We start from the raw sequence: 57,671 nt of genomic DNA, 5'->3' as shown, positions 1-57,671 counted from the left end.
CCGAAGACGAGCGCCGTTTCGGGGTCGTCGCGATCCGCGACGGCCGCGAGGTGGCGCCCTCCGCCCCCGGCCTGCCGGACAGCACCGCGCTGCCCGCCGACGGGCCGGGCGCGGGCTTCGGCCCCGACCCGATCAGCGCCTTCCACACCGTGGGGTGCGTGGCCGACGCGGCCACCATCCGGGAGAAGAGCGGCGCCCCCGGCTCCGCCCCCGCCTCCGACGAGGACACCGAGGCCGCCGCGGACGCGGCGCTCGCCCCCGGCACCGGGCCCGGCGCCTCCGGGTACGAGGTGCTGGCCACCGGCACCACCCGCTTCAGGCTGCTGTCGGTGGACGCCTCGGGGCCGTATCTGATGGGCGAGGTGGAGGACCTGCCGGAGACGGAGGGCGAGGGCGCCGGCGCGCTGGCCTCCGGCGTCGTACGGACCTTCCGCACCTACCAGAAGCGGCTGGCCTGGGCGAACGAACGCACCCTCGCCGGCGGCCAGGACCTGCCCGCCGAGCCGTCGGTGCTGTCGTACCTGGTGGCGGCCGCCGCCGTGCTCGACATCCCGGCCAAGCAGCGGCTCCTGGAGGCACCGGACACCGCGGCCCGGCTCACGGAGGAGCTGAAACTCCTTCGCCAGGAGACCGCGGTGATCGGTAAGCTCCCGTCGCTGCCCGCGGTGGACCTGACCCGCCACCCGACCAGCCCCAACTGAGCGCGGGGCGGCGAGCGCCGCTCACGCACCCCCACCCGTACCGACGACCTTACGAGCGAGCCGAGGCGCGACGACCTTGTCCAAGAAGCCGAAGCGGACCAAGCAGCCGAAGAACGGGAAGCAGCCGGCCGGCGGCACCCCGGCGACGGTAGCCCTCACCGAGGCGGGCGTCGACTTCACCCTCCACGCGTACGAGCACGACCCGGCCGCCGCGTCGTACGGCGAGGAGGCCGCCGAAGCGCTCGGGGTCTCCCCCGACCAGGTCTTCAAGACGCTCCTCGCCGAGGTGGACGGCGTCCTGACCGTCGCCGTCGTACCGGTCTCCGGCTCCCTCGACCTCAAGGCACTGGCCGCCGCGGCCGGCGGCAAGCGCGCCGCGATGGCCGACCCGGCGGCTGCGGAACGCAGCACCGGCTACGTACGCGGCGGCATCTCCCCGCTCGGCCAGCGCAAGCGCCTGCGTACGGTGCTCGACGCGTCGGCGGCCGCACACGAGACGGTGTGCGTGTCGGCCGGGCGCCGCGGCCTGGAGGTCGAACTGGCACCCGCCGACCTCCAGAAGCTCACGGAAGCGACGCTCGCGGAGATCGCGCGCGGCTGAGCTCGGTCTTCAAGCTGAGTGCGCCGGCCGCCGCGCGGCCGGATGTACCCCGTACGCCCCTGCCGTCACGGCGCAGAGCCTTTACGCCCGCCCCGTCCTCCGCTACGACCCGTGCAGGAGGTACGCCATGTCGAAGAAGACCCGTAAGCGGAAGTGGCGCATCAAGAAGGGCAAGGCCAACCACGGGCGCCGGCCCGCCTAGGACGGATCCCGTTCCTCGGACCGCTGTCGGCCGCAGGCCCTCAGCCGTCCGAGGGCGGCGGGGTCTGCTGTCCTCCGGGGAACCACTCCGGCTGCGGCGGCTCCGGGTCGCGGGGGCCGAAGAGGCCGGTCAGGAGCAGGTGGGTGATCATGGCGCCGACCGGCCAGGCGAGCAGCGCGCCCTTGGCCTGGAGGCGCAGCGGCGCGTCGAAGGGCACGCCCTTGCCGGCCTCCGCCGCGTGCGCCGCCAGGTCCGGTGTCGGGCCCAGCCAGACGCCGAACCGCCAGGCCACCACGGAACCGAGCAGTCCGCCCGCCACCAGCGCCACCACCAGCGGGATGCCCCCGCCCCTGCGGAAGAGGAACGCTCCCGCCGCGCACACCACCCCGAAGCCGAGGGCCAGCAGGATGAAGGTGCCGTCCCCGCCGATGGACTCCTCGCCCTCGATGTTCTTGAGGTAGATGTTGCCGGCGCTGTCCGCGATCAGCGGGACGTGCGGCGCCAGCCACGACCACAGGGCGCCCAGCAGCGCGCCGCACACCGTCACCACGAGCGCGATCAGCGCCGCCTCGATCAGCTCACGGCGGAAGCCGGCCCGGTCCCGCACGGCGGGCTCCCCGGGGGCCGGGTGGCCAGGCGCCCCGGACGGAGTGGCCCAGGGGTTGTACGGCTGCTCGGCCGGCCGGTCGCCGTGCGGCTGGTTCTCATGGGGCCGGTTCTCGTGCGGCTGGTTCCCGTACGGCTGGTTTTCGTGGGGCTGGTTCTCGTGCGGCGTCTGCGGTGCGGTCACCCCGTCATCGTGCCAGGTGGGCACGGTGCCGCTGTCGGCAGGACGGCTCCGCGGCCGGTTCCGGCCGGTCTGCCCGGCCCCGTCCGCCGCGCCCCCGGGGCCCGCCGGGTCCGTCACCGTACGGCCGCCCGGCGGTACGCCCAGGTCGCCACGGCCAGCGACAGGACCCCGACGGCCGCGCAGACGCCCAGGTCGGCGAGGACCGCCAGCCAGTCGGGGCGGGCGTCGAACCCGCGCGCCAGGGCCTCGACCCCGTACGTCGAGGGCAGCAGGTCCCGCGCGTACGAGATCGGCGCGGGCAGCCGGGCGGCCGGCAGCACGCCCAGCAGCAGGGCCGCGGACATTCCCAACTGGCCGCAGAGAGTGGCCAGTTCCGGTCGTGGCGCGAGCAGGCCCAGCGCCGCGCCGAGCCCGGCGAGGGCGGCTCCGGCCAGCGGGATCACCGCGATCAGCACCCACAGGTGCGCCATCGGCAGCTGGAACAGCAGGCAGCCGGTCACGGCCGTGACCACGGTGCCCGGCGCGGTGAACGAGGCGTACGCGGCGGCCGCGCCGAGCACCACGGCGGCGGGCGGCACCGGCAGCGTGGCGTAGTGGTCCAGCCCGCCGCTGGCGCGCAGCTGCCCGAAGTACTGGGCCAGCAGGTTCAGCGCCACGAACGCCACGACCAGCACGCTGGAGCCCGCGACGACCGCCCGCGCGGCGTCGCCGCCGTCGACCACGCCGCGCATCAGGACCATGATCCCGACCGACTGGAAGGTCGCCACGAACAGCAGCGGGATCCGGGCGACCCGGGCCCGTGACAGCTGGGCCCGGTACACGGCGGCGAGCGCGGGCAGCAGCCGGGCCGCGGGCGCCAGCGGCGCGGCGGCCGCGGCGTCCGCGTCCGGCCGCGGTCCGGCGGCGCTCCCCGGCCCGGGGGCGGGCCCGGGCGCGGCCGGTGCCACCGTACGCACCTGCGCCTCCGCCGCCTTCGCCTGTGCCTCCGCGGGAACCACGCTCACGCCTTCACCAAGCCTTCCTCCGTACGGCCCCCCAGCGCGAGATACACATCTTCCAGGCTCGGCGTCGCGAGCGTGAAGTCGTCCAGCGCGGCGAAGGCCGGGCCGGCCGTCACGGCGGCCACCGCCTCCCGCGCCCGGTCCGGTGCCAGCCGCAGCGTCCAGCGGCGCCCGCTGGTCCGGGCGGCCTCACCCAGGGCGGCCACCTCGGGGACGTCCAGCGGTGCCCGCTCCCGCCACACCAGCTCCAGCCGGACCTCCTCGCCCACCAGGTCCTTCAGCCCGCCGGGCGTGTCGCAGGCGATGACCTTGCCCCGGTCGATCACCGCGACCCGGTCCAGGACGCTCTCCGCCTCGATGACGTTGTGGGTCACCAGCAGCACGGTGGCGCGGCGTTCCGCCCGGCGCCGGTCGACGGCGGCCCACACGGCGCGGCGCGCCACGGGGTCCATGCCGGTGGTCGGCTCGTCCAGGACCAGCAGCGGCCGCTCGCCGACCAGGACGGCGGCGAAGCACGCGAGGCGGCGCTGGCCACCGGAGAGCCGCTTGAGGGGGCGCCCGGCGAGGTCACCGAGCCCCAGCTCGTCCACGACCGCGTCCCGCTCGGCGCGCGCTGCCCGCGCCGTGAGGCCGCGCAGGCGGCCGGTGGTCTCCACGGCGAGCGCGACCGTCATCTCGTCCAGGGCGCTCGACTCCTGGCCCAGGTAGCCGAGCAGGCGCGAGGCGCGCTCCGGATGGCGGACGATGTCGTGGCCCAGTACGGAGACACTGCCGGAATCGGGGCGCAGCAGGCCGGTGAGCTGCCGGACCAGCGTCGACTTGCCGGCGCCGTTCGGCCCGAGCAGCCCGAAGATCTCCCCTTGGCGTACGTCCAGGCTGATCCCGTCACTGGCCCGTACGGCCGGTGCCCCCGCCGCTCCCCGCCGCCCGCGCACCGCGGGGTACGTCTTGACCAGGTCCCGTACGGCACACACCGGCTCGCCGCACTCCACCCGCTTCGCACCCATCCTCACGAGCAACGAGCGTACGCGCTGCCGAGCCCCCGGCTGTCCGCACCCCCTGTACGGGGCGGCCACCCGGGTGACCGGCTCCCTGCCGCCCCGGGGTTCCCTGAGCCGCTGTTCCCTCCGTTCCCCTGCTCCCTCCGGTTCCTCCTCACTCCCCCACCGGCACGTGCGACGCCGCCGTCCGGAGGTCGACCTCGCGCCAGAATCCGGCGCGGATCGCGTAGCGGTCGTGTTCGTCGATCTGGTCGTCCTTGTGGGCGAGGAGGCCGAAGCGGGCCGCGTAACGGAGCAGTTCGCCGTCGATGCGGTGCGGGATGCGGGGGTACTCCGTGGAGATCTGCTGGAGGTGGGCGGTGTCGGAGAGCCGTTCGGTCCAGCGGCGGGCGAAGACCTGGCCCACCTCGAAGGGGTCGCCGCTGACCGCCGTGATGTCCTCCTCGCGGTCCGCCCAGCGCTGCTCCGCGCTGGTGAGCTGGGCGAGTGTCGGCAGCGAGGCGGTTTCGGGCGGTTCGCCGACCGGGCCGCCGCGCTCGACCCACCCCTTGTCGGAGGACCAGCGCAGCGTCGCGCTGGGTACGGGTGCGGGGGCCGTGGCGGGCCCGCCCGGCCCGGAGCCGGGGCCGCGGTTCAGGCCGGCGAGGTCCTTCGGGGTGGGGACCGGCGTGCCCTTGCCGCCCGCCGGGCCGCCTTCGCCGTCCCGTTCGGCGGCGGTCCCCGGCCGGGCGCACGCTCCCGGGGAGCCGGCCCGCTCCACGGGCGCGGGCCGCGCCGTACCGTTCGTGCCGTTGCGCTCGGCGGCGGCCCGCTCCGCGTCGTGCGCGGCGGAGGCCGCGGCCGCGGCGGCCGCGACGGCGGACTCGGGCAGGGGGGCCGAGAGGATGGCGGCGATCTCCGGCCGCGGTACGGGCGGCGGCGCGCAGGGGCCGCCGAGCTCCTTCAGCCGTACGGCGCGGGTGATCCACGCCCGGTCGAGCACCCGCCGCTCGTCGGCCTCGGCGACCAGGTCCTCGGACTGGTTGTAGTCACCGTCGGCGGCCTGCACGGCCCACAGGTGGACGGCGACGCCGTGTTCCTTGGCGGACATCAGGCCGGGGAGCAGGTCGCCGTCGCCGGTGACCAGCACGATGTCGGAGCAGGCGCGGTTGCGGGCCAGTTCGGTCAACTCCGCGTGCATCGCGGCGTCCACGCCCTTCTGGGCCCAGCGGCCGTCGCTGCGGGTCAGCGCGCCGAGCCGGACGGTGACGCGGGACATGACGCGCAGCCGCCGGTGCTCGGGCTGCGGTACGCGGTCGGGCGCGCCGTCGAACCAGTAGATGCGCAGCAACGGCCGTTCCGTGTCGGCTTCGGCGCGCTGCCGCAGGCCCTGGATGAGGGCGGCGTGATCAACGGTGATCCGGGACCGGGTGGGCTCTCCGGCGAGCAGGCTCGCGGCGGCGCCCAGCAAGTATCCGGCGTCCACCAGGACGACGCAGCGATCCACGTTCCACCCTCTTCCCTGAGGTGCTGAAGTCGGACGCCCCCCGGCTCGGCCTGCGGCACGAGTTTCCTCCTGCTTTACCTTCGAGTCTGCCCGACCGTACGGGGGTTAACTGCCCGAACTCGATCATCGGCGTGGCGGATCCGGTACCCAGCGTGAACACACCGCGCGACATGGGACATTACGCACGGTAATGGCCCGAAATGCGCGTATGCCTGGTGCGTGTAAGCCTGGTCACGGCCCCGATCCCAGGATCCCCCTCAGGAGGCACGATCATGGCCAAGAACAAGAATCGCGACCGTAATCAGCAGCAGAAGGGCGCTCAGACCGCCGAGCGCGGCCGTCAGGACGCCGAGCGGTCGGCGATGGAGGCCCAGGCCTCGGCCCAGTCCGTGGAGGCCACCCCGCGCGATGTTGCCCGTAAGCACCAGCGCCGTTTCGGTCACAACTGACCTTCGCGGTACAGCAGCGAAGGGGCGCACCCGTTTGGGGTGCGCCCCTCTTGCGCGCTACGCGCCCCGGCGGAGGCCGGAACGCCACAGTGCCGGGGCAGGGGCCCACACCCCCGCCCCGGCACTGTCTCACCGGCTCAGCCCGCCAGGCAGGACGGCCCCAGCAGCACCTTCAGGTCGCCGAAGAGCGACGGGTCCGGTGTCACCCGGTGCCGGTCCAGCCGCAGCACCGTCGTCTTGCGCGCCCCCTGGAGCTTGATCCGCACCTCGGTCGCGCCGCGGTGACTGGTCAGCACCTCGCCCAGCTTCTCGACCAGCGGCGGGGTGACCTTGACCGTGGGGATCGTGATCGTCACGGGGGCGTTGGCACCGGCCTCCGAGAGGTCGGGGACCATCATCTCCATGGCGACCAGCCGCGGGATGTCCTCGCGCTTGTCCAGGCGGCCCTTGACGAAGACGACGGTGTCCTCGACGAGTTGGGTGGAGACCAGCTGGTAGGTCGCCGGGAAGAACATGCACTCGATGGAGCCGGCCAGGTCCTCGACGGTGGCGATGGCCCAGGCGTTGCCCTGCTTGGTCATCTTGCGCTGGAGGCCGGAGATGATGCCGCCGATGGTGACGATCGAGCCGTCGGAGTAGTCACCGCCGGTCAGCTGGGAGATCGCCGCGTCCGCCTTGTCGGACAGCACGTGCTCCAGACCGAACAGCGGGTGGTCGGAGACGTACAGACCGAGCATCTCGCGCTCCTGGGCGAGCAGGTACGTCTTGTCCCACTCGATGTCGGAGAACTCCACGTCCAGGCCGAAGCCGGGGCCGTCGTCGGCGCTGTCGTCGCCCATGCCGCCGAAGAGGTCGAACTGCCCCTCGGCCTCCTTGCGCTTGACCGCGACCACGTTGTCGATCATGGCTTCGTAGTGCGCGGTCAGGCCCTTGCGGGTGTGCCCCATCTCGTCGAAGGCGCCCGCCTTGATCAGCGATTCGGTGGTCCGCTTGTTGCAGACGACCGCGTCGACCTTGTCGAGGTAGTCCGGGAAGGAGCTGTACTTCCCCTTGGCCTTGCGGCAGCGGATGATCGAGTCGACGACGTTCTGGCCGACGTTGCGGACGGCGGTGAGGCCGAAGAGGATCACGTCGTCACCCTGGGCGGCGAAGTTCGCCAGCGACTCGTTGACGTTCGGCGGGAGCACCTTGATGCCCATGCGGCGGCACTCGTTCAGGTAGACCGCCGACTTGTCCTTGTCGTCGCGCACCGAGGTGAGCAGCGCGGACATGTACTCCGCCGGGTAGTTCGCCTTCAGGTAGGCGGTCCAGTACGTGACCAGTCCGTACGCGGAGGAGTGCGCCTTGTTGAACGCGTAGCCGGCGAACGGGACCAGCACGTCCCACAGCGCCTGGATCGCCTGGTCGCTGAAGCCGTTCTTGCGGGCACCGGCCTGGAAGAGGACGAAGTTCTTCTCCAGTTCCTCGGGCTTCTTCTTGCCCATCACGCGGCGCAGCACGTCCGCCTCGCCGAGGCTGTACCCGGCGACGATCTGGGCGGCCTTCTGGACCTGCTCCTGGTAGACGATCAGGCCGTAGGTCAGGCCCAGGACCTCCTTGAGCGGCTCCTCCAGTTCCGGGTGGATCGGCGTGATCTCCTGGCGGCCGTTCTTCCGCTCCGCGTAGTTGATGTGCGAGTTCATGCCCATCGGGCCCGGGCGGTACAGGGCCGATACGGCGGAAATGTCCTCGAAGTTGTCGGGCTGCATCTGGCGCAGCAGCGAACGCATCGGGCCGCCGTCGAACTGGAAGACGCCGAGGGTGTCACCACGGCAGAGCAGCTCATAGGTCTTGGGGTCGTCCAGCGGGACTTCCAGCAGCTCCAGGTCGACGCCCTTGTTGGCCTTCACCATCTTCAGGGCGTCGTCCATGATGGTGAGGTTGCGCAGGCCCAGGAAGTCCATCTTCAGCAGGCCGAGCGACTCGCACTGCGGGTAGTCCCACTGCGTGATGGTGACGCCGTCGGTGTGCCGCACCCAGACCGGGGCGTGGTCGATGATCGGCTCACTGGACATGATCACGCCGGCCGCGTGCACACCCATCTGCCGGACCAGGCCCTCGACGCCCTTGGCGGTGTCGATGACCTTCTTCACGTCCGGTTCGTTCTCGTACATCGACCGCACCTCGCCCGCCTCGGAGTAGCGGGGGTGCTGCGGGTTGGTGATGCCGTCCAGGTCGATGCCCTTGCCGAGGACGTCGGCGGGCATCGCCTTGGTGATCCGGTCACCCATCGCGTACGGGTAGCCCAGCACCCGCGCGGAGTCCTTGATCGCGTTCTTCGCCTTGATCTTGCCGTACGTGCCGATCATGGCGACCTTGTCCTCGCCGTACTTCTCGGTCACGTACCGGATCACTTCGACGCGCCGACGCTCGTCGAAGTCGATGTCGACATCGGGCATCGAGACGCGCTCGGGGTTCAGGAACCGCTCGAAGATCAGACCGTGGGTGACCGGGTCGAGGTCGGTGATGCCCATCGCGTACGCGACGATCGAACCGGCCGCGGAGCCCCGGCCGGGGCCCACCGCGATGCCGTTGCGCTTGGCCCACATGATGAAGTCGGCGACCACGAGGAAGTAGCCCGGGAACCCCATCTGGATGATGACGTCCATCTCGTACTCGGCCTGCTTCTGCCGGTCCTCGGGGACGCCGCCCGGGTAGCGGCGCTCCATGCCGCGCCGCACCTCCTCCTGGAACCAGGTGACCTCGGTGAAGCCCTCCGGGATGTCGAACTTCGGCATCAGGTCGCGCTTCTCGAACATCCCGGTGGTGTCGATCTGCTCGGCGACCAGGAGGGTGTTGCGGCAGCCCTCCTGCCAGGCGTCCGAGGAGTCGATGGCGTACATCTCGTCCGTGGACTTCAGGTAGTAGCCGGTGCCGTCGAACTTGAAGCGGTCCGGGTCGGAGAGGTTCTTGCCGGTCTGGATGCACAGCAGCGCGTCGTGGGCGGTCGCCTCGTGCGCGTAGGTGTAGTGCGAGTCGTTGGTGACCAGCGGCGGGATGCCGAGCTTCTTGCCGATCTCCAGCAGGCCGTCGCGGACCCGGCGCTCGATCTCGATGCCGTGGTCCATCAGCTCCAGGAAGTACCGGTCCTTGCCGAAGATGTCCTGGTACTCCGAGGCCGCCTTCAGGGCCTCGTCGAACTGGCCGAGGCGCAGCCGGGTCTGCAGCTCACCGGAGGGGCAGCCGGTGGAGGCGATCAGGCCCTCGGACCACTGGGAGATCGTCTCCTTGTCCATCCGGGGCCACTTCTGCAGCCAGCCTTCCTTGTACGCGTCCGAGGAGAGCTTGAAGAGGTTGTGCAGCCCGGTCTTGTTCGCCGCCCAGATCGTCTTGTGTGTATAACCACCCGAACCGGACACGTCATCGCGCTTCTGGTGCGGCTGGCCCCACTGGATCTTGCGCTTGGTGCGCCGCGACTCGGGCGCCACGTACGCCTCGATGCCGATGATCGGGGTGATGCCGGCCTTCTGGGCGGAGTGGAAGAAGTCGTAGGCGCCGTGGAGGTTGCCGTGGTCGGACATGGCGATGTGTGTCATCCCCATCTCCTTGCACGCTTCGAACATGTCCTTCAGCCGCGCGGCACCGTCCAGCAGCGAATACTGGGTGTGCACGTGCAGATGCGTGAAGGGCGGCTTGGCCACGGCGGGAGACCTCCGGACGGTAGGGGTTGCGGCGCGCAGCGCCTCGATCAGGGTGGTGGTCGGGCGACGGTGGGGACGGTCTCGAAGTCTACGACCCTCCACCGACATCGAGCGGCGGACCGCGCGCAGCCCGCCACGCCTCCCCTCGGCACGGGCGGGCGGGCACTCGTGAGTAGCCTCGGCCGTTGGAAGAGGCGGCACACCCGTCTGCAGCACCTGCCTCAGGAGGCACCCCGCGATGTCGTCCCAGCTCGTCCCGGCGCCGGACGCCGCTCAGCGCGGCGAGGAGATCCTCGCCGTCTTCGACACCGCTTTCGGGCAGCTGCTCGCCGCCGACCCGGCGGCCTTCCGCGTCAAGTTCCGGAAGATGGCCGCCTCCGCCTTCGCCTTCTACCGGGGCACGGCCTGCCTCTTCTACCACGACCTCCAGGCCCAGGACGGCGGCCCGGGCGGCGGCCCGTACGAGGACGAGCGCACGGGCCAGGTGTGGATCCACGGCGATCTGCACGCCGAGAACTTCGGCACCTACATGGACGCCACCGGCCGGCTGATCTTCAACGTCAACGACTTCGACGAGGCCTACGTCGGCCCGTTCACCTGGGACCTCAAGCGCTTCGCCGCCTCCATGGCCCTGCTCGGCTACGCCAAGGCGCTGAGCGACGAGCAGATCAGCGAGCTGGTGGGGATCTACGCCGCCGCCTACCGTGAGCGCATCCACGCCCTGGCCACCGGCGCCAAGGACGACGACGTGCCGCCCTTCACCCTGGACACCGCCGAGGGCCCGCTGCTGGGCGCGCTGCGCATGGCCCGCTCGCTGACCCGCTTCGGCCTGCTGGACTCGATGACCGAGATCCGCGACTTCGAGCGCCGCTTCACCGCGGGCGACGGCACGGTCGAGCTGGACGCGGCGACCCGCTACAAGGTCCTGGCGGCCTTCGACGGCTATCTGGAGACGCTGCCCGAGTCCAGCCTGACCCGCCCGGACTCCTACCGCGTCAAGGACGTGGTGGGGCGGCGCGGCATCGGCATCGGCTCGGCGGGCCTGCCCTCGTACAACATCCTGCTGGAGGGCAACAGCGACGCGCTGGAGAACGACGTCGTGATCTACATGAAGCAGGCGCAGACCCCGGCGGTCTCCCGGCACATCACCGACCCGCGGGTGCGCGGCTACTTCCAGCACGAGGGCCACCGCACGGTGATCTCGCAGCGTGCGCTCCAGGACCACGCCGACCCGTGGCTGGGCTGGACCGAGCTGGACGGTGCCGGCCAGCTGGTGGCCGAGATCTCCCCGTACGCGGTGGACCTGGACTGGTCGGACATCGACGATCCGGCCGAGATCGCGGCGGTCGTCGCGGACCTGGGCCGGGCGACGGCGACGATGCACGCCGCCGCGGACGACGAGAGCGGCCACTCGTTGGTGCCGTTCTCCACCGAGCGCGCCATCGACGCGGCCATCGCCGCCGACGAGGACGGTTTCGGCCGGCTGCTGGTGGACTTCGCGCACGCGTACGGGGCGCGGGCCCGCGCCGACCACCAGACGTTCGTGGATCTCTTCCGCAACGGCCGCATCCCGGGCCTGTGAGCCGGGCCACGGCGGAAAGGGGGAAGGCAGGAGGGAAGGAGGGAACAGAGGTGCGACGGATTCGCGCCTCTTAGTCCCCACTTACCCCGCGCCGTGGCAGACTCGCTGCAATGGACATCTCGGCGGCACACCTGCGGGCACTGCGCGCAGCGCTCTTCACGGCGCTGTGCGTGACGCTGTCCGCCGCGGGCCATGTGCTGCTGTCCCGGATGCCGCTGCCGCTGACCACCGTCGCCGTGCTGTCGGCCGCCGTCTTCACGGTGGCGTACGCGCTGGCCGGCCGGGAGCGCGGCTACTGGCGCATCGCCGCGCTGCTCGTACCGCTGGAGCTGGCCGCCGACACGGTCTTCAGCGCCGGCCAGCACACCTGTTACGGGCGGGCCGGCGGGCCGGTCACGGGGCCGCTGCGGTCCCTGGGCGTGGACCTGCTGTGCGGCGGCGAGGTGGGCACTCCCCTGGCGCACCTGGCGCCGGAGGACCGTACGCCCGTCGCGACCTGGCTGCTGCTGCTCGCCGTGCACGTCGCGGTGGGGCTGCTCGCGGCGGCCTGGCTGCGGCGGGGCGAGGCCGCGCTGGCGCAGCTGCTGGGGGCGGTGACGGCGTTCGCGTTCCGGCCGCTGCTGCTGGCGGTGGCGGTCGTCCGGGCGCTGCCCGTGCCGCACCGCCCGGCCGCCCGGCCCGCGCGTACGGAGCCGGGCCCGCGGGCCGTCCCCCTGCTCGTGCACTGCGTCGTACGGCGTGGACCGCCCTGTTCCCTCGCCGCGTAGCCCCTTCGGGCCGCGTGGCTTACGGACCGGCACCCGTTCACACCTTTCCCAGGAGCAGGACAGTCATGAGCAACCGCAACAGCCAGGCCAACAAGCAGGCAGCCCGCGAGCGGCTGCGCATCGAGCGCGAGCGGCAGAAGAAGAAGGAGAAGGTCCGCCGGCAGCTGACCGTCGGCGGTGCGATCGTCGCCGTGCTGGCCATCGCGGGCGGCATCGGTGTCGCCGTGGCCAACTCGGGCGGCGGCGACTCCAGCGGCGGCGGGGCCGACAAGTGGGCCAAGGCCGCGAGCGCCAAGCTGGTCCAGCCGGCCAACACCTCCGGCAAGAACGGCACCGAGATCACCCTCGGCAAGAAGGACGCCAAGCACACGCTGTCGCTCTACGAGGACGCCCGCTGCCCCGGCTGCGCCAACTTCGAGCAGAACGTCGGCGAGACGATCCAGAAGGACCTGAAGGACGGCAAGTACAAGGCCACCGTCCACCTGGGCACCTTCCTGGACAACAACCTCCAGGGCACCGGCTCCAAGAACGCGCTCAGCGCGATGGGTGCCGCGCTGAACGTGAGTCCGGACGCGTTCCTGAAGTTCAAGGAAGCGCTGTTCTCCAAGGAGTACCACCCGGAGGAGACCGGTCCGGACAAGTTCGCCGACAACAATTACCTGATCAAGGTCGCCGACACGGTGCCCGCGCTGAAGGGCAACGCCAAGTTCCAGGACGCCGTGAAGGCCGGGACGTACAACCGCTGGGCGATGGAGATGTCCGAGGTGTTCAACGGCTTCAAGGACGTCAAGAGCACGCCGACGGTCAAGCTGGACGACACGGTGCTGGGCACCGACTCCGCCAACGGCAAGGTCGCCCCGTCCACGCCGGACACGTTCAACGCCGAGGTCGACAAGGCGATGAAGGGCTGACCGCGGTTCTCCCCGGAGCCCCGGACCGACGCTCTGCCCGGAGCGCCGGTCCGGGGCTCCGGCGTACGGCGATGCCAAATCTTGACCCGGCAAGTCGCCGTGCTCATGGCAGACTCCGGGCATGGAGCGGACCGGGGCACCCCGGGCGCCCCTGCGCGCGGTGCGGCGCGCCGCCGGGCACGGGGCACTGTGGACAGGGAGTCGGTGAGCACCATGAGCGACCGCAACAGCCAGGCGGGCAAGCAGGCGGCCCGCGAGCGGATCCGTGCCGAGCGTGAGCGGCAGAAGAAGAAGGAGCGGATCCGCCGGCAGCTCGTCGTGGCGGGCTCGGTGATCGGTGTCCTCGTGATCGCCGGCGGCATCGGCTTCGGCATCATGAAGGCGAACGAACCCACCGGCTGGGAGGCGGCCAAGGAGGCCGAACTGGTCACGCCCGCGCACACCAGCGGCAAGAACGGCACCGAGATCGTCATCGGCAAGCCGGTGGCGAAGGAGACCCTGGAGGTCTTCGAGGACATCCGCTGCCCGGCCTGCGCGGGCTTCGAGCAGAGCGCGGGACCGGCCCTCCTGAAGGGCATGGAGGACGGCCGCTACAAGATCCGCTTCACCATGTACACGTTCATCGACGGCGGGCAGGGCGGTGAGGGCTCCAAGAACGCGCTCAGCGCGCTCGGCGCGGCCCTGAACGTCAGCCCGGAGGCGTTCCTCAAGTACAAGACCGCGCTGTACGCCGAGAAGAACCACCCCGAGGAGGCCGACGACGCCTATGCCGAGGACGCGAAGCTGATCGAGGTCGCCGACCAGGTGCCCGAGCTCAAGGGCGACAGGAAGTTCCAGGCGGCGGTCAAGAACGGTACGTACGACCGGTGGACGATGGAGATGACCGCGCTCTTCGGCCGGAAGGGCGTGACCGGGACACCGGCGTTCCTGCACGGGGACAAGAAGCTGAAGCTGCCGCAGGTCCCGCAGAAGCAGCTGACCAAGGAGCAGTACTACGAGCTGGCCACGGCCAACTTCAACAAGATGATCGACGACGAGTTCGGGCCCGCGAAGAACGCGGAGAAGTAGCCGCGCGGGCCCGGGACACCGGCCCGGCGGACAGCTGTTTACGGGAGGGCGAACTTCCTGCGCGAGCCCTCCCGCAGTGCCTTACCCGACAGTATGGTGATCGGCCGTGACCGATCATGACCAGATATCACGTCGCACCGCCGTTACGGCCGCAGCCGCCTCCGCCGCACTGCTGCCCTTGGCCGCCACCGGCCCCGCCCGCGCCGCCCAGCCCCGTACGGCCCCCCGGCCCCGTACCGCCACACCGGTCTTCCAGCACGGCGTGGCCTCCGGCGACCCGCTCCCGGACGGTGTCCTGCTGTGGACCCGCGTCACGCCCGAACCCGGGGCGGTGCCCGGCTCAGGACGCGGCCCGGACACCGCGGTGAGCTGGGAAGTGGCGACGGACCAGGACTTCGGCTCGGTGGTCGCGCGGGGAACCGCGACCACCACGGCCGCCGCCGACCACACCGTCAAGGCCGACGTACGCGGCCTGGCGCCCGCCACCGCCTACTACTACCGCTTCACCGCCGGCGGCACCCACTCCCCCGTGGGCCGCACCCGCACCGCCCCCGCACACGACGCCAAAGCGCCCCACATCCGTTTCGGCATCGTCTCCTGCGCCAACTGGGAGGCGGGCTACTTCTCCGCGTACCGCCACCTCGCGGCCCGCCGCGACCTGGACGCGGTGCTGCACCTCGGCGACTACCTCTACGAGTACGCCACCGGCGGCTTCCCCTCCCCGGGGAAGGTCGTGCGGCAGCACTCCCCGAAGCACGAGATCATCACCCTCGCCGACTACCGCACCCGGCACGGCGTCCACAAGACCGACCCCGACCTCCAGGCCCTGCACGCCGCGCACCCGATGATCGCGATCTGGGACGACCACGAGTTCGCGGACAACGCCTGGTCAGGCGGCGCCGTGAACCACACGCCCGGCACCGAGGGCGACTGGGCGGCGCGGATGGCCGCCGGCAAGCGCGCCTACTTCGAGTGGATGCCGGTACGGACCTCCACGGCGGGCACCACCTACCGCAGGCTGCGCTTCGGCACGCTCGCCGATCTGCACCTGCTCGACCTGCGGACGTTCCGCGACCAGCAGGCCGGGGTGGGCAGCGGCAAGGTGGACGACCCGGACCGCACGATCACCGGGCGGGCCCAGCTCGACTGGCTCAAGGCCGGGCTGGAGCGCTCGGACACCGCCTGGCGGCTGGTCGGCACCTCGGTGATGATCTCCCAGGTCGCCTTCGGATCCGTACCGGCCCATCTGCTGGCACCGCTCGCCGAGCTCCTCGGCCTGCCCAAGGAGGGCCTGGCGGTCAACACCGACCAGTGGGACGGCTACACCGACGACCGCCGCGAGCTGCTGACGCACCTGCGCGACCGCGGCATCGGCAACACCGTCTTCCTGACCGGCGACATCCACATGGCCTGGGCCAACGAGGTGCCGGTCAAGGCCGCGACCTATCCGGCCACGCCGCCGGTCGCCACCGAGTTCGTGGTCACCTCGGTCACCTCCGACAACGTGGACGACTTCCTGCACGTCGCCCCGCACACCGTCTCCCTGGCCGGGGTGGCCGCCGTCCGGGCCGCGAACCGCCATGTGAAGTGGCTGGACATGGACTCGCACGGGTACGGAGTCCTGGACGTGACCGCCGAGCGCACCCAGATGGACTACTTCACCGTCTCCGACCGGACCGATCCGCACGCCACCACGGCTCTGGCGCGCTCCTACCGGACCCTCTCGGGCACCCAGCGGGTGGAGCGGGTCCGGCAGCCGGTGCGCTGACCTGCGCGTCTTCGCGTCACAGCGAGTCGAGGAAGCCGAGAGCGACCTTCCAGGCGCTCTCGGCGGCCTCCGCGTCGTAATCCGGCAGGTCAGGGTCGGTGAACAGGTGCCCGGCGCCTGGGTAGCGGTAGACCTCCACATCCGCGCCGGCCCGCCCCATCCGCAGGTACCAGGCGTTCAGCCAGTCGTGCGGCTCGAACGGGTCCGGGTCGGCGACGTGCAGCTGTACGGGCAGCTCGTCGACCGCCGCGTCGTCGGCGATGTCCGAGGTGCCGTGCAACAGCAGCAGTCCGCGCGCCTTGTCGTCCGCCAGGGCGAGGTTCTGCGCGACCGCGCCGCCGAAGGAGAAGCCCGCGTAGACCACGCCCCGGTCGGAGTACGGCGCGGCAGCCGTCACCGCGCGGCGCAGCAGCTCGTCCTTGCCGATCTCGTCCTTGATCACCACACCGTCCTCGACGGTCCCGGCGGTCCGCCCGTCGAAGAGATCCGGTACGACGACCTCGTGACCGGCCTCCCGCAGCCGGTCGGCGGCGGCGTGCACCGCGGGTCGCAGACCGCACACCGAGTGGAACAGGACAACCGTCGAGGGTTTGGCGGACGGCGCGGACGGCGAGGCGGACGAAGAGGCCACTGATTTCACTTCCCTGTCATTGGATCGCACTTCCACCATCGTGCCAGTTACGGTCAGTAGGTACCGGCACGAAGCTGACCACACCTAGGAGGACCGGAAGTGTCCATGGAGGACGTGCTTCGTCCGCTCATCGTCGTAGGCGGCTCCATAGTCGTGACGCTCATCCTGGGCTGGCTGGCCGACCTGGCACTGCGCCGGGCCGACACCGCCCGCCCGGACACGCCACTGTGGGGCCTGCTGCGGCGCTGCCGCGTCCCCCTGCAGGTGGTGCTGGTGACCGCGCTGCTGCGCGGCTTCTACGACAGAACCGGCCTGGCGTTCATCGAGGACCACGAGGCGGGCCTCGGCCAGCTCCTCTCCCTGGTCCTGATCGCGGCCACCGCCTGGCTCGCCATCCGGGCCGCCGCGGCCATCGTGGAGTCGTCGTACTCCCGGTACGCGGCGGGCGCGCGGGACGCCGCCCGGGTGCGCCGGGTCCGTACGCAGGTCACGCTGATCCAGCGGGTGGTCACGGCCATCGTGATCGTCGTCGCCGCGGCCTCGATGCTGCTGACCTTCCCCAAGATGCAGACGGTCGGCCAGTCCATGCTGGCCTCGGCCGGCCTGGTCGGCATCGTGGCCGGTGTCGCCGCGCAGTCCACGCTCGGCAACCTCTTCGCCGGGCTGCAGATCGCCTTCGGCGACATGGTCCGCATCGGGGACACGGTGGTCGTGGACAAGGAGTGGGGCACGGTCGAGGAGATCACCCTGACCTTCCTGACCGTCCGCACCTGGGACGAACGGCGGATAACCATGCCGGTCTCGTACTTCACCAGCAAGCCGTTCGAGAACTGGTCGCGCGGCGGCGCGCAGATGACCGGCACCGTCTTCTTCCACCTGGACCACGCCGCGCCGGTGGAGAAGATGCGCGACAAGCTGCACGACATCCTCCAGAACAGCACCGACTGGGACGGCCGCGGCTGGAGCCTGGTGGTCACCGACACCACCCCGACCACGATCCAGGTACGCGCCCTGGTCACCGCGCGGGACTCGGACGCCATCTGGTCGGTGCGCTGCGAGGTCCGCGAGCGGATGATCGACTGGCTGCGCGCGGAGCACCCGTACGCGCTGCCGCGGGTCGTCACCTCCGTCGCCCCCGACAGCGGGGCGGACGCCGCCCGGCTGGCGGACGGCCGGGGGAGCCCGGGGACGCTCGACAAGGGTCCGGGGCTGGACGGCTGACGGCCCCCTACGGCAGCGGCGCGCCCCGCAGGCTGCGCATGTCCAGCTGGCGCAGCACCCGGTCCACGATCTCCGGGTCGGCGCCCGGCTCGCTGCGTGCCGACAGCACCTCGTGGCGGGCGGCGGAGAGCATCTCGCTCTGGATGCGCTGCACCTTCTTCATCCGGGTGACGCGCTTCTCGAAGTGCTCCCGCCGGTCGTCGTCCACGATGTCCGGCGCGATGCGCGCGCCCATGTCGTAGGCGCGCCGGGTCAGCTGCTCGCTGATCTCCTCCGGCAGCTCCTCGACCTCCAGGATCTCCTTCAGGCGCCGCTTGGACGCCTTGATCACCCGGATCGCCAGTTCCCGCTCCAGCCGTTCCTCGGTCTCCGAGTCGGCCCGGACCCGCAGCTTCTTGACCAGGGTGGGCAGCGACAGGCCCTGGACGACGAGGCCGGAGAGCACCACCGCGAAGGCGATGAAGAGGATCTCGTCGCGGGCCGGGAAGTCGCGGCCGCCGTCGATCTCGTACGGGATGGCCAGCGCCAGCGCGACGGACGCCACGCCGCGCATCCCGGACCACCACATGATCACGGTCTCCCGCCAGCTCAGCGGGATGTCCTCGTCGAAGTCCCGGCGCTTGTGCATCCGCTTGGCCAGCCAGGCGGCGGGCAGCAGCCACAGCAGCCGGACGCCCACCACGACCACCACGACGGCGGCGCCGATGCCGAGCATCTCGCCCCAGCGGCCGGACGCCACCTTGATGACGTTGTGCAGTTCCAGGCCGATCAGCCCGAAGGCGACGCCGGTGACGAGGGTGTCGACGATCTCCCAGAAGGTGTAACCGGCCAGCCGGCCCATCACGTCGTCGGCGTCGACCGCGTACTCGGCGAGGAACAGCGCGGCGGTCAGCACCGCCAGCACCCCGGAACCCTCGAACTCCTCCGCGAGGACGTACGCGACGAACGGGACCAGCAGCGTCAGGCCGATCTGCAGCGTCGGGTCGCCCAGCACGTTCATCAGCTTGTTGGCGGCCCAGCCCAGCACCAGGCCGACCGCTATGGCGACCACCGCGGACAGCACCAGCGAGCCGACCGCGCCGGGCACCGAGAAGGAGCCGCTGACCGCGGCGGCGAGCGCGACGTGGTAGAGCACGATCGCGGTGACGTCGTTGAACAGCCCCTCGCCCTCCAGGATGGAGACCATGCGGCGGGGCAGCCCCAGCTTGCCCGCCACGGCGGTCGCGGCGACCGGGTCGGGCGGTGCGACGAGCGCGCCGAGCACCACCGCGGCGGCGATCGGCATCCCGGGGACGATGGCGTGCGCGACGGCGGCGACGGCGGCCGTGGTCGCGAAGACCAGGGCCACCGCCAGCAGGAAGATGGGCCGGATGTTGGCCGTGAACTGCCGCCAGGAGGTGCGCTGCACCGCGGCGTAGAGCAGCGGTGGCAGTACCAGCGGGAGGATGAACTCCGGTGGGATCTCCACGTTCGGTACGAACGGCAGCAGTGCCAGTACCGCGCCCGCCAGCGTCATCAGGACCGGCGACGGCAGCCCCAGCCGGTCACCGACCGGAACCATGACCACGGCCCCGAGAAGGAGGACGAACATCAGGGCCAGCTGATCCACGGTGGCTGCGCTCCGGGGTCGAAATCGATCACGTTCCGACCCAAGCCTGCCATGAAGCGTACGAAAACCGCTCGGACGAGCGGTCCGTCCGCTCGGCCGTCCGGCCTACCTCAGCGCCCGCTCCTGCGGGCCCGCGATCCTCAGGCGCTCTCGGCCCGCACCCGGTCCAGGGCGCGCTGCAGATCCTCGGGGTAGGCGCTCTCGAACTCCACCCACCGCCCGTCGGCCGGGTGCTCGAAGCCCAGGCGCATCGCGTGCAGCCACTGCCGGGTGATGCCCAGCCGCTTGGCGAGCGTCGGGTCGGCGCCGTACGTCAGGTCGCCGACGCACGGGTGGCGGTGCGCGGACATGTGGACCCGGATCTGGTGCGTCCGGCCGGTCTCCAGCTTGATGTCCAGCAGGCTGGCCGCCCGGAACGCCTCGATGAGGTCGTAGTGGGTGACCGACGGCTTGCCGTCGGCCGTCACCGCCCACTTGTAGTCGTGCTGCGGATGCCGGCCGATGGGGGCGTCGATCGTGCCGCTCATCGGGTCCGGGTGGCCCTGCACCAGCGCGTGGTAGCGCTTGTCGACCGTACGCTCCCGGAACTGCTGCTTGAGCAGGGTGTACGCGCGCTCGGACTTGGCCACCACCATCAAGCCTGAGGTGCCGACGTCGAGGCGGTGCACGATGCCCTGGCGCTCGGCGGCGCCGGAGGTCGAGATGCGGAAGCCCGCTGCGGCCAGCCCGCCGATGACGGTGGTGCCCGTCCATCCGGGGCTCGGGTGCGCGGCGACGCCGACCGGCTTGACGATCACCACGATGTCGTCGTCGTCATGGACGATCTCCATGCCCTCGACGGGCTCGGCGACGATCTCCACCGGCGGCGCGGCCTGCGGCATCTCCACTTCGAGCCAGGCACCGCCGTGCACCCGCTCGGACTTCATGACTTCGGCGCCGTCCACCCGGACCTTCCCGCCGGCCGCCAGCTCGGCGGCCTTCGTACGGGAAAAGCCGAACATACGGGCCAGCGCGGCGTCGACGCGCTCGCCCTCCAGGCCGTCCGGTACGGGCAGGGTGCGGATCTCGGGAATCGTGCTCACATCACCGAGTATGTCAGCCCGCTGTGACACTCCGACCGGCCCCGGTCGCCCGGGCCCCGTACCCGTACGGCACCGGGCCCGGCACGGCGTCGCCGTCAGTCCTTGTGCACCGTGCCGTCCGGGTCCAGACCGCGGAAGGACAGGATCACGATCAGGATGCCGCCGCAGACGATCGCCGAGTCCGCGAGGTTGAAGACCGCGAAGTGGGCCGGGGCGATGAAGTCCACCACCGCGCCCTCGAAGACGCCCGGCGTACGGAAGATGCGGTCGGTGAGGTTGCCGAAGGCGCCGCCCAGCAGCAGGCCGAGCGCGATGCCCCACGGCAGGCTGTAGAGCTTGCGGGCGATCCGGATGATCACCACGATCACGATCGCCGCGATGATGGTCAGGAAGATCGTCAACGCCTCGCCGATGCTGAAGGCCGCACCGCGGTTACGGATCACCTCCAGGCGCAGCAGCGACCCGATCACCTCGATGGGGGCGTGGTGCTCCAGCTTCGCGACCACCAGCGCCTTGCTGCCCAGGTCGAGGAGGTAGACGACGGCCGCGACCAGGAACAGCGTGCCGATCCGCCGCTTGCCCCGGCCCGTGACCCGGCCCGCGGTGGCACCGGCCTCGGCACCGGCCGCCTCCGCGTCCCGGTCCGCGTCCCGCTCGCGCGGCGCCGCCCCTTCGGCATTCCCCCCGGACACCGGTGCCGCCGCCGTCCCCGGTTCGGAATCCGGCCCGGTCTCCGGTGTACCGGTGATGCGCTCCGCCTCTGCCACGTTGTGAGCCCCTCAGCCCGTCGAGTCCCGCACGCCAGGCCGCCCCCGGCTGAGGACGAGGGTACGGCACAGGCGTACGGACACCACCGGTACGGGTGCCACCGGCCACGGGCGATTCACCCGCCGGCCGCCGCGGGCCGCCTGCCGGACCGCGGGCGGCTGCCGCCTCCCCTACCTCCGCTCCTGCTTCTGCTTGCACTCCACACACAGCGTCGCCCGGGGGAACGCCTGCATCCGGGCCTTGCCGATGGGCTTGCCGCAGTTCTCGCAGAGGCCGTACGTGCCCGCGTCGAGCCGTTCCAGCGCGCGCTCGGTCTGCAGCAGCATCTCGCGCGCGTTGGAGGCCAGCGCCATCTCGTGTTCACGGGTGATGTTCTTGCTGCCGGTGTCGGCCTCGTCGCCGGTGCCCTCGCCGGTGTCCCGCATCAGTCCGGCGAGCGCGTCCTCGGACGCCGTGATCTCCGTACGCAGCCGCTCCGCCTCGCCGTGCAGCTCGGCCCGGGCCTCGTCGACCTCCGCCGGCGTCCACGGGTCCTCGCCGGGACGTACGGCCAGCTCACCGGGGGCGGCCGCGGCGCGCGCCTTGGGCACCGCGCCCGCCGTCCCGTCCTGCTCCGCCTCGGCGGTCGGTGCCCCGCCCGGAGTCTGCTTCTCCACCACCGTCTTGGCTCCCGTCTTCTTCGCGGGCACCGCCTTCTCGGCAGGTGCGGTCTTCTTGGCCGCCTTCTTCGGCGCGGCCTTGCGGGCCGCGGGCCCGCCGTCCGGAGAAGACCCGCGGGCCGCCTTCTTCGCTGCGGCCTTCTTCCCCGGCGTCTTCTTCGCCGCGCGCCCTGGCTCGGCGGCCGCGGCCTTCCCGGCATCCGCCGTGCCCTGCTGCGCGGCGGTCTTCTTCGCCACCATGGCCGCGACCCCTTCACGTATGTGATCATGCTCGCGAATCGTGACCGGAACGATAAATCGCCTCAAGGCACGCGGCAACGGGACGCACCGCCCTTTCCCGCCCGGTCTCCCCCGCGGCAGCCGGGTCTGCATCCGTTGTGCCCCCCTGCCCGCGCGGTAATCCGCCAGCCCACGGCCCGCGCGGTCGCCGGCACCGGCCGCCCGCCGCGCGGGCGCCGACTCCGGCGCCCTGCGTATCGCCATTCGGGTCACGCCCTCGGCGCCGGCTACCTCACTCGGCGCAGCCCGGGAAACCGGTCGGCCCGCCCCGTCGGTGCCCCGTACACTGTGGGCAGCGAAAGGCGTGGACGGGACGAGTAGCGTCGTACGCAGCGATGAGCGATCCGGGGACGGTGCGAGCCCGGAGGCGTGCGCGACGTGAAGATCACCCCAGAGCCGCCGGAAGAACGCCCACGGGCGGCCCGCAAGCCGCCCGCAGGTCAGTAGAACCGGCCTCGCGACCCCAATGAGGGGGCGGTGCATCGCGCACCGCCAAGGAGGGTGGTACCGCGGGGGCCCAGGCTCTCGTCCCTCCGGACGGAGAACGCAGCTGGTGTCCGCCGGAGGAACGCCCCGATGTCACAGCCTCAGTACCGCCAGGTACCCGCCCAGGTAGACCTGCCCGCCCTTGAGCACGCCGTGCTCGACTTCTGGCGCGAGCAGAAGGTCTTCGCCCGCACCCTCCAGCAGTCCGAGGGACGGCCCGAGTGGGTCTTCTACGAGGGCCCGCCGACCGCGAACGGTATGCCCGGCGCCCACCACATCGAGGCCCGCGTCTTCAAGGACGTCTTCCCCCGCTTCCGCACCATGCGCGGCTACCACGTCGGCCGCAAGGCCGGCTGGGACTGCCACGGCCTGCCGGTCGAGCTGGCCGTCGAGAAGGAGCTGGGCTTCAACGGCAAGAAGGACATCGAGGCGTACGGCATCGCCGAGTTCAACGCCAAGTGCCGCGAGTCGGTGACCCGCCACACCGACGCCTTCGCCGCCCTGACCACCCGCATGGGCTACTGGACGGATCTGGACGAGCCGTACCGCACCATGGACCCCGACTACATCCAGTCGGTCTGGTGGTCCCTCAAGCAGATCTTCGACAAGGGCCTGCTGGCCCAGGACCACCGCGTCGCCCCCTGGTGCCCCCGCTGCGGCACCGGCCTGTCCGACCACGAGCTGGCCCAGGGCTACGAGACCGTCGTCGACCCCTCGGTCTTCGTACGCCTCCCCCTCACCTCGGGCCCGCTGGCCGGCGAGGCGGCCCTCCTCATCTGGACGACCACCCCCTGGACCCTGGTCTCCAACACGGCGGTCGCCGCCCACCCGGACGTCACCTACGTCGTGGCCACCGACGGCCAGGAAAACCTGGTCGTCGCCGAGCCCCTCCTCGAAAAGGCCCTCGGCGAAGGCTGGACCGCCACCGGCCGCACCTTCACCGGCCGCGACATGGAGCGCTGGGCCTACCGCCGCCCCTTCGACCTGGTCGAGCTGGAGGACGCCAACTTCGTCGTCAACGCCGACTACGTCACCACCGAAGACGGCACGGGCCTGGTCCACCAGGCCCCCGCCTTCGGTGAGGACGACCTCAAGACCTGCCGCGGCTACGGCCTGCCGGTCGTCAACCCGGTGCGCCCCGACGGCACCTTCGAGGAGGGCCTCGCCCTCGTCGGCGGCCAGTTCTTCAAGAAGGCCGACGAGCACCTCGTCGCCGACCTCGACGCCCGCGGCCTGCTCTTCAAGCACATCGCCTACGAGCACAGCTACCCGCACTGCTGGCGCTGCCACACCGCCCTGCTGTACTACGCCCAGCCGTCCTGGTACATCCGCACCACCGCGGTCAAGGACGCCCTGCTGCGCGAGAACGAGGGCACCAACTGGTACCCCGACACCGTCAAGCACGGCCGCTTCGGCGACTGGCTGAACAACAACATCGACTGGGCCCTCTCCCGCAACCGCTACTGGGGCACCCCCCTGCCCATCTGGCGCTGCGCCGAGGACCACCTCACCTGCGTGGGCTCCCTGGCCGAGCTGACCGACCTCACCGGCACCGACCAGTCGGACCTCGACCCGCACCGCCCCTACATCGACGCCGTCACCTTCCCCTGCCCCACCTGCCAGGGCACCGCGACGCGCGTCCCCGAGGTCATCGACGCCTGGTACGACTCGGGCTCCATGCCGTTCGCGCAGTGGGGCTACCCGTACAAGAACAAGGAACTGTTCGAGAAGCGCTACCCCGCGCAGTTCATCTCCGAGGCGATCGACCAGACCCGCGGCTGGTTCTACACCCTCATGGCCGTCGGCACCCTGGTCTTCGACAAGTCCTCCTACGAGAACGTCGTCTGCCTGGGCCACATCCTCGCCGAGGACGGCCGCAAGATGTCCAAGCACCTGGGCAACACCCTCGACCCGATCCCGCTCATGGACCAGCACGGCGCCGACGCCGTGCGCTGGTTCATGGCAGCGGGCGGCTCCCCCTGGGCGGCCCGCCGCGTAGGCCACGGCACCATCCAAGAGGTGGTCCGCAAGACCCTCCTCACCTACTGGAACACCGTCGCCTTCCAGGCCCTGTACGCCCGCACCTCCAACTGGTCCCCCAGCGCGGCCGACCCCACCCCGGCCGACCGCCCCCTCCTCGACCGCTGGCTCCTGAGCGAACTGAACGCCCTCACCCAGGGCGTCACCGACGCCCTCGAAACCTACGACACCCAGCGCGCCGGCAAGCTCCTCTCCTCCTTCGTCGACGACCTCTCCAACTGGTACGTACGCCGCTCCCGCCGCCGCTTCTGGCAGGGCGACAAGGCGGCCCTGCGCACCCTCCACGAGGTCATCGAGACGGTCACCCGCCTGATGGCCCCCATCACCCCGTTCATCACCGAACGCGTATGGCAGGACCTGGTCGTCCCCGTCACCCCCGACGCCCCCGACTCGGTCCACCTCAGCACCTGGCCCGAGGCCGACCTGTCGGCGATCGACCCCGAGCTGTCGAAGCACATGCTCCTCGTCCGCCGCCTGGTCGAACTGGGCCGCGCCACCCGCGCCGAGTCCGGCGTCAAGACCCGCCAGCCCCTCTCCCGGGCCCTGGTCGCAGCAGCGGGCTTCGAAGCCCTCTCCCCCGAACTGCGCACCCAGATCACCGAGGAACTGAACGTCTCCACCCTCGCCTCCCTCTCCGAGGTGGGCGGCTCCCTGGTCGACACGACCGCGAAGGCCAACTTCCGCGCCCTGGGCAAGCGCTTCGGCAAGGGCGTCCAGGCAGTCGCCAAGGCCATCGCCGAAACCGACGCGGCAGCCCTCTCCCTCGCCCTGCGCGAAGGCACGGCCACCGTCACCGTCAACGACGAAACGGTCACCCTCACCCCCGACGAGGTCATCATCACCGAGACCCCGCGCGAGGGCTGGTCGGTGGCCTCCGACGCCGGCGCCACCGTGGCCCTGGACCTGGAGATCACCCCGGACCTGCGCCGGGCCGGCCTGGCCCGCGACGCCATCCGCCTCATCCAGGAGGCCCGCAAGAACAGCGGCCTCGACGTGGCGGACCGCATCGCCCTGCGCTGGCAGACCACCGACGAAGAGGTCCGCACCGCCCTGACCGACCACCAGCCCCTCATCAGCGAGGAAGTCCTGGCCACCGACTTCACCCAGGGCGAGGCCGACGACACGTACGGCCCGGCCTTCGAGGACGAGAGCCTGTCCCTGACCTTCCACCTGCGGAAGACGGAGGCCTAGGCCCCAGCAGACAGCAACGAAACGGCCCCCGACACGCCCTGTGTCGGGGGCCGTTCCCGTATGCGCTAAGCGGCGCCCACGAGAGATTCCGTACCGAAGCGCACGGAAGGCCGCAAACGGCGCGGGCTCGGGGACATACAGGGGTCTCCCCGCAGGTCAGCCGGGAGCCTGGGTTCACTTCACGCCCCGGGCGACGTACACGGTGCCGTGGGGGCACCCCCGGCCGAAGGCTGGGGGAGAGTGACCCCTGTGTGGCCCCGAGCCCCCACCCACCGGACCAAAGGCGTAAAACCCGCACCCCCACCGGACCAACGCAAAAAGCCGGACCCCCGGGGAATCACCCCAGGGGCCCAGCCCGATTGCCGACCACGCACTACACGCGACGACTACGCGCGCAGCGCGCCCCCGCTCAGTTGTCGTCCTCGTCGATCAGGAACCCACGCATCGGCGACGGCGCCTGCTGCATCGGCTGCTGCCCCTGCGGCCGCACCGGAGCCATCGGCTGCGTCATCGCCGGCGACATCTGCTGCTGCCCGCCGTACGACGGACCGCTGCCCGAGCCACCACCGTGACCACCCATCGACTGCCCGCCACCCATGGTGTGGTTGCCCCCCATGGACCCGGCCCCCGCCGAAGCCATCGACGGCGACGGCGGCAGCGAAGCGGTCGCCGGCGTCCGCGGCGGCGCCAGCGAGTCGTCGGCCTGGTTCTCCAGCTGGCGCAGCTGGCTCTCCAGGTAGGACTTCAGCCGCGTACGGTACTCGCGCTCGAAGCCGCGCAGGTCCTCGACCTTGCGCTCCAGCGTGGCGCGGGCCGACTCCAGCGACCCCATCGCAACGCGGTGCTTCTCCTGCGCGTCCCGCTCCAGCGCATCCGCCTTGGCACGGGCGTCCCGCTCCAGCCCCTCCGCACGCGAGCGCGCCTCGCCCACGATCTTGTTGGCCTCGGAACGGGCCTCAGCGATCGCCTGGTCGGCGGTCTGCTGCGCGAGCGAGAGCACGCGAGCGGCACTGTCACCGCCCGGGCCCTGCCCCGGCTGCGGCAGCTGCGGGCCGCCGTGGCCACCGGGACCGCCCATCGGGCCGCCCAGCGGACCGCCGGGGCCCATCGGACCGGGGCCGTGCGGGCCCTGCGGGCCGGGACCGTGGCCACCGGGCCCGGCCGGGAGCTGCGGGGCTCCTCCGGTCAGCTGCGGCGGGCCGCCCAACTGCTGCTGTTGCTGCTGTTGCTGCGGCGGCACCGGCTGCGGTCCGGATATGGCGGCGGGCACCGGAGCCCCGGGCCGCCCCTGCTGGTGCTGCTGCCCCTGGTCCTGCTGCTGCTCCTGCTGCTTGCGCATGTTCTGCTGCTGCTGGTTCTGGGCGGCGGCTCGCGTCGCGGCGGCCAGCTTGGCGCGCAGGTCCTCGTTCTCGCGCAGCAGGCGGGTCAGTTCGGCTTCGACCTCATCGAGGAAGGCATCGACCTCGTCCTCGTCATAGCCTTCTCGGAGGCGGACGGTCGTGAACTGCTTGTTCCGCACGTCCTCGGGGGTCAACGGCATCTCTACTTCACCTCAACGTAGTCGTCGGCAATCGGCAAGACCGTATCGTTCACACCAACAACACCGATCTCACGACGGTGATCAGGATGTAGACGATGATCATCAATACGAAGAAGGACAGGTCGAGCGCCACGCCCCCGAGACGCAGCGGCGGAATGACCCGCCGCAAGAGCTTGAGTGGCGGATCAGTGACAGTGTAGGTGGCCTCCAGAACGACCACCATTGGCTTGCCGGGTTGCCATGAACGGGCGAACTGGAAGACATAGTCCATCACCAGCCGGAAGATCAACACGATGAGGAAGCAGTACAACGCGATGTAGATCACCTGTCCAGCGATGCTCATCCGCGGTGTCCTCTCCCCTTGCCATGCTGTCGTGTTGGGCGTTTCCGCCCGGTGTGCCCGGTATTGCGTCTCAGCTCTGGTTGAAGAACCCGCCCTCTGCGATGCGGGCCTTGTCCTCCGCCGTGACATCGACGTTAGCAGGCGACAACAGGAACACCTTCTGCGTCACCCGCTCGATGCTGCCGTGCAGGCCGAAGACGAGACCGGCGGCAAAGTCGACAAGTCGCTTCGCGTCCGTATCGTCCATCTCCGTGAGATTCATGATCACCGGAGTGCCCTCACGGAAGTGTTCCCCGATGGTACGGGCTTCGTTGTAGGTCCGGGGGTGCAGCGTGGTGATGCGGTACGGCTCCCGCTCGGACACAACCTTGGGCATGATCACCGGTGCGTTCTTCTCCAGATTCGGACGGTCGGGTGTGATGGACGCCACGGGGGCGATTCGGGCGGGTCGTCCGCTTTCGGCGGCCAGGGGGGCGGACTCACGCTGAGCGGGTGGCTGGGCGACTCGGACGGGTTCGTCCCGTTCCGGGTGCGGCTCGGTGGGTACTTGGGTCTGCTGTCGCCGCCCCCGTTCGGGCTCCGGGTCAAGCTCGGGCTCGAACTCGTCGTCGGGGTCGAACCCCCGGCCGTCGTACCCATCGTCCTCCACGAGGCCGAGGTAGACCGCCATCTTGCGCATCGCGCCGGCCATTCTCTGCGTCCTCCGCTCTGTGGTGGATCGGCTCCGTCACCTGGCGCCTTGAATCCACGCGGCCTGCCCTCCTTTTGGGGGCAATGACCATATTTTGTGCTGTGGTCCGACTTGCTTGGCGACGTTACCCGAGCCGTGGTCGGACTCCGAGTACCGCAGTGCCGACGCGCACATGTGTCGCCCCGGCAGCCACGGCTTCATCGAGGTCCGCGCTCATCCCTGCCGACACCATGTTCGCAGCAGGATGGTTCACGCGCAGGCCGGATGAGATTTCCATCAAACGCTCGAAAGCGGCACCCGGGCGGCCGGCGTACGGGCCGGTCAGCGGAGCGACCGTCATCAGACCGGCCAGGCGCAGGCCTTCGGCGTCCGCGATCGCGTCGGTGAGCGCCGCGACCCCGGCCGGGGCCACCCCGCCGCGCTCTCCCGTACCGCCCCGGGCGTCACCCGACCCGGCGTCAAGTGCCACCTGTACCAGGCAGCCCAGCTCGCGCCCGGCCCGTACCGCTTCCTTGGACAGCGCGGCGACCAGCTTGGCGCGGTCGACCGACTGCACGATATCGGCGTAATTGACCACAGACCGCACCTTGTTGGTCTGCAACTGACCGACGAAGTGCCAGGTAAGGGACAGATCCGAGCAGGCAGCGGCCTTCGGCGCCGCGTCCTGGTCGCGGTTCTCCGCCACCTGGCGGACGCCGAGTTCCGCGAGCAGCCGTACATCGCTCGCCGGGTAGGTCTTCGTGACCACGATGAGGGTCACGTCCTCACGCTTGCGACCGGCCTTGTCGCACGCGGTGGAGATTCGTTCCTCCACACGCGCCAGGTTGTCGGCCAGTTCGGCCCTACGATCCGTCACAGCTCAGCATCCAGCCATACATAGCTCGCGAGCCGCCCGGTGGTGCGGTCGCGCCGATAGGAGAAGTGGTCCGCCGACTCCAGCGTGCAGATGTGGGAATGTTCACGCATCTGCACGCCGTGCGCGGCGAGTTGGGCGCGGACGCCCGCGGCCATGTCCACCGCGGGGGTGCCCCACGAGGTGGTGGCCCACGCCTCGGGCACCACCGCGGCGACCTCGGCACGCATCGCCTCGGGCACCTCGTAGCAGCGTCCGCAGACGGCGGGGCCGGTACGGGCGATGATCCGGGCCGGGTCGGCACCGAGCGCGGTCATCGCCTCGACGGTCGCCGGGACCACCCCGGCCACCAGGCCGGGACGCCCCGCGTGCGCGGCGCCGGTGACCCCGGCGACCGGGTCGGCGAGGAGCACCGGAGTGCAGTCGGCGGTCAGGACGGCGAGGGCCAGGCCCCGGCGGGCCGTCACCAGCGCGTCCACGCGGGGGATCTCGGCGTCGTCGCGCCACGGCCCGTCGACCACGGCCACGTCCCGGCCGTGCACCTGGTTCATCCAGACGACCTCGGCCGGGTCCAGGTCCAGCGCCTTCGCCGCCAGTTCCCGGTTGATCCGTACCGCGCCGGGGTCGTCGCCGACCGCGCCCCCGAGATTCAGCTCGGCATACGGAGCGGCGCTCACCCCGCCCCACCGGTCGGTGGAGGCGAAGTGCGCGCCGCTCGTGTCGTTCGTCAGCACCGGGTGCTGTTGCCCTATCACGTCGGGACTTCGGTCACTTCAGGAAGTCGGGGACGTCCAGTTCCTCGGCCGCGGTGTCCGAGTACGGACGGGCCGGCGGAACCTGCGGCGAGGCGGTCGGGGGCGGCGGCACCTCGCCGAGCGGGGACGGGTCGGCCGGGGCCGGCTCCTCGTCCCGTACCGGCACCGAACCCAGGCTGCCGAAGGACGACGGCCGGGACTCGGCCTGCGGGGCCGGGCGGCTGGGGGCCGGGGCCGGTTCCTCGCGCTTGCCGTTGTTCTGGCTGCCGAGCACGGTCTGCTGACGGGCCGGCGGCTGGCCGCCGTCGAAGCCCGCGGCGATGACCGTCACCCGGACCTCGTCACCGAGCGCGTCGTCGATGACCGCGCCGAAGATGATGTTCGCCTCGGGGTGGGCCGCCTCGCTGACCAACTGCGCGGCCTCGTTGATCTCGAAGAGACCGAGGTCGGAGCCGCCGGAGATGGAGAGCAGCACGCCACGGGCGCCGTCGATGGACGCCTCCAGGAGCGGCGAGGAGATCGCCATCTCCGCGGCGGCCACCGCGCGGTCGTCGCCGCGCGCCGAGCCGATGCCCATGAGGGCCGAGCCGGCCTCGGACATCACGGACTTGACGTCGGCGAAGTCCAGGTTGATCAGGCCGGGGGTGGTGATCAGGTCGGTGATGCCCTGGACGCCCGACAGCAGTACCTGGTCCGCGGACTTGAACGCGTCGAGCACGCTCACCTGGCGGTCCGAGATGGACAGCAGTCGGTCATTGGGGATCACGATGAGGGTGTCGACCTCGTCGCGCAGGCCGGCGATGCCGTCCTCGGCCTGGTTGGCGCGGCGGCGACCCTCGAAGGTGAACGGGCGGGTGACCACACCGATCGTCAGGGCGCCGAGCGAGCGGGCGATGTTGGCGACGACGGGCGCGCCGCCGGTGCCGGTGCCGCCACCCTCGCCCGCGGTCACGAAGACCATGTCGGCCCCCTTGAGGACCTCCTCGATCTCCTCGCGGTGGTCCTCGGCCGCCTTGCGGCCGACGTCGGGGTTGGCGCCGGCGCCCAGACCACGGGTGAGTTCCCGGCCGACGTCCAGCTTGACGTCGGCGTCGCTCATCAGCAGGGCCTGTGCATCGGTGTTGATCGCGATGAACTCGACGCCCTTGAGCCCGACCTCGATCATCCGGTTGATGGCGTTCACGCCACCGCCGCCGATGCCGACGACCTTGATGACTGCGAGGTAGTTCTGCGGTGCTGCCACGTCGAAGGCCTCTCGCCTCGAGTTACGTGTCGCCGCCGCACCGGGGTGCGGACGCCGACTGATGCCGATGGGACGGTTCGTAGTGCCGACCCGAACCCTAACGCTGAAGTTTAGGGTTACCAGTGCCTGTGTTCCTGGGACTCTTTGGAACGAGACACTAAGTCGACAAGTGGCGCACGTTCAACGAACACGCCGAACCTCCCGTTTTTCTTTTCACCCTATGTGATCACCCATAGTGGTAGCCATCCAGGGTGCTGGCCTGCGGGTACAGACGTCAACTCCCCGACACCGCGGGCGCGGTGGGCACACTCACGTCGAAGTGGCGCGCGTCACGCGCCGCTTTCAGCGCCGCGGCGAGCACCTTGGCCTTCGCCGTACTGCGTTCGTCACTCCCCCAAACGACGGTACGACCACCCGTCAGCTTGAGGGTGATGGAGTCGAAGGAGCGCACTTCGACGGCGCGAACGTCCTGGTGGAGCGCCTTCGGGAGGGCGGTGACGACGGTACCGGCCGCGCGCCGGAGCCGGTCGGCGCCGAACCGGCGCAGTCCGGGGCTGTCACGTACGGCCATTTCCAGAAGCGGCACGCCCTTCGGGGCGGCCGCGACCGTGGCGAAACGCGTCCCTTCGGCGTCCACTTCGACGAACTTTCCGCCCGTTTGAATAACGAGTTCCGGCTGCCTTTCGGTCACTTTCAGGCTGACCGTGTGCGGCCAGGACCGTCTGACCTCAACGGACTTGATACGCGGAAGTTGCGCGCGCAGCCGTTCGGCGACGGCCCCCTTGTCCACCGAGACGAGCGGGGTGTCCATCGGGACCGCGGCGGCCCGTACGACCTCACCGACCGTCAGGACGCCGGTACCGCTCACCTTCACGCGCTCCGTGCGCAGCCAGGTGGAGCCGTACAGGGACCACGTACCGAATCCGGCCAGCAGGACGGCACCGGCCAGTGTGATGATCAGAGTGCGGCGGGAGGGCACGGTGAAGCGCCCTCGCACGCCGGGCCGTCCGCCCCGGGAGCCGGATCCGCCCCGCTTCGCGGGCTTCTTGGCTCCGCCTCCGCCGCCGGACTTCCCGGACTTCCCGGATTTTCCCGGCTTTCCGGAAGAGGGCGGGCCGGAGCGCGCGGAATTCTTCTCGCCGCGCCGGGCGGTCGTCGGTCCGGCCACGCTCCCTCTCCTTCCGGCCGCCGCCCCGGGGTGCGCCCCGGGGCAGTACGGCCGTACCGTCCGTCAGCGGCCAGCGACCGCCTCGTACACCATGCCGACCAGCAGTTCGTCCGCGTCCCGGCGGCCGAACTCGGACGCCGCGCGGGACATCTCGTACAGCCGGTGCGGGTCGGCGAGCACCGGGAGCACCTGGCTCTGCACCCACTCCGGCGTCAGCTGCGCGTCGTCGACCAGCAGCCCGCCGCCTGCGTTGACCACCGGCTGGGCGTTCAGCCGCTGCTCACCGTTGCCGATGGGCAGCGGGACGTAGGCGGCCGGCAGTCCGACGGCGGACAGTTCGGCGACGGTCATGGCGCCCGCGCGGCAGAGCATCATGTCGGCCGCGGCGTACGCGAGATCCATCCGGTCCACGTACGGTACCGGTACATACGGGGGCATCCCCGGCATGTTGTCCACATGCGGCATTTCGTTCTTCGGGCCGACCGCGTGCAGCACCTGGATGCCGGAGCGCTGGAGCGCCGGCACCGCGGCCTGGATGACCTCGTTGAGCCGCCGGGCGCCCTGCGAGCCGCCGGAGACCAGCAGCGTCGGCAGGTTGGGGTCGAGGCCGAAGGCGGCCCGCGCCTCGGGGCGGACCGCCGCCCGGTCGAGGGTCGCGATCGTACGGCGCAGCGGGATGCCGACGTACCGGGCGTCCCGCAGCTTGCTGTCCGGGGTGCTGACCGCGACGTACTTGGCGTAGCGCGAGCCGATCTTGTTGGCCAGCCCGGGGCGGGCATTGGCCTCGTGCACGATGATCGGCACTCCGCGCCGCTTGGCGGCCAGATAGCCGGGCAGCGCGACATAACCGCCGAAACCGACGACGCAGTCCGCCTTCGTGCGTTCCAGGATCTGCTCGGCGGCCTTGATCGTGCCGCGCAGCCGCCCGGGGACGGTGATCAGTTCGGGCGTGGGCTTGCGTGGCAGTGGTACGGCCGGAATCAGCCCCAGCTCATAGCCCCGCTCCGGCACCAGCCGGGTCTCCAGCCCCTTCTCCGTGCCGAGTGCCGTGATCCCCACGGTCGGGTCCTGCCTGCGCAGGGCGTCCGCGAGGGCGAGCGCGGGCTCGATGTGGCCGGCGGTCCCCCCACCGGCGAGTACGACATGCACCGAAATTCACCGCTCTCCGGACGGTCGCTTCTTGACGCGCCGTCTCATCGTCTTCCGTCTCACCCCAGCCAGTTTCCTGCCGAAAACAGGCTGCCGCATGGCCAGTGCCGCCCGTGCAGCGGGCTCGTCACGCGCGAAGGCGATCAGCAGACCGATGGCGAACATCGTGGGCAGCAGGGCGGAGCCCCCGAAGGAGAACAGCGGCAGCGGAACCCCGGCGATCGGCAACAGACCGAGCACCGCACCGATGTTGATCACGGCCTGGGCCGTGATCCAGGTGGTCACGCCTCCCGCTGCGTACCTCACGAAGGGATCCTCCGTGCGTCCGGCCACGCGGATACCCGCATAGCCTAGAGCCGCGAAGAGGGCGAGCACCGACAGCGTCCCCGCAAGCCCCAGTTCCTCCCCGGTGATGGCGAAGATGAAGTCGGTGTGCGGTTCAGGGAGTTCACCCCATTTTTCCATACTCGCGCCCAGCCCCGAACCGAAGAAGCCGCCGGAGGCCAGCGCGTAGATGCCGTGCACGGCCTGCCAGCACTGGTCCTGGGGCCCCGGGTCGGTCGCGCCGATGCAGGCGAGCCGGGCCATCCGGTTGGCGCTGGTCTTGATCAGCAGCGCTCCTATGACGGTGGCCGCCCCGAGCACCCCCACGAAGAGCCGGGTGGGGGCGCCGGCCAGCCACAGCAGGCCGAAGAGGATCGCGGTGAGGATGATCGCGGTGCCCATGTCACCGCCCAGCATGATCAGGCCGAGCAGCAGGAAGGCCACCGGGATCAGCGGCACCAGCAGGTGCTTCCACTGGGCGAGCAGCTTCTTGTCCTGTTTGCGCGCCAGCAGGTCGGCGCCCCACAGGACCAGCGCCAGCTTGCCGAACTCGCTGGGCTGCATCTGGAAGGGGCCGCCCAGGTTGATCCAGTTCTGGTTGCCGTTGACCGCGACCCCTATCCCGGGGATCTGCACCAGGGTCATCAGGAAGACCGAGACGGCCAGCAGCGGATAGGCCAGCGTGCGGTGCAGCCGTACCGTCATCCGGGCCGCCACCAGCATCAGGATGCCGCCGAGCACCGCCGCGAGCAGCTGCTTGCGGAAGAAGTACGTCGGTGCCAGCCCGAGCTGCAGCGCCTTGATCTGGGAGGCCGAGTAGACCATCACCAGGCCGAGCACGGTGATCAGCAGGCTGCCGCCGACCACCAGGTAGTACGCGGTCAGCGGCCGGTCCCAGGCCCGGCGGACCTGGGTGTACAGACCGCGCGGGTTACGGGGGGCGCCGCCGCGCGGCAGGCGCGGGCCGAGGCCGGTGCGCCGTGCCGGGCGCGGCGGCGCGGCCTTCGCCGATCGGGCCGTCATCCTCGTCCCCTCCACGGGTGCGGTGCGCCGTGCGTCCTCGACGGCGGCGGGGACGTACGGACTACTGTTCCTGGACGGTCAGCGTGCGGACCGCGTCGGCGAAGGCCTCGCCCCGCTTGTTGTAGTTCAGGTACATGTCCATCGAGGCACAGGCCGGGGCCAGCAGGACCGTATCGCCCGGCCGGGCCAGGCGCGCCGCTTCCCGTACGGCTTCGGACATCGCCCCAGTGTCGGTCCGGTCGAGGTCGACCACCGGGACATCCGGGGCGTGTCGCGCCAGGGCCTCCCGAATGAGCGCCCGGTCGGCGCCGATCAGGACCGCGCCGCGCAGCCGGCCGGCGGACTTGCGCACCAGGTCGTCGAAGGTGGCGCCCTTGGCCAGGCCGCCGGCGATCCAGACGATGTGCTCGTACGCCGCCAACGACGCCTCGGTGGCGTGGGTGTTGGTGGCCTTGGAGTCGTCCACGTACGCGACCCCGTCGACGTCCGCGACGTGCTCGATGCGGTGCGCGTCCGGGTGGAAGGCGCGCAGGCCGTCGCGTACGGCCTTGGGGCTCACGCCGAAGGCGCGGGCCAGGGCCGCCGCGGCGAGCGCGTTGGCGATGTTGTGCGGGGCCGCGGGCGTCACGTCCGAGACCTCGGCGAGTTCCTGCGCCTGCTTGTGCCGGTTCTCGACGAAGGCCCGGTCGACGAGGATGCCCTCGACGACGCCGAGCTGCGAGGGGCCCGGGGTGCCGAGGGTGAAGCCGATGGCGCGGCAGCCCTCCTCGACGTCGGCCTCGCGCACCAGGTCCTCGGTGGCCCGGTCGGCGACGTTGTAGACGCAGGCCACGGTGTTGCCCTCGTAGATGCGGCCCTTGTCGGCGGCGTACGCCTCCATGGAGCCGTGCCAGTCGAGGTGGTCCGGGGCCAGGTTGAGGACCGTGGCGGAGTGGGCGCGTACGGAGGGCGCCCAGTGCAGCTGGTAGCTGGAGAGCTCGACGGCGAGCACGTCATAAGTGCCGGGCGGCTCCAGCACCACGTCCACCAGGGGCACGCCGATGTTGCCGACGGCGGCGGTCCGCAGCCCCTCGGCCTCCAGGATGGCGGCCAGCATCCGTACGGTCGTGGTCTTGCCGTTGGTGCCGGTGACCGCGAGCCAGGGCGGCGCGTCCGGGCCGCGCAGCCGCCAGGCCAGCTCCACGTCGCCCCACACGGGGACGCCGGCCGCCTCGGCGGCCTGGAAGAGCGGGCTGGTGGGCTTCCAGCCGGGGGTGGTGACGACCAGGTCGGTGCCCTCGGGGAGGGTGTCACCGTCGCCGAGGCGGACGGTGATGCCCAGCTCCTCCAGGGGGGCGGCCTGGGCGCGCTCGCGCTCGCCGTCGCTGCCGTTGACGACGGTGACGACGGCGCCGAGGCCGGCCAGGGCGCGGGCGGCGGGTACGCCGCTCACGCCGAGACCGGCCACGGTCACGTGCTGTCCGGCGAGGTCCGGCGCGCTCACTTGGCGGCCTGCCAGCCGCCGTAGAAGATGCCCAGGCCGACGATCACGCACATGCCCTGGATGATCCAGAACCGGACCACGACAAGGACTTCGGACCACCCCTTCAGTTCGAAGTGGTGCTGGAGTGGCGCCATCCGGAAGACCCGCTTGCCGGTGAGCCGGAAGGAGCCGACCTGGATGACCACCGACATGGTGATCAGGACGAAGAGGCCGCCGAGGACGGCCATCAGCAGCTCCGTACGGGAGCAGATGGCCAGACCGGCGAGCGCGCCGCCCAGGGCCAGCGAGCCGGTGTCACCCATGAAGATCTTGGCGGGCGAGGTGTTCCACCACAGGAAGCCGAAGCAGGCGCCCATCAGGGCCGAGGCGACGACCGCCAGGTCGAGCGGGTCGCGGACCTCGTAACAGGCGGGTCCGGCGCTGATCGCGTTGGCGCACGACTCCTGGTACTGCCAGATGCCGATGAAGGTGTACGCGCCGAAGACCATCACCGAGGCGCCGGTGGCCAGGCCGTCCAGGCCGTCGGTGAGGTTCACGCCGTTGGACATCGCCAGGATCATGAACAGCGCCCAGATGACGAAGAGCACCGGGCCGATCTGCCAGCCGAAGTCCTGGGTGAAGGAGAGCCGGTCGGAGGCCGGGGTCTGGCCGCGCATGTCCGCGAACTGCAGCGAGAGCACCGCGAAGGCGATACCGACGATGAGCTGGCCGGCCATCTTCGCCTTGGCCCGCAGGCCCAGCGAACGCTGCTTGACGATCTTGATGTAGTCGTCCAGGAAGCCCACCAGGCCCATGCCGGCCATCAGGAACAGCACCAGCACACCGGAGAAGGTGGGATTGCTGCTGGTGATGACCTTGGTCAGCGCGTACGCGATGAGCGTGGCCAGGATGAAGGCGATACCACCCATGGTGGGCGTACCGCGCTTGCTGTGGTGGTCGCGCGGGCCGTCGTCACGGATGAACTGCCCGTAGCCCTTCCTGGCCAGCAGCTTGATCAGCAGCGGGGTGCCGATCAGCGTCAGGAAGAGACCGATCATTCCGGAGAAGAGGATCTGCTTCATCGGGTGGCGGCCCCGCCCTCGACACCGTCGTCGCTCAGCAATGCCGCGGCGACCCGCTCCAGGCCGACCGACCTGGACGCCTTCACCAGCACGACGTCACCCGGCCGCAGCTCGCTGCGCAACAGGTCGACCGCCGCCTGCGCGTCGGACACGTGCACCGACTCCTCACCCCACGAACCCTCGTTCTTGGCGCCCATGTCGAGCCAGGCCGCTTCCCTGCCGCCGACCGCCACGAGCTTGCTGACGTTGAGCCGGACGACCAGGCGCCCGACCGCGTCGTGTTCGGCGAGTGACTCCCCGCCGAGCTCGGCCATCTCACCGAGCACCGCCCACGTACGGCCTCCCTTGTCCTTGGAGGCTTCGCCCATCGCCACGAGCGCGCGGAGCGCCGCCCGCGTGGATTCCGGGTTCGCGTTGTAGGCGTCGTTGACGACCGTCACACCGTCCGCGCGCTCGGTGACCTCCATCCGCCAGCGGGAGAGCGTGCCGGCTTCGGAGAGCGCGACGGCGATCTCGTCCACGGGCATGCCCAACTCATGGGCGACGGCGGCCGCGGCAAGCGCGTTCGACACGTGGTGCTCACCGTACAGCCGCATGGTCACGTCGCTGCACCCGGAGGGTGTGTGAAGCGTGAAGGAGGGCTGCCCGAGCGCCGTGAGCCGGACATTCTCGGCACGTACGGCGGCTTCCGCGGACTCGCCGAAGAAGACCGTACGGGCCTTCGTACGGGAGGCCATGGCGCGTACGTACGGGTCGTCCGCGTTGAGCACGGCGACGCCGCCCTCGTCCGCGGCGGGCAGCGCCTCGACCAGCTCGCCCTTGGCCTGCGCGATCTGCTCGCGGCCGCCGAACTCGCCGATGTGCGCGGAGCCGACGTTGAGCACCACGCCGATCCGCGGCGGGACCAGCTCCGCGAGGTAGCGGATGTGGCCGATGCCGCGGGCGCCCATCTCCAGGACCAGGAACTTGGTGCCGTCGTCCGCGCGCAGCGCGGTCACCGGCAGCCCGATCTCGTTGTTGAGGTTGCCCACCGGGCACACGGTCGGTCCGCGGCGCTCCAGGAGCTGGCCGATCAGGTCCTTGGTGCTGGTCTTGCCGGCCGAGCCGGTCAGTCCGACGACACAGGAACCCAGCCGGCCGACGACGGTGCGGGCCAGCGCCCCGAGGGCGGCGACCACGTCGTCCACGACGATCGCGGGGACGCCGACGGGGCGGGCGGCGAGGACCGCCGCCGCGCCCGCCTCGACGGCGCCCGCGGCGTAGTCGTGGCCGTCCACGCGTTCGCCGGCGAAGGCCGCGAAGAGGCTGCCGGGGCGTACCTCACGGGAGTCGAACACGACCGGGCCGGTGACCTGGGCCTCCGGGTCCGGTATGTCGTGCTGCTGCCCGCCGACGATGGTCGCGATCTCGGCGAGGGTCAGGGAGATCACTTCTCACCCCCGGCCGTGGGCAGGTGGTGCCGTTCGAAGGGTTTTGCGCGCATGGCGGTGTGTCATCCCTGGTGGTTCGGCTGCTGCGAGTTCAACGAAGCCTCGATGGCCTCGCGCAGCACCTGACGGTCGTCGAAGGAGCGGACCACTCCGGCGATGTCCTGGCCCTGCTCGTGGCCCTTGCCCGCGACGATCACGGTGTCACCGGGCCGGGCGCGGGCGACGGCGGCCGCGATGGCGGCGGCCCGCTCCTCCTCGACCAGCACGGTGCCGCGCTCGTGGACGGGCACCTCGGCGGCGCCCGCGAGCATGGTGGCGAGGATCGCGAGGGGATCCTCGCCCCGGGGGTTGTCGGAGGTCAGTACGGCGGTGTCGGCGAGGCGGGCGACCGCCGCGCCCATCGGCTTGCGCTTGTGCGGGTCGCGGTCGCCGCCGCAGCCCAGTACGGCGTGCACCCGGCCCTCGGTGACCTTGCGCAGGGCGCGCAGGACCGATTCGACCGCGTCGGTCTTGTGGGCGTAGTCCACGACCGCGAGGTAGTCCTGGCCCGCGTCGATCCGCTCCAGGCGGCCGGGGACGCCGGGCACCGCGGCGACGCCGTCGGCGGCGGTCTGCGGGTCCACCCCGGCCACGATCAGCGCCGTGATGGCGGCCAGCGCGTTGGCGACGTTGAAGGGCCCGGCGATGGGCGAGGCGGCCCGTACGGACACGCCGTCGGGGCCCAGCACGGTGAACGTGGAGCTGAACGCGCCGACCTCCACGTCCGCGGCGCGCCAGTCGGCGTCCGGGTGGCCCTCGGCGGAGAACGTGGTGACCGGCACCTCGGACTCGCCGGCGGCCAGCCGCTTGCCGTACTCGTCGTCGATGTTGACCACGCCGGCCTTGCTGCGCGCCTTGGTGAACAGCTGCGCCTTGGCCTGGAAGTAGTCCTCCATCCCGGAGTGGAACTCCATGTGCTCCGGGCTGAGGTTGTTGAAGATCGCGACGTCGAAGACGCAGCCGTCGACGCGGCCGAGGACCAGCGCGTGGCTGGAGACCTCCATGGTCACCGCGCGCACGCCGCGCTCGCGCATGACGGCGAACAGCGCCTGGAGGTCGGTGGCCTCGGGGGTGGTGCGCTCGGACTTCAGGCGCTCGTCGCCGATGCGGGACTCGACCGTGCCGATCAGGCCGGTCAGTCCGCCGCCGGACTTGTCGGCCGCCGCCCGCAGGCCACCGTCGATCAGGTACGCGGTGGTGGTCTTGCCGGAGGTGCCCGTGATGCCGATCTGGAGGAGGTCCCTGCCCGGGTCTCCGTAGATCGACACGGCGAGCGCGCCCATCCGGGACCGCGGTTCGTCCACGACCAGCACGGGCAGGCCCGTCGCCGCGGCGCGCTCGCGGCCCGCCGGGTCGGTCAGGACCGCGGCGGCGCCGAGGTCGGCGGCCTGGTTGGCGAAGTCGGCGCCGTGGAAGCGGGCACCGGGCAGCGCGGCGTAGACGTCACCGGGGCGCACGGCCCGGGAATCGTGGGTGATGCCGGTGACAGCGGTGTCGGCGGCGTTTGCCGCGGCCGGCACCGAGGTGCCCAACTGCTCGGCGAGGTCCGCGAGGGGGGTGGGACGGACCCGCTCTGGGCGGGGCGCTCCCGGAAACTTCCCGGGGGCGTCCTTCTGGGCGTGGTGGGACTGATCAGCGTGTGACACGGCGGTGAGCGTACCGGGCGCGGCGGCCTCGGGGCGAAGTGAGGGCCGCGAGCTGGAACGGTTCCCGGGGTCGGGGGTGATGGTCGTCACGGCGGTGCTGCCTCGATTTCATTCGCCTGGCTTGAAGGTGACGGGCAGGCGCGGGGGCTGGGCGCCGCTCGGTGGGACCTGGAGGGTCTTGAGCGCGAACTCCATGACCTGCTGGTAGATCGGGCCGCACACCTGGCCGCCGAAGTAGCTCCCCCTGGTCGGGTTCTGGACGGCGCAGTAGACGGTGATACGGGGCTGGTCGGCGGGCGCGAACCCGGCGAAGGAGGCGGTGTAACCGTGGTACCGGCCGGTTTTCGGGTCCACCCGGTTGGACGTGCCGGTCTTGCCGCCGACCCGGTACCCGTCGATCTTCGCCTTGGCGCCGGTGCCCTCCTTGTCGTCGACCACCGATTCGAGCATGGTGGCCAGCGTCCTGGCGGTCTTCTCGCTGACCACCCGGCTCTTGTGCGGCTGCGGTGCGGGCCGGTAGTGGCCGTCCGGGCCCGTGGTGCCCCTTATGAGCGTGGGGGCGATGCGCTCGCCGCCGTTGGCGATGGTCGAGTAGACCGAGGCGGCCTGGACGGCGTTGAGCGAGAGGCCCTGCCCGAAGGGGATCGTGTACTGCTGCGAGGTGCTCCACTTCTGCGGCGGGGCCAGCAGGCCCGGGGTCTCGCCGGGGAAGCCGAGGCCGGTGGGCTGGCCGAGCCCGAACTTGCGCAGGTAGGAGTGGAGCACCTGATTGGCCTCCTGGCGGTTCTTGCCGAGCTGCTCGGTGGCCAGGATGGTGCCGATGTTGCTGGACTTGGCCAAGACGCCGTTGAGGGTCAGATGCCAGGTGGGGTGGTCGATGTCGTCCGAGAAGTTGCGGTCGCCGCGGTGCAGCCGGTTGGGGACGGTGACGCGGGTGGCGGGGGTCGCCACGCCCTCCTCCAGGACGGCGGCCATCGACATGAGCTTGCTGGTGGAGCCGGGTTCGAAGGCGTCGGTGAGGGCGGCGTTGCCCAGTGCTTCGGGGTCCGCCTTCGAGATGTCGTTGGGGTCGAAGCCGGGGGCGTTGGCCAGGGCCAGGATCTCGCCGGTCTTCGTGTCCTGCACGACGACGTAGCCCCGGTCGGCCTGGGACGCGGCGACCTGCTCGGTGATGGCCTTCTGGGCCATCCACTGGATGTCGCGGTCCAGGGTCAGCTCGACGTCGGTGCCCGGGACGGCCGGGTGCTCCTGGGTGCCCGCGGTGGGCACCCGCCGGCCGCCGGACTGGGCGTAGACCAGCTTGCCGTCCTTGCCCGCGAGCTGCCGGTCCAGCCGGGCCTCCAGGCCGCCGCCGCCCCGGCCCTCGCTGTTGACGAAGCCGAGCACCCCGGAGGCGAGGTCCTTGTTCGGGTAGACGCGCTTGCTGTGCTTGTCCGCGAAGATCCCGACCAGGACGTTGGGGCGGCGCCGGCTCTTGGGCAGCCTGGCCGCCTTGGCGTCCAGTTCCTTGCGCAGGTCCTTGATCTGCTTCCAGACCTGCGGGGTCTGCTGCCGGGACAGCCGTACGTAGCGCGAGCCGGGCGTGGCCAGCTTCTTGGCCAGCGCCGCCCGGTCCTCGTGGAGGAGCGGCGCGAGCAGGGCGGCGGCCTGCTGCGGCGCGTCCTGGATCTTGATCTTGTCGGGCGCGAGCAGGCTGGGGTCGGCGGTGATGTCGTACGCGTCGACCGTGGTCGCCAGGTCCACGCCGTCCCGGTCGGTGATCGCGCCGCGCTCGGCGGCCAGTTTGACCGGGACGTACCGGTTGACGTTGGCCTTGGCCGCGTACGCGCCGGCGTCCACGGCCTGCACCTGGAACAGCCGGACGACGAAGACCAGCAGGATCAGCGCCAGGCCGAGCGAGACCAGGCGCAGCCGGGGGCGCGGGCTGCCGAGGCGCAGGGTCGGTGTGCGGGGGCGGGGGGCGCGCTTGGTGGTACCGGGGCGCGCGGCGGGGCGGCTCTGCGCCGGGCCGCCCCGGGACTGCCCGGAGCCGGTGCGGCCGCCGGCCGGGGTGGGGCGGGGGACGCGGCGGGGGGTGGGGGGCTTGGGGGTGGAGGTTTTGGAGGTGGGTGCCTTGGAGCCTGGGGTGCTGGTGGTTCTGGGGGTGCTGGGGCTTTTGGGGCTGGTGGTGCTTTGGGGGCTGGTGGTGCTTCTGGCACTGGGGCCGGAGCTCTTGGGGGTCGGGCTCTTGGCCGCTGTGCTTTTCGAGGGTGCGCTTCTCGGGGGCGTGCTCTTCGAAGCGGTGCCCTTTGAGGGCGTGCTCTTCGAAGGGGTGCTCTTCGAGGCGGCGCTCTTCGAGGCCGGGGTCTTCGGGCCGGTTCCGGACCCGGAGCCGCTGCCGGAGCGCGGGCCCTTGGGGTCGGTCATGCGGCACCCTCCTCCCGTGCGGCCGTACGGGTACGGGGTACGCGCCCGGGGGCGGTCACGGGCCCGGAGGCGCCCCCTGGCAGGGCTTCGGTGTTCTCGTACGGCACGGGTCACCTGCCGGAAGTCGTCGGGGCGGAGCCGGGGGCCGGGCGGGCGGGCGCGGCCGTCGTCCGGGCCCCGGCGCGCGGTGCGCCGGGCAGCGGGCGGCCGGGGGCGGAGAGCGCGGGCATCGGGTGGTCGGGCAGCGGGCGGTCGGGCAGCCGCGGGCCGGGGACGGCGGGCGTGCGGGGGGCGACCGGCGCGACGGGCGCGGCCTGTGGTTTCGGCCCGGCGGACGGCCGGGGGCCCGGCAGGGTGATCCGGGCCGGGGTGCGCGCGCTCATCGGTCCGGCGCCGCCCGGGGCCGCGCTCGGCTTGCCGCGTACCGTGCCGTCCGGCTCCAGGAAGGCCGGGCTGCCGCCCGGGACCATCCCCAGCTCGCGGGCGCGCTTGTCCAGCGCGCCGGGCGCCGAGTACGCGTCCACCTCCTGCTGGAGCGCCTGCTGCTCGTCCGTCAGCTCGTTGGTCCGCTTCTCCAGTCTGCTCAGTTCGAAGGAGCCCTGGTTGAGCGCGGAATTGAGCAGCAGCAGCGCGATCAGGCCGGAGCCGAGGAGCACCACCACGAGGAGCACGAACGGCGTACGCGCCGCCGTACCCCCCGTCCCGGGGGCGAACAGGCCCGAGAGCCGTCCCGGCCCCGAACGCGTCCGCCCCGGCCGGTTCACGCGATGTCCTCGCGGATGCGCTCGGCGCCGCGCAGCCGGGCGGGGGCCGCGCGCCGGTTCTCGGCGATCTCCTCCTCGGTCGGCAGTTCGGCGCCGCGGGTGAGCAGCTTCAGGCGCGGCTGGTACTGCTCGGGGACGACGGGCAGGCCGGGCGGCGCGGTGTTGGCCGCGCCCGCCGCGAAGACCTGCTTGACGATGCGGTCCTCCAGCGACTGGTACGACAGCACGGCGATCCGGCCGCCCACCGCGAGGGCCCGTACGGCGGCCGGCACGGCGCCCTCCACGGCGGCCAGTTCGGCGTTGACCTCGATGCGCAGCGCCTGGAACGTGCGCTTGGCGGGGTTGCCGCCGGTGCGCTTGGCGGCCTGCGGCAGGGCGTCGCGGATCAGCTCCACCAGGCGCGCGCTGTGGGTGAAGGGCTCCTTGGCGCGTTCCCGTACGACCGCCTCGACGATCCGCTTGGCCTGCTTCTCCTCGCCGTAGGCGCGCAGGATGCGGACCAGTTCGCCGGGCGGGTAGGTGTTGAGGACCTCGGCGGCGCTGATGCCGGTCGTCTGGTCCATGCGCATGTCCAGCGGCGCGTCCTGCGCGTACGCGAAGCCGCGGTCGGCCTCGTCCAGCTGCATCGAGGAGACGCCGAGGTCGAACAGGACGCCCTGGACGCGTGGGACGCCGAGGCGGTCCAGGACCTGCGGCAGCTCGTCGTACACGGCGTGCACGAGGGTGGCGCGGTCCCCGTAGGGCGCCAGGCGCTCCCCCGCCAGCTTCAGCGCGGCCGGGTCGCGGTCGAGGGCGATCAGGCGTGCGGCCGGGAACGTGGCGAGCAGCGCCTCGCTGTGCCCCCCGAGGCCGAGCGTGCAGTCGACGACGACCGCGCCGGGCTCGGCGAGCGCGGGGGCGAGCATGTCCAGACACCGCTGGAGCATGACGGGTACGTGGCGATCGTTGCTGCTCATGCGCCTTCCGATGGGCTGGGCGGCAGGTGGGGCCCCCGGCCGCTGGCTGGGGGAATGCCGCACGTACCGCTTGGTCCCCGCCCGCTCTGAAGGGGAAGTGGCCCTCCGACGACGGGGAAGTGCCGTCGGCGGACCGGCTGGAGCGGGAGGAGGCCGAGCCGTACGTGCAGATCGCACGCGAAAGATTCGGGATCCGAGGAGAGCGTCACGCCTCCCACTTCGCGCCACTTTAGTCCACTGCCGCGCGGGGTCAATCAACCGGTTCCGCGCGTCCCGCACCGGCCGTCCGGGTGTTTTCGGGGAATTTCCGAGGGGCTCCGGAGAGCCGTGAGCCGGGGCGGACCGAGGCCCGCAGGCCGGGCGAAAAGACCGCTTTCACCCGATCGGCGGCGACCGGCGGGGGCGTGTGGAAAACCTCACACGAGACCGCAGTGCCCCCTATGCCCGCCCCGACGTGCAGCCTTACCGGCCGGTGCCCCTTACCGTGTTGCTATGTCGATACCTGCCTCGCAGCCGCTGCCCCCGTCCGCCGACAGCGCCGTGGCCCCCACGGGCGGCACGGTCACCGACCGCCTCGTCGAGGCCAACAAGAAATACGCCGCCGCCTTCACCGACCCGGGCATGGACGCCCGGCCCGTCCTGAAGGTCGCCGTCGTGGCGTGCATGGACGCGCGCCTGGACCTCCACGACGCGCTGGGCCTGGAGCTCGGCGACTGCCACACCATCCGCAACGCGGGCGGCGTCGTCACCGACGACATCATCCGCTCCCTGACCATCAGCCAGCGCGCGCTGGGCACCCGCTCGGTCGTGCTGATCCACCACACGGGCTGCGGCCTGCTGAACCTGACCGAGGACTTCCGCCACGAGCTGGCGGCCGAGGTCGGCCAGCGGCCCAACTGGGCGGTCGAGGCGTTCAAGGACCTCGACGAGGATGTCCGGCAGTCCATACAGCGGGTACGGACCTCGCCGTTCCTGCTGCACACGGACGATGTGCGGGGCTTCGTCTTCGACGTGACGACGGGTCTGCTGCGGGAGATCGACCCGCGGTAGGTGCCGATGAGTACGCACCCGGCCCGCGGCCCCTGTGCCGCGGGCCGCGGCCACGTGGCCGGGCGGACCGTCCGCCCGGCCTCGCGGTTTCACCGGCGGGACGTGGCGGGCGGGGCCGCGGACGGCACGGCGCGTGCCCCGGCGGGCGAGTTATCCACAGGCCATGACGCGAAGTGGCGCGGGCGGCGAGAATGCGTGAGTGACGTCGTCACGGCCGTGCGGCTGTGCCGGCGCATGGCGGGGAGGGCCGGTCCGTACGGAGGACGTGCGCCCGTAATGGGGTATCCCGTGCTCCTCGGAGCGCGGGGAAAGGGCCGAGGAGGGCCGGGTGACGACCTATGACGAGCAGGCGAGCCTTGGGGGTCACCCCGTGCGGGCGGAGCCGGGCGCAGGGCGGGACCTGACCGCCACGGCGGAGCGGGTCCGCAGGTCGGTCGAGGGTGTGATCGAGGGCAAGCCGGAGGCCGTACGGCTCGCGCTGACCGTGCTGCTCGCGGAGGGCCACCTGCTCATCGAGGACGTGCCGGGCGTGGGCAAGACGATGCTCGCCAAGGCGCTGGCCCGGTCCATCGACTGCTCGGTGCGGCGCATCCAGTTCACCCCCGACCTGCTGCCGTCGGACATCACGGGGGTGAGCGTCTACGACCAGCAGCGGCGCGACTTCGAGTTCAAGCCCGGCGCGGTCTTCGCCCAGATCGTGATCGGTGACGAGATCAACCGCGCCTCGCCCAAGACCCAGTCGGCGCTGCTGGAGTCGATGGAGGAGCGCCAGGTCACGATGGACGGGCAGACCTACGAGCTGCCCGCGCCCTTCATGGTCGTCGCCACCCAGAACCCGGTCGAGATGGAGGGCACCTACCCCCTCCCGGAGGCGCAGCGGGACCGCTTCATGGCGCGGGTCTCGATCGGCTACCCGAGCCCGGACGCCGAGCTGCGGATGCTGGACGTGCACGGCGCCGCCTCGCCCCTGGAGGAGCTCCAGCCGGTCGCGCACGCCGACGAGATACTGAAGCTGATCGACGCAGTGCGCGCGGTCCACGTCGCCGAACCGGTCCGCAGATACGCGGTGGACCTGGTGGCCGCCACCCGCAACCACCCGGAGCTGCGGCTGGGTGCCTCGCCGCGGGCCACGCTGCATCTGCTGCGCGCGGCGAAGGCCTCGGCGGCGCTGGCCGGCCGGGAGTACGCCCTTCCCGACGACGTGCAGGCGCTCGCGGTGGCGGTGCTGGCGCACCGGCTGCTGCCGACCGCCCAGGCCCAGTTGAACCGCCGGACGGCCGAGCAGGTCGTCGTCGAGATCCTGCGCCGGACGCCGGTGCCCGACCCCTCGGCGCAGCAGTGGCCCCGGCCGCACGCGCAGCAGCCGCCCGGCGCCCGGGGGTACTGATGACGGCCGGGGGGATCGAGGAGCCGCCGGAGCGCGGGGGGCTGCGGGCCGCCTTCGCGGGGCTGACGACGCGCGGCCGGTCCTTCCTGGCGGCGGGCGTGGCGGCAGCCGCGTGCGCGTACGCCCTCGGGCAGACGGACCTGCTCCGGGTCGGCCTGCTGCTGGCAGCCCTGCCCCTGGCGTGCGCGGTCGTGCTGCACCGCACCCGCTACCGCGTCGCGGGCAGCCGGACCCTCTCCCCCGCCCGGGTGCCGGCCGCCGCCGAGTCGCGGGTGCTGCTGCGGGTGGAGAACGTCTCGCGGCTGCCCACCGGGGTGCTGATGCTCCAGGACCGGGTGCCGTACGTGCTCGGGCCGCGGCCGCGGTTCGTGCTGGACCGGGTGGAGGCGGGCGGCCGCCGCGAGGTGTCCTACCGGGTCCGTTCCGACCTGCGCGGCCGCTATCCGCTGGGGCCGTTGCAGCTGCGGCTGTCCGACCCCTTCGGGATGTGCGAGCTGACCCGCTCCTTCAGCGACCAGGACACCCTGACGGTGGTGCCGCGGGTCGAGCCGCTGCCGCCGGTGCGGCTCGCGGGCGAGGCTTCCGGGTACGGCGACGGGCGGCAGCGCGCGCTCGCGCTGGCCGGTGAGGACGACGTCATCCCCCGCGGCTACCGCCACGGTGACGACCTGCGCCGCGTCCACTGGCGCTCCACGGCGCGCTACGGCGAGCTGATGGTCCGCCGGGAGGAGCAGCCGCAGAAGGCGCGCTGCACGGTGCTTCTGGACACGCGGCGCACGGCTTACCAGGGTTCCGGTCCCGACTCGGCGTTCGAGTGGGCGGTGTCGGGCGCCGCGTCGGTGGCGGTCCACCTGCTGGAGCGCGGCTTCTCGGTGCGCTTCCTGACCGACACGGGCACGTCCGTCCCGGGTCCTGACGGGGCCGGCGGCTGGGCGGGCGGCACCGAGTCCGCCGACACCGCCGGGCTGCTGCTGGACACCCTCGCCGTGGTCGAGCACTCCGCCGAGCCGGGCCTGGCCAGGGCGTACGACGTCCTGCGCGGCGGCAACGAGGGACTGCTGGTCGCCTTCTTCGGCGACCTGGACGAAGAACAGGCCGCGGTGGCCGGGCGGATGCGGCAGCGCAGCGGGACGGCGGTCGCCTTCGTCCTGGACAGCGGCGCGTGGTCGCGGGGCGCCGACGGGCCGCGGGCCGGGGACGGCGCGGGCGGAGCGCGGCTCGGCGAGCGCCTGCGGATGCTCCGTGAGGCGGGCTGGAAGGCGTTGCCGGTGTCACCGGGCGATGCGCAGGCGGCGCTGTGGCGGCAGGCGGACCAGGTGGCCGGAGTACGACAGGGCCCCACGGCCGGCGGCGATTCCGCGGCGGCCGGTGTGACAGGTGCGGTCGGCCCGGGGGGCGGATCGGCGGGACCGGTGGCGGCACCGGGAAGCGGGGCGGCGACATGAGCGGGCGGGCACGGCTGACGGTGTGCGCGGCGGTGGCGACGCTGTGTGCGTCCAGCGCGCTGCTGCCGCTGGTGGAGCCGGTCGGCTGGATGATGCAGGCGGTCGTCCTGCTGGTGATCGTGTCCGGAGCGGGTGCGCTGGCCCGCCGGGTGCCACTGGCCCGGCCGCTGACCGTCGTGGCGCAGGCCGTGGTGGCGTTGCTGCTGCTCACCGTGCTCTTCGCGCACGAGCAGGCGGTCGCCGGAGTGCTGCCGGGCCCCGACGTGTTCCGGGAGCTCGGCGAGCTGACGCAGGAGGGCGTCGCCGACGTCAGCCGCTACGCGATACCGGCCCCCGTGACGGCGGGCATCCGCCTGCTCCTAGTCGGCGGGGTGCTGCTGGTCGGCCTCGTGGTGGACGCGCTGGCCGTGACGTACCGCAGCGCGGCGCCCGCCGGACTGCCGTTGCTCGCGCTGTATTCGGTGGCGGCGGGCCTCTCCCAGGGCGGCGCGGGCTGGCTGTGGTTCCTGCTCGCGGGAGCCGGCTATCTGCTGCTGCTCCTGGCCGAGGGCCGGGACCGGCTCTCGCAGTGGGGCCGGGTGTTCGGCGGCCGGCCGTCCGGTGGCGGGCGGCCGGCGGTCGCCAAGGGGCAGAGTTACGCCGCCACCGCGGGCGGACCGGCGTACGCCCCGGTCCGTACGGGCCGCCGGATCGGCGCGCTGGTGCTGGGCGTCGCCCTGGTGGTGCCCGCGGTCCTGCCCTCCCTCGGCGGCGGGCTGCTCGGCCCGGCCGTGGCCGGCCGCGGGGCGGGCGGCGGCACGATCTCCGCGGTGAACCCGCTGGTCTCCCTCCAGAACAGCCTCAACCAGCCGGAGGACCGGCAGGTCCTCAACTACCGCACCACCGCCTCGGACACCCGGGACCTGTATCTGCGGATCGTCGCGCTCGACCAGTTCGACGGTACGGCGTGGAAGCCGTCCGAGCGCGCCGTCAAGGACGTGCCCGACCGGCTGCCCGACCCCGCGGGGCTGAGCCCCAAGGTGGACGTCACCACCGTCAACACCTCCATCTCCACCGCCCCTTGGTACGCCCAGAACTGGCTGCCGCTGCCCTACCCCGCCTCCCGCGTGGACATCGGCGGGCGCTGGCGCTTCGAACCGGAAGGCCGCACGCTGGTCGGCGACCGCGGGCAGAACACCCGGGGTGTGCAGTACCAGGCCGAGAGCCTGCTGGTGCGGCCGACCGCCCGGCAGCTCGACGCGGCGCCCGCGCCGCCCGCCGAACTGGCCCGGGAGTACACCAAGGTGCCCGACTCGCTGCCCCCGGTGGTGCGCGAGACCGCGCGGCAGGTGACACGGGACGCCAAGTCGGCGTACGACAAGGCGGTCCGCCTCCAGGACTGGTTCGCGCTCAACGGCGGCTTCACCTACAACACGGAGGTGCGGGCCGGCAGCGGCACCGAAGCCATCGCCCGGTTCCTGGAGCAGAAGGAGGGCTTCTGCGTGCACTTCGCCTTCTCGATGGCGGCGATGGCGCGCACGCTGGGCATACCGGCCCGGGTCGCGGTCGGCTTCACCCCCGGCACCCGGCAGAGCGACGGTTCGACCTCGGTGGGCCTCAAGGACGCCCACGCCTGGCCCGAGCTGTACTTCGAAGGCGCGGGCTGGATGCGCTTCGAGCCGACACCGAGCCGTGGTTCACCGCCCGACTACACCCTCGCCGACACCCCGTCCACCGGCGGGACGAATGTTCCGGCGCCGGAGCCGTCGCGTTCGGCGGCCGTGCCCGTGGGGCCGTCGCCGTCGCAGAGCTGCGCCCCCGCGGAGCGGCGCGTCGGCCCCTGCTGGACGCCGCCCGCCCAGGCGGCGAACGGCCCGGCCGACGACGGGCTGTCGCCCTGGACCGTCACGGCCGCGGTCGTGGGTGTGCCGGTCCTGCTCCTGGTGCCGGTGCTGCCGCTGCTGTGGCGGCTGCGGGCCCGCTCCTGGCGCCTGCGCGGCGGCCGCCCGGGCCGGGACGGTCCGGTGAGTCCGCTCACCGCCCGTCCGGAGGCGGTCGGCTCCGGCAGCCGTGGCTCCGGCGGGCCGGTGGAGGTCCTGGGCAGCGCGCCTCCCGGTCAGTACGGCACCGCGCGTACGCTCGCGGCCTGGCGGGAACTGGTCGACTCCGGCTGGGACTACGGCATCCTGCCGGACGACTCGCTGACCCCGCGCAAGGCGGCGGAGCGCATCGTACGCATAGGTGAGCTGCACGGCGCGGCGGCGGACGCGGCCCACCGTGTCGCGGCCTCCGTGGAGCAGGTCCTCTACGCACCCGACCCGCGCCCGGCGCCGGGCCTCGCCGACGAGGTGCGCCGCGTCCGCACCGGCCTGCGGAACGCCGCCTCCCGGCGCCTGCGCCTGCGCGCGCTCCTGGCCCCGCGCTCGGCCGCCCGCGCCCTGTGGACCCTCTCGTCCCACTGGTCAGCCTTCCTGACCCGCTGCACGACCAGCCCACCGGCCACCGCGATACGCCGCGTGGCCGGAGTGCTGCGGTTGTCGCGCGGGAGGACGTGAGTGCTGTCGGCGGGGGCGCGACGCTGGGGGTGGCGGAGAGGGCTCCCGGTCTCCGGGGCCTCCCGGGGGCCGGGGCCTGCCGGGCTCCGGGCTGCCGGACTACCGCTCTGTCTAGCCCCCGGGCAGAACGGCGGGGAGAATGTCCGGTTTCACGCTCACAGGCGCAAAGGGTGCAGACGGATGGCGAGGACGGCGAGGACTGCGAGGACTGCGAGGACACCAGCAGCCGGCGGCCCGATCCGAACGGCCCGGCCCGGCCCCGCTGAGCCCAGGCCCGCGGAGTGTAGTTGCCGACAGCCGGACACGCAGAACGGCCGCCCGGGATCGGACGGCCGTTTCGGTGCTATGGGGGCGCGGACGAGGAGGAAGTCCGTGGAGCGGGTCGGTGTCAGTGGCCCTGTTCGTCGCGGCGGCGCTGCCAGCGGCTCTCGATACGGTCCATCATCGAGCGGCGCTGCCTGGCCTGGCGGCGGGCGGACGCCCCGCCGGAGCCCGCGCGGCCGCCTGCCGCGGCCTGCTGCTCGCCGGGCTTGGGGGCCTTGCGCCATCCGGTGACCGCGAGCACCGCGCAGCCCAGCATGACGAGGAAGCCCACCACACTGACCCAGATCTGCTGTGCGACCATTCCGGCCATGAGGAGCGCGATACCTACCAGGAAGCCCGCGACCGCTTGGTAGACCCGTCGCCGGGTGTACGTACGCAGCCCGCTTCCCTCAAGCGCTGTCGCGAACTTGGGATCTTCGGCGTACAGCGCTCGCTCCATTTGCTCGAGCATTCGCTGCTCGTGCTCCGAGAGCGGCACGGAGTCCTCCTACTCGTCGGTCGCGGGGGGCGACCGGGTGCGACCCTTTCAGGATAGGCAGGGAATCGCCCCCGTGAAACCCGCCCCTCTACGCCAATTCACTGTCCGGGCCGCCACGGCGGTCGGTGGTGCTTGCAGCCTGCATTCCCCACCCGCCGATCCGTCATGCCGGACGCTGTACCCCGATCATACGGGGCGAAGGGGCTGATCGGGTGGCCTGTGGCCGACTGCACGTGCAGGGCCGGCGGGCCGGGGGCGTCAGCCGCGCTCGGCGAGCACGTGCAGCTGGGTGGCGACCGAGTGGAAGGCGGGCTGCTCGGCGGCGGCCGCCTCCAGCTTGAGCAGGGCGTCCATGGCGCCGGGCTCGGTGTCCACGAGCACGCCGGGCACCAGGTCGGCGAAGACCCGTACGCCGTGCACGGCGCCGACCTTCAGACCGGTGTCCGTGACCAGGCCGGTGAGCTGCTCGGCGGTGAAGCGCCGGGGCACCGGGTCGCCGTCGCCCCAGCGGCCCGCCGGGTCCGCCAGGGCGTTCCTGGCCTCGGTGAAGTGGCCCGCCAGGGCGCGGGCCAGAACGGCGCCGCCGAGGCCGGCCGCGAGCAGGCTCAGGGTGCCGGCCGGGCGCAGCGCGCCGACCGCGTTGCGTACGCCCTCGGCCGGGTCGTCCACGTACTCCAGCACGCCGTGGCAGAGCACCGCGTCGTAGCCACCGGGCTCGACCACGTCGAACAGCCCGTGGGCGTCGCCCTGCACCGCGCGCACCCGGTCGGCGACGCCGGCCTCGCCGGCCCGCCGCTCCAGGGCGAACAGGGCGTTGGGGCTGGGGTCCACCACCGTGACGCGGTGGCCCAGGCGGGCGACCGGTACGGCGAAGTTGCCCGTGCCGCCGCCGGTGTCCAGGACGTCGAGGGCGTCCCGCCCGGCGGCCTCGCACCGGCGCTCCAGGGCGTCTTTGAGAACCTCCCAGACCACGGCGGTACGAAGGGATGCGCGCGGGCGCAGCGGGTCAGACACGGCGGGTGGCTCCTCGACGGGGGCATGAACTGATGAGTACCACCCTATTGCGTCCCACGCCGTATCCCCGCCGCGGTCCACGCGCGCCACGGCAGGTGAGGAGGACGGACCACCCCCTCACCCCGCCCGCTGGGAGGGCAGCACCGGCTGGAGGAGCAGCATCCGTTCCACCAGGCGCAGGAACATCGCCACGTCGCGGATCAGGTCGTCGGCGTCGCGCGGGCCGGCCGCGCCGGCTATGCCGGCCTCGGCGCGGGCGCGGCGCTGGGCGCCGGAGGCGAACAGGGCGCTCCACTCCGCGAGTTCGGGAGCGACTTCGGGCAGCACTTCCCAGGCGCTGCGGATCCGCTGCCGACGGCGGAGGCTGGTCTCCGGGCGCCCGCGCACGGCGAGGACGGCGGCCGCCGTTCGCAGCGCGGCGAGGTGGGCGGTGGCGTAGCGCTCGTTGGGGGTCTCCAGGCTGCGGGCCTCGTCGATGCCGCGCTGTGCCTGGGTGAGCAGGTCGAGGGCGGCGGGCGGTGCGGCCGCCCGGCGCAGGACGGGGTGGACATCGCCGGGAGGGCCGTACGCCGCGGAGCTGCCCGCGGCCGAACTGGCTGCCATGACGAACCTCCTGTCGTCGCATGACGGTTCGGGACCGTATGGGGCCATCGTGCGGCACACCACTGACAATCGGCTCTGACCTGCTCTTTCCCCCGGAAGACCGGGGTAATGCGCGGAGATCGGCGGAGATCGGCAGGGATCCTTTCTTACGGCGGAAAGGGGGCGGACCCCCCGACCCCCCTTGCGGAGACATGACAAGGCTGCGCATACTTTTTTGCACTGACTGGTCAGTGCAAGGGAGGGGATCGTGCACGACACCCCGCACGGGGCGGCCGTCACCGCCACGGGATACGGCCTCCAGGGCCCGCGCGGCTGGGCCTTCCGGGACGTCGCCCTCACCGCGCGGCCCGGCTCACTGGTCGCCGTGGCGGGCCCGTCCGGCTCCGGACGTACCTGCCTGCTGCTCGCGCTCACCGGCCGGATGGCGACCACCGCCGGCACGGCCGAGGTCGCGGGCCTGCCGCTGCCGAAGAAGAAGGCGGCGGTACGAGCGGTCACCGCTCTTGCGCACGTACCCGGTGTCACCGATCTCGAACCCGCGCTGACCGTGGCCGAGCACCTGCGTGAACGCACCCTGCTGCAACGCCGGTTCGGCGGCTCCTCCCCGAATGCCGCCGGGGACGCCCTCCGGGCGCTGCTGCGGCCGCGCCGGGAGCGTACCGCGGCGGCCCGCGCCCGGATCGACGCGGCCCTGGAAGCGGCCGGCCTGGACCTGGCCACCCTGCCCAAGGGCGACCGGACGTCCGTACGGGACCTGGACCGGCCGGAGGCGCTGCGCCTGTCGATCGCCCTGGCCCTGATCGGCAGGCCCCGCCTGCTCGCCGTCGACGACACCGACATGAAGCTCTCCGACACCGAACGCGCGGACGTCTGGGCGACGCTGCGCGCCCTGGCGGCGGCCGGGACGACCGTCCTCGCGGTGTGCAGCCAGGCGCCGGACGGCGCGGTCGTGGTGCGTACCGGACGAGGCACCGGGTCCGAGCCCGGCTCCGGCGGCACGGGCGCCCACGACGAGCGGAAGGGGGCGGCGGATGCGCTCGCCGAGGCTGGCCGCGCTTGAGCTGAAGCGGTTCGGGAGGGGCAAGCTGCCGATGGCGGCGCTGATCGCCCTGCTCCTGCTGCCGCTCCTGTACGGCGCGCTGTACCTGTTCTCCTTCTGGGATCCGTACGGGCGCCTGGACAGGATCCCCGTCGCCCTCGTCAACGAGGACGCGGGCGCCGAGGCCAAGGGCAAGAAGATCGCGGCCGGCGACAGCATCGTCGACGGCCTGCGCGGCAGCCACACCTTCGACTGGCACGAGGTGAGCGCCCAGGAGGCCGACAAGGGTGTCGAGGACGGCAGGTACTACCTGTCACTGACCGTCCCGGAGGACTTCAGCAAGCGGATCGCGTCCAGTGCGGGCGACCACCCGGAGACCGGCGCCCTCCGGGTCCGCACCAACGACGCCAACAACTACATCGTCGGGCAGATCTCCCGCACGGTCTTCTCCGAGGTGCGCTCGGCGGCGTCGGCGAAGTCCTCGCGCGGCTTCTACGACAACATCTTCGTCTCCTTCTCCACGCTGCACGACAAGACGCAGCAGGCCGCGGACGGCGCCGGCGAGCTCCGGGACGGCATCGGGCAGGCCCAGGACGGCACCGGCAGGCTCAAGGACGGGCTCGGTACGGCGAAGAACGGCAGCGGCACACTGGCCGCCGGCCTGAAGGACCTCGACGCGGGCGCCGGCAAGCTGTCCGCGGGCACCGCCGACCTCGCCGCGGGCGCGTCCGCCGCGTCGCGCGGCGCGGACCGGCTCGCCACCGGCTCGGGCCAGGTGGCCCAGGGCACCCAGCAGCTCGCCGACAAGGTCAACGGCGTGGCGGCCGAGATCGGGCCCTTCGTGCGGGCGCACGGCAAGGAGATCGGCCGGGTGGCCCAGGCGGTGGCCGACGGCTCCCAGGCCGTACGCGGCAACCTGGACAAACTGCCGCGCGCGGCCGACGCGGGCGCCCGGCTCTCCCGGGGGATGTCCGACCACCTCGCGGCCTTCTACCGGCAGCGGTGCGAGCAGAGCGCCCGGCCGGACGCCTCGTGCACCGAGCTGAAGCAGCTCACCCGGCAGGCGGCCGCCGCCGCGGCCGAGGCCGAGGAGATCAGCGGCTATGTGCATGACCGGAAAAACCTCGACCAGCTGGGCCGCGACCTCGACACGCTGCACCGGCTGGCGGGCGAACTGGCGCGGCGCGGCCCGACCCTGGGCGCCGACCTGGACGCCGCGGTCGCGAAGATCAACCAGCTCAACGCGGGCGCCCACCAGGTCTCCGCGGGCGCCGGCAAGCTGGCCGCCGGTGCCGGGAAACTGGCGGACGGCGCGGGACAGGCCGCCGACGGGGCCCGCGCGCTGCACGCGGGCGCCGGCCGCGCCGCCTCCGGTGCGGACGACCTGGACCGGGGCGTCGGCACGCTGAAGGACGGCGCGCAGACCCTGTACGGCGGCATGTTCAAGCTCTCCGACGGATCTCAGAAGCTGGCGGGCGGGCTGCACGACGGCGTGCGGCAGATCCCGGACTACGGCAAGCAGGACCGGGACGCCCGTACGCGGGTGATGTCCGACCCGGTGCAGCTCGCCTCCCAGGCGGCGCACCGCGCGCCCAACTACGGCACCGGCTTCGCCCCGTACTTCATCCCGCTCTCCCTGTGGGTCGGCGCGATGGTCGCGTACATGCTGATCCCGCCGCTCAACCGGCGCGCGCTCGTCATGGGCGCGGGCGCCTGGCGGATCGCGGTCTCCGGGTGGCTGCCGGTGTTCGCCCTCGGGGTGCTCCAGACGGCCGCGCTGATGTCCGTCCTGCACTACGGGCTCGGGCTCCAGATGGAGCGGCCGGCCGGTACGGTCGGGTTCCTGCTGCTGGCCACGGCGTGTTTCGCGGCGATCGTGCAGTGGCTGAACGCCCGCTTCGGGCCGGCGGGGCGCATCCTGGTGCTGGCGCTGCTGATGCTCCAGCTGACGTCGGCGGGCGGTACGTACCCGGTGCAGACCAGTCCCGGCTTCTTCAACGCCATCCACCCGTACCTGCCGATGAGTTACATCGTCGAGGGGCTGCGGCGGCTCATCACGGGCGGCGACCTGGCGCCCGTGTGGCAGGGCAGTGCCGTCCTGCTCGCCTTCACCGCGGCCGCGCTCGCGCTGACCGCGTGGGCGGCGCGCGGGAAGCAGGTCCTCCGGATGAAGGACCTGCACCCGGAGCTGAGCCTGTGAGCGCGCGGGCCTCCGGGGGCGGCACAATCTCCCCCATGGACAGCTCCAGCACGCGCCGCCGGACCACCCGGCGCAAGCTCTTCGAGGCCGCCGTCACGCTCATCGCCGAACAGGGCTTCTCCTCGACGACGGTGGATGAGATCGCCGAGCGCGCGGGGGTCGCCAAGGGCACCGTGTACTACAACTTCGCGAGCAAGAACGAGCTCTTCGAGGAGTTGCTGCGGCACGGCATCGAGCTGCTGGCCACCTCCCTCCAGGAGGCCGCGGACGCGGCGGCGGCGCGGGGCGGCACCCGGGTGGACGCGCTGGACGCGATGATCCGGGCCGGGCTGGACTTCATCGCCCGCTACCCGGCGCTGACCCAGCTGTACGTCGCCGAGCTGTGGCGCACCAACCGCGCCTGGCAGTCGACGCTGATGGTGGTGCGGGAGCGGGCGATCACGGTCGTGGAGGGCGTGCTCCGGGAGGCGGTGGCGAACGGCGAGCTGAGCGAGGACATCGACATCCCGCTGACGGCGTCCGCGCTGTTCGGGATGGTGCTGGTGGCCGCGCTGGACTGGCAGTCGTACCAGCCGCACCGGTCCATCGACGACGTGCACGCGTCCCTGTCACGGCTGCTTCAGGGGCGGGTGAGCGGCCGCCCGTAGGGCGCCCGGGTGAGCGGGCGCCCGTGGACGCGCCGGTACGGCCGCCCCGGGGCGCACACAGCGGCGGGGGGGGGGGGGGGGGGGCGCGCGCCCCCGCCCGCCC

Annotated in this window: 46 protein-coding genes (1 of these 46 running past the window's edge); 17 read left to right on the top strand and 29 right to left on the bottom strand. The window is 72.1% G+C overall.

What is annotated here, in order from left to right; translation table 11 throughout:
- Both AB0L45_RS10560 and ybaK read left to right on the top strand, forming a co-directional pair.
- Positions 1 to 701 carry the 3' portion of an LON peptidase substrate-binding domain-containing protein gene (locus tag AB0L45_RS10560; RefSeq protein ID WP_365838175.1) on the top strand. Its footprint begins 121 nt before the window's first position, so 701 of the gene's 822 nt are visible here — the last part of the coding sequence; its start codon lies beyond the left edge, outside the window; its stop codon occupies positions 699 to 701.
- Between the two features lie 76 nt (positions 702 to 777).
- Positions 778 to 1,302: a Cys-tRNA(Pro) deacylase gene (gene ybaK / locus AB0L45_RS10555; protein WP_365838174.1), complete on the top strand. Its 525-nt coding sequence runs from the start codon at positions 778 to 780 to the stop codon at positions 1,300 to 1,302.
- Positions 1,303 to 1,544: 242 nt separating this feature from the next.
- Here ybaK and AB0L45_RS10550 read toward each other — a convergent pair whose 3' ends face one another.
- The 4 genes from AB0L45_RS10550 to AB0L45_RS10535 all read right to left on the bottom strand — a co-directional run bounded on the left by AB0L45_RS10550 (position 1,545) and on the right by AB0L45_RS10535 (position 5,782).
- Positions 1,545 to 2,294, bottom strand: a complete 750-nt coding sequence (locus tag AB0L45_RS10550; RefSeq protein ID WP_365838172.1) for an ABC transporter permease — start codon at positions 2,292 to 2,294, stop codon at positions 1,545 to 1,547.
- A 113-nt stretch (positions 2,295 to 2,407) separates the two neighbouring features.
- On the bottom strand, positions 2,408 to 3,298 hold the full coding sequence (locus AB0L45_RS10545) for an ABC transporter permease (RefSeq protein WP_365838170.1): 891 nt from the start codon (positions 3,296 to 3,298) through the stop codon (positions 2,408 to 2,410).
- A complete protein-coding gene (locus AB0L45_RS10540) occupies positions 3,295 to 4,302 on the bottom strand; it encodes an ABC transporter ATP-binding protein (protein ID WP_365838561.1) in 1,008 nt (335 codons plus the stop codon). Before AB0L45_RS10540 ends, AB0L45_RS10545 begins: the two co-directional genes overlap by 4 nt.
- A gap of 148 nt (positions 4,303 to 4,450) precedes the next feature.
- Entirely contained in the window at positions 4,451 to 5,782 is a 1,332-nt protein-coding gene (locus AB0L45_RS10535; RefSeq protein WP_365838168.1) for an NYN domain-containing protein, read from the bottom strand.
- Between the two features lie 272 nt (positions 5,783 to 6,054).
- Here AB0L45_RS10535 and AB0L45_RS10530 point away from each other — a divergent pair, with 272 nt between their 5' ends.
- Positions 6,055 to 6,231: a hypothetical protein gene (locus tag AB0L45_RS10530; RefSeq protein WP_365838166.1), complete on the top strand. Its 177-nt coding sequence runs from the start codon at positions 6,055 to 6,057 to the stop codon at positions 6,229 to 6,231.
- Positions 6,232 to 6,368: 137 nt separating this feature from the next.
- Here AB0L45_RS10530 and dnaE read toward each other — a convergent pair whose 3' ends face one another.
- Positions 6,369 to 9,911 carry a DNA polymerase III subunit alpha gene (gene dnaE, locus AB0L45_RS10525; protein ID WP_365838164.1) on the bottom strand — a complete coding sequence of 1,181 codons (3,543 nt, stop codon included), beginning with the start codon at positions 9,909 to 9,911 and terminating at the stop codon, positions 6,369 to 6,371.
- A gap of 238 nt (positions 9,912 to 10,149) precedes the next feature.
- Here dnaE and AB0L45_RS10520 point away from each other — a divergent pair, with 238 nt between their 5' ends.
- The 5 genes from AB0L45_RS10520 (at position 10,150) to AB0L45_RS10500 (ending at position 16,007) form a co-directional block, all read left to right on the top strand.
- The gene (locus tag AB0L45_RS10520) at positions 10,150 to 11,493 is read left to right on the top strand and encodes a DUF2252 domain-containing protein (protein WP_365838162.1); all 1,344 of its coding nucleotides are present in this window, start codon (positions 10,150 to 10,152) and stop codon (positions 11,491 to 11,493) included.
- 110 nt (positions 11,494 to 11,603) lie between these two features.
- A complete protein-coding gene (locus AB0L45_RS10515; RefSeq protein ID WP_365838160.1) occupies positions 11,604 to 12,260 on the top strand; it encodes a hypothetical protein in 657 nt (218 codons plus the stop codon).
- 65 nt (positions 12,261 to 12,325) lie between these two features.
- A complete protein-coding gene (locus tag AB0L45_RS10510) occupies positions 12,326 to 13,171 on the top strand; it encodes a thioredoxin domain-containing protein (RefSeq protein WP_365838158.1) in 846 nt (281 codons plus the stop codon).
- 213 nt (positions 13,172 to 13,384) lie between these two features.
- Complete coding sequence (locus tag AB0L45_RS10505; RefSeq protein WP_365838156.1) at positions 13,385 to 14,239, top strand: thioredoxin domain-containing protein; 855 nt, start codon at positions 13,385 to 13,387, stop codon at positions 14,237 to 14,239.
- 106 nt (positions 14,240 to 14,345) lie between these two features.
- Positions 14,346 to 16,007 (top strand): alkaline phosphatase D family protein, encoded by a 1,662-nt coding sequence (locus AB0L45_RS10500; protein ID WP_365838154.1) that lies wholly within the window; start codon positions 14,346 to 14,348, stop codon positions 16,005 to 16,007.
- A gap of 16 nt (positions 16,008 to 16,023) precedes the next feature.
- Here AB0L45_RS10500 and AB0L45_RS10495 read toward each other — a convergent pair whose 3' ends face one another.
- A complete protein-coding gene (locus AB0L45_RS10495; RefSeq protein ID WP_365838152.1) occupies positions 16,024 to 16,638 on the bottom strand; it encodes a dienelactone hydrolase family protein in 615 nt (204 codons plus the stop codon).
- Positions 16,639 to 16,743: 105 nt separating this feature from the next.
- On the opposite strand from AB0L45_RS10495, the gene AB0L45_RS10490 reads away from it, so the two are divergent.
- Entirely contained in the window at positions 16,744 to 17,859 is a 1,116-nt protein-coding gene (locus tag AB0L45_RS10490) for a mechanosensitive ion channel domain-containing protein (RefSeq protein WP_365838150.1), read from the top strand.
- 7 nt (positions 17,860 to 17,866) lie between these two features.
- On the opposite strand, the gene AB0L45_RS10485 is transcribed toward AB0L45_RS10490, so the two are convergent.
- From AB0L45_RS10485 to AB0L45_RS10470, 4 genes are all read right to left on the bottom strand, one after another.
- Entirely contained in the window at positions 17,867 to 19,468 is a 1,602-nt protein-coding gene (locus tag AB0L45_RS10485) for a Na+/H+ antiporter (RefSeq protein ID WP_365838148.1), read from the bottom strand.
- 140 nt (positions 19,469 to 19,608) lie between these two features.
- Complete coding sequence (locus AB0L45_RS10480) at positions 19,609 to 20,550, bottom strand: RluA family pseudouridine synthase (protein WP_365838146.1); 942 nt, start codon at positions 20,548 to 20,550, stop codon at positions 19,609 to 19,611.
- Positions 20,551 to 20,645: 95 nt separating this feature from the next.
- Complete coding sequence (gene lspA / locus AB0L45_RS10475; RefSeq protein WP_365838144.1) at positions 20,646 to 21,317, bottom strand: signal peptidase II; 672 nt, start codon at positions 21,315 to 21,317, stop codon at positions 20,646 to 20,648.
- A 171-nt stretch (positions 21,318 to 21,488) separates the two neighbouring features.
- Positions 21,489 to 22,217 carry a TraR/DksA C4-type zinc finger protein gene (locus AB0L45_RS10470; protein ID WP_365838142.1) on the bottom strand — a complete coding sequence of 243 codons (729 nt, stop codon included), beginning with the start codon at positions 22,215 to 22,217 and terminating at the stop codon, positions 21,489 to 21,491.
- Positions 22,218 to 22,832: 615 nt separating this feature from the next.
- On the opposite strand from AB0L45_RS10470, the gene ileS reads away from it, so the two are divergent.
- The gene (gene ileS, locus AB0L45_RS10465) at positions 22,833 to 25,973 is read left to right on the top strand and encodes an isoleucine--tRNA ligase (protein WP_365838140.1); all 3,141 of its coding nucleotides are present in this window, start codon (positions 22,833 to 22,835) and stop codon (positions 25,971 to 25,973) included.
- 409 nt (positions 25,974 to 26,382) lie between these two features.
- Here the strand turns inward: ileS and AB0L45_RS10460 are convergent, their stop codons facing one another.
- The 16 genes from AB0L45_RS10460 to rsmH form a co-directional block, all read right to left on the bottom strand.
- Entirely contained in the window at positions 26,383 to 27,513 is a 1,131-nt protein-coding gene (locus AB0L45_RS10460; RefSeq protein WP_365838138.1) for a DivIVA domain-containing protein, read from the bottom strand.
- A gap of 49 nt (positions 27,514 to 27,562) precedes the next feature.
- Positions 27,563 to 27,856, bottom strand: coding sequence for a YggT family protein (locus AB0L45_RS10455; RefSeq protein WP_030676138.1), 294 nt, complete (start codon positions 27,854 to 27,856; stop codon positions 27,563 to 27,565).
- A 70-nt stretch (positions 27,857 to 27,926) separates the two neighbouring features.
- A complete protein-coding gene (gene sepF, locus AB0L45_RS10450) occupies positions 27,927 to 28,547 on the bottom strand; it encodes a cell division protein SepF (protein ID WP_030024677.1) in 621 nt (206 codons plus the stop codon).
- Positions 28,548 to 28,671: 124 nt separating this feature from the next.
- Positions 28,672 to 29,403, bottom strand: a complete 732-nt coding sequence (locus tag AB0L45_RS10445) for a YggS family pyridoxal phosphate-dependent enzyme (RefSeq protein WP_365838136.1) — start codon at positions 29,401 to 29,403, stop codon at positions 28,672 to 28,674.
- The gene (gene pgeF / locus AB0L45_RS10440; RefSeq protein WP_365838134.1) at positions 29,400 to 30,134 is read right to left on the bottom strand and encodes a peptidoglycan editing factor PgeF; all 735 of its coding nucleotides are present in this window, start codon (positions 30,132 to 30,134) and stop codon (positions 29,400 to 29,402) included. The genes AB0L45_RS10445 and pgeF overlap by 4 nt, the downstream gene beginning before the upstream one ends.
- Before the next feature lie 34 nt (positions 30,135 to 30,168).
- Positions 30,169 to 31,398: a cell division protein FtsZ gene (ftsZ, locus tag AB0L45_RS10435; RefSeq protein ID WP_030024674.1), complete on the bottom strand. Its 1,230-nt coding sequence runs from the start codon at positions 31,396 to 31,398 to the stop codon at positions 30,169 to 30,171.
- Between the two features lie 274 nt (positions 31,399 to 31,672).
- On the bottom strand, positions 31,673 to 32,566 hold the full coding sequence (locus AB0L45_RS10430) for an FtsQ-type POTRA domain-containing protein (protein ID WP_365838132.1): 894 nt from the start codon (positions 32,564 to 32,566) through the stop codon (positions 31,673 to 31,675).
- Positions 32,567 to 32,629: 63 nt separating this feature from the next.
- Positions 32,630 to 33,715 carry an undecaprenyldiphospho-muramoylpentapeptide beta-N-acetylglucosaminyltransferase gene (gene murG / locus AB0L45_RS10425; protein ID WP_365838130.1) on the bottom strand — a complete coding sequence of 362 codons (1,086 nt, stop codon included), beginning with the start codon at positions 33,713 to 33,715 and terminating at the stop codon, positions 32,630 to 32,632.
- 6 nt (positions 33,716 to 33,721) lie between these two features.
- The gene (ftsW, locus tag AB0L45_RS10420; protein ID WP_365838128.1) at positions 33,722 to 35,062 is read right to left on the bottom strand and encodes a putative lipid II flippase FtsW; all 1,341 of its coding nucleotides are present in this window, start codon (positions 35,060 to 35,062) and stop codon (positions 33,722 to 33,724) included.
- A 61-nt stretch (positions 35,063 to 35,123) separates the two neighbouring features.
- Positions 35,124 to 36,545 carry a UDP-N-acetylmuramoyl-L-alanine--D-glutamate ligase gene (gene murD, locus AB0L45_RS10415; protein ID WP_365838126.1) on the bottom strand — a complete coding sequence of 474 codons (1,422 nt, stop codon included), beginning with the start codon at positions 36,543 to 36,545 and terminating at the stop codon, positions 35,124 to 35,126.
- On the bottom strand, positions 36,542 to 37,606 hold the full coding sequence (gene mraY / locus AB0L45_RS10410) for a phospho-N-acetylmuramoyl-pentapeptide-transferase (protein ID WP_365838124.1): 1,065 nt from the start codon (positions 37,604 to 37,606) through the stop codon (positions 36,542 to 36,544). Before mraY ends, murD begins: the two co-directional genes overlap by 4 nt.
- Positions 37,603 to 39,036: a UDP-N-acetylmuramoyl-tripeptide--D-alanyl-D-alanine ligase gene (murF, locus tag AB0L45_RS10405; RefSeq protein ID WP_365838122.1), complete on the bottom strand. Its 1,434-nt coding sequence runs from the start codon at positions 39,034 to 39,036 to the stop codon at positions 37,603 to 37,605. Before murF ends, mraY begins: the two co-directional genes overlap by 4 nt.
- 62 nt (positions 39,037 to 39,098) lie before the next feature.
- Positions 39,099 to 40,811, bottom strand: a complete 1,713-nt coding sequence (locus AB0L45_RS10400) for a UDP-N-acetylmuramoyl-L-alanyl-D-glutamate--2,6-diaminopimelate ligase (protein WP_365838120.1) — start codon at positions 40,809 to 40,811, stop codon at positions 39,099 to 39,101.
- Between the two features lie 18 nt (positions 40,812 to 40,829).
- Complete coding sequence (locus tag AB0L45_RS10395) at positions 40,830 to 43,127, bottom strand: penicillin-binding transpeptidase domain-containing protein (RefSeq protein WP_365838118.1); 2,298 nt, start codon at positions 43,125 to 43,127, stop codon at positions 40,830 to 40,832.
- Between the two features lie 110 nt (positions 43,128 to 43,237).
- Positions 43,238 to 43,843, bottom strand: coding sequence for a septum formation initiator family protein (locus tag AB0L45_RS10390; RefSeq protein WP_365838559.1), 606 nt, complete (start codon positions 43,841 to 43,843; stop codon positions 43,238 to 43,240).
- Between the two features lie 44 nt (positions 43,844 to 43,887).
- A complete protein-coding gene (gene rsmH / locus AB0L45_RS10385; protein ID WP_365838116.1) occupies positions 43,888 to 44,847 on the bottom strand; it encodes a 16S rRNA (cytosine(1402)-N(4))-methyltransferase RsmH in 960 nt (319 codons plus the stop codon).
- Positions 44,848 to 45,339: 492 nt separating this feature from the next.
- Here rsmH and AB0L45_RS10380 point away from each other — a divergent pair, with 492 nt between their 5' ends.
- From AB0L45_RS10380 to AB0L45_RS10365, 4 genes are all read left to right on the top strand, one after another.
- Positions 45,340 to 45,897: a carbonic anhydrase gene (locus AB0L45_RS10380; protein ID WP_365838114.1), complete on the top strand. Its 558-nt coding sequence runs from the start codon at positions 45,340 to 45,342 to the stop codon at positions 45,895 to 45,897.
- A 328-nt stretch (positions 45,898 to 46,225) separates the two neighbouring features.
- Entirely contained in the window at positions 46,226 to 47,284 is a 1,059-nt protein-coding gene (locus tag AB0L45_RS10375; protein WP_365838112.1) for a MoxR family ATPase, read from the top strand.
- On the top strand, positions 47,284 to 48,729 hold the full coding sequence (locus AB0L45_RS10370; protein WP_365838110.1) for a DUF58 domain-containing protein: 1,446 nt from the start codon (positions 47,284 to 47,286) through the stop codon (positions 48,727 to 48,729). The genes AB0L45_RS10375 and AB0L45_RS10370 overlap by 1 nt, the downstream gene beginning before the upstream one ends.
- Positions 48,726 to 51,263, top strand: a complete 2,538-nt coding sequence (locus AB0L45_RS10365; protein WP_365838108.1) for a DUF3488 and transglutaminase-like domain-containing protein — start codon at positions 48,726 to 48,728, stop codon at positions 51,261 to 51,263. Before AB0L45_RS10370 ends, AB0L45_RS10365 begins: the two co-directional genes overlap by 4 nt.
- Before the next feature lie 388 nt (positions 51,264 to 51,651).
- Here AB0L45_RS10365 and AB0L45_RS10360 read toward each other — a convergent pair whose 3' ends face one another.
- From AB0L45_RS10360 to AB0L45_RS10350, 3 genes are all read right to left on the bottom strand, one after another.
- On the bottom strand, positions 51,652 to 52,065 hold the full coding sequence (locus AB0L45_RS10360; protein ID WP_365838106.1) for a DUF3040 domain-containing protein: 414 nt from the start codon (positions 52,063 to 52,065) through the stop codon (positions 51,652 to 51,654).
- 258 nt (positions 52,066 to 52,323) lie between these two features.
- On the bottom strand, positions 52,324 to 53,079 hold the full coding sequence (locus AB0L45_RS10355) for a methyltransferase (RefSeq protein ID WP_365838104.1): 756 nt from the start codon (positions 53,077 to 53,079) through the stop codon (positions 52,324 to 52,326).
- A 117-nt stretch (positions 53,080 to 53,196) separates the two neighbouring features.
- Complete coding sequence (locus tag AB0L45_RS10350) at positions 53,197 to 53,682, bottom strand: SAV_6107 family HEPN domain-containing protein (protein WP_365838102.1); 486 nt, start codon at positions 53,680 to 53,682, stop codon at positions 53,197 to 53,199.
- Between the two features lie 247 nt (positions 53,683 to 53,929).
- On the opposite strand from AB0L45_RS10350, the gene AB0L45_RS10345 reads away from it, so the two are divergent.
- From AB0L45_RS10345 to AB0L45_RS10335, 3 genes are read left to right on the top strand one after another with little or no spacing between them, the layout of a single operon-like run.
- Complete coding sequence (locus tag AB0L45_RS10345; RefSeq protein ID WP_365838100.1) at positions 53,930 to 54,742, top strand: ATP-binding cassette domain-containing protein; 813 nt, start codon at positions 53,930 to 53,932, stop codon at positions 54,740 to 54,742.
- Positions 54,714 to 56,921: a YhgE/Pip domain-containing protein gene (locus tag AB0L45_RS10340; protein ID WP_365838098.1), complete on the top strand. Its 2,208-nt coding sequence runs from the start codon at positions 54,714 to 54,716 to the stop codon at positions 56,919 to 56,921. Before AB0L45_RS10345 ends, AB0L45_RS10340 begins: the two co-directional genes overlap by 29 nt.
- A gap of 35 nt (positions 56,922 to 56,956) precedes the next feature.
- Complete coding sequence (locus tag AB0L45_RS10335; protein ID WP_365838096.1) at positions 56,957 to 57,568, top strand: TetR/AcrR family transcriptional regulator; 612 nt, start codon at positions 56,957 to 56,959, stop codon at positions 57,566 to 57,568.
- Positions 57,569 to 57,671 lie beyond the last annotated feature (103 nt).

Origin of the sequence: Streptomyces sp. NPDC052496, from assembly GCF_040679095.1 — a bacterium.
Classification (GTDB): Bacteria; Actinomycetota; Actinomycetes; order Streptomycetales; family Streptomycetaceae; genus Streptomyces.
Note: the sequence above shows the minus strand (reverse complement) of the source record. Positions and strands in the feature narration are given on the sequence as shown.

What these genes read in the sequence shown, in the direction of transcription:
- AB0L45_RS10540 (WP_365838561.1), bottom strand. Translation starts at nt 4,302, where the DNA reads ATGGGTGCGAAGCGGGTGGAGTGCGGCGAGCCGGTGTGTGCCGTACGG.
- AB0L45_RS10530 (WP_365838166.1), top strand. Translation starts at nt 6,055, where the DNA reads ATGGCCAAGAACAAGAATCGCGACCGTAATCAGCAGCAGAAGGGCGCT.
- AB0L45_RS10520 (WP_365838162.1), top strand. Translation starts at nt 10,150, where the DNA reads ATGTCGTCCCAGCTCGTCCCGGCGCCGGACGCCGCTCAGCGCGGCGAG.
- AB0L45_RS10515 (WP_365838160.1), top strand. Translation starts at nt 11,604, where the DNA reads ATGGACATCTCGGCGGCACACCTGCGGGCACTGCGCGCAGCGCTCTTC.
- AB0L45_RS10510 (WP_365838158.1), top strand. Translation starts at nt 12,326, where the DNA reads ATGAGCAACCGCAACAGCCAGGCCAACAAGCAGGCAGCCCGCGAGCGG.
- AB0L45_RS10505 (WP_365838156.1), top strand. Translation starts at nt 13,385, where the DNA reads ATGAGCGACCGCAACAGCCAGGCGGGCAAGCAGGCGGCCCGCGAGCGG.
- AB0L45_RS10490 (WP_365838150.1), top strand. Translation starts at nt 16,744, where the DNA reads ATGGAGGACGTGCTTCGTCCGCTCATCGTCGTAGGCGGCTCCATAGTC.
- AB0L45_RS10470 (WP_365838142.1), bottom strand. Translation starts at nt 22,217, where the DNA reads ATGGTGGCGAAGAAGACCGCCGCGCAGCAGGGCACGGCGGATGCCGGG.
- ileS (WP_365838140.1), top strand. Translation starts at nt 22,833, where the DNA reads ATGTCACAGCCTCAGTACCGCCAGGTACCCGCCCAGGTAGACCTGCCC.
- AB0L45_RS10460 (WP_365838138.1), bottom strand. Translation starts at nt 27,513, where the DNA reads ATGCCGTTGACCCCCGAGGACGTGCGGAACAAGCAGTTCACGACCGTC.
- AB0L45_RS10455 (WP_030676138.1), bottom strand. Translation starts at nt 27,856, where the DNA reads ATGAGCATCGCTGGACAGGTGATCTACATCGCGTTGTACTGCTTCCTC.
- sepF (WP_030024677.1), bottom strand. Translation starts at nt 28,547, where the DNA reads ATGGCCGGCGCGATGCGCAAGATGGCGGTCTACCTCGGCCTCGTGGAG.
- ftsW (WP_365838128.1), bottom strand. Translation starts at nt 35,062, where the DNA reads ATGACGGCCCGATCGGCGAAGGCCGCGCCGCCGCGCCCGGCACGGCGC.
- mraY (WP_365838124.1), bottom strand. Translation starts at nt 37,606, where the DNA reads ATGAAGCAGATCCTCTTCTCCGGAATGATCGGTCTCTTCCTGACGCTG.
- AB0L45_RS10395 (WP_365838118.1), bottom strand. Translation starts at nt 43,127, where the DNA reads ATGACCGACCCCAAGGGCCCGCGCTCCGGCAGCGGCTCCGGGTCCGGA.
- rsmH (WP_365838116.1), bottom strand. Translation starts at nt 44,847, where the DNA reads ATGAGCAGCAACGATCGCCACGTACCCGTCATGCTCCAGCGGTGTCTG.
- AB0L45_RS10380 (WP_365838114.1), top strand. Translation starts at nt 45,340, where the DNA reads ATGTCGATACCTGCCTCGCAGCCGCTGCCCCCGTCCGCCGACAGCGCC.
- AB0L45_RS10370 (WP_365838110.1), top strand. Translation starts at nt 47,284, where the DNA reads ATGACGGCCGGGGGGATCGAGGAGCCGCCGGAGCGCGGGGGGCTGCGG.
- AB0L45_RS10365 (WP_365838108.1), top strand. Translation starts at nt 48,726, where the DNA reads ATGAGCGGGCGGGCACGGCTGACGGTGTGCGCGGCGGTGGCGACGCTG.
- AB0L45_RS10350 (WP_365838102.1), bottom strand. Translation starts at nt 53,682, where the DNA reads ATGGCAGCCAGTTCGGCCGCGGGCAGCTCCGCGGCGTACGGCCCTCCC.
- AB0L45_RS10340 (WP_365838098.1), top strand. Translation starts at nt 54,714, where the DNA reads ATGCGCTCGCCGAGGCTGGCCGCGCTTGAGCTGAAGCGGTTCGGGAGG.
- AB0L45_RS10335 (WP_365838096.1), top strand. Translation starts at nt 56,957, where the DNA reads ATGGACAGCTCCAGCACGCGCCGCCGGACCACCCGGCGCAAGCTCTTC.